The organism is Buttiauxella sp. BIGb0471 (assembly GCF_024807715.1).
In the GTDB taxonomy this organism is placed as follows: Bacteria; Pseudomonadota; Gammaproteobacteria; order Enterobacterales; family Enterobacteriaceae; genus Buttiauxella; species Buttiauxella agrestis.
On sequence record NZ_JANUEU010000001.1, the window covers coordinates 1,325,338 to 1,382,389 of the forward strand.

The window sequence follows — 57,052 nt, forward strand, 5'->3', positions numbered from 1 at the left end:
CGCCGCATCTTTGTTTTTGGTATTGGCATTGACGGACCACTGCCAACCACCCAGGGCGTTGGTAGACTTCCCGTCCGGCCCGGCAGGAAGCGGAGCCACGCCCACTTTGCCTTTCAGCGGGCTATCCGCACCCTGTGAGAGCAGATACGCATATGGCCAGTTGCGCATAAATAGTGCATCGCCGTTCTGGAATACCGCTCGCGACTCTTCCTCTTTGTAGCCTAACGCTCCTTTTGGCGTGATTTTGCCAATCCAGCCTGCGACCATATCCAGCGCTGCCGCCGCTTTCGGGTTGTTAATGGTCACGTTCCCTTTTTCGTCGATAAAGGTGCCACCGCCATAGGAATCAATCCACTCCAGCGCGTTACAAGTCAGCCCTTCATACGATTTGCCCTGGAAGATCATCCCCCAGAAGTTTTTGTGCCCTGCTTTACGCTCTTCTTCCTGAATTTTGGTGGCGATACGCGTCAGATCTTCCCAGGTTTTCGGCGGCTGCTCGTTGTATTTTTCCAGCAGGTCTTTGCGGTAATAGAGCACGCCGGTATCCAGATACGCAGGCACCGCTTTCACTTTGCCGTTCACCGTGTCATTCGCCCACGGGCCGGGGAAGAAATCACCTTTCATATCGCCGACTGCGTCGGTTAAATCGAGAGTCTGTTTATCAAGTAACCCTACCCAGATGGTGTCCGACTGGAACAAGTCCACCGCCTTTTCATCTTTGGCGGCAAACAACTGCTGGAGCAGCGCCAGCTTTTCGTCAGATGCCGCCGGGAACTCGATAAACTCCAGCTTGTTGCTGGTCTGTTTTTCAAAACGGTCTTTGACGTATTTGCAGTATTCCTTACCGCCAGGCGAGATCGGGCATTCCATGCGCAGGGTATCGGCAAACGCAGCGTTAGAAACGCCCGCAAGCGCTAAGGTAATAAGACTTAACGTCAGCTTTTTCATTGTTTCCTCTTTTGTTCAGACCAAACCGGAGGGAGTGCGTTTTAAACGCACCAATAAAAAAGCTAGTTAACAATCGAACCAGACGGCAACTTAGCTGGCTAATCTTTGTACGAATTCTCGACATGGTGCACGTAACGCTATTTTTTATTGAGCTTTTGTGTGGGACGGGCTACGGGGGGCATTGAGCGGGCGTTTGTACACGGAATGCTGTATTTCGAACGAGTTAATAAGTTTAGATTAAAAGTCGGTTTATCCAGGGTATATTCCAATCAATAACCTTTCTTTAATTAATGGATTAATTATGACTATTTATCATCTCAGCACGCGTATCAAATCGAATGCTCCACCCGATTCCCTGGCCTATGATTTATCTATTTATCGGATGGATTCGGATAGAAATAAATACTCTCTGATAGATGTGAAGCAACAACCTATTCAGGGAAATTATGAAACTCTAAAACACCCAACCGATAATATTAGCGAGTCACTTTCGACAATTTATATTATGGAAGTCACGCTTTATCGCAAAACGATGCTGCATACGCGATGCGTTACTGCTTCACCTTTTACCCGAATGTACACATTAGAAGAGTTTGCATCCGGTAAAGCCTGGTCGTCTGTTAAGCGAGAAAACCCTTGTTATTTTGTCACCTCAGGAACATCAAAGCTGGAAAGTGAAGGTGGAAATATTGTTTCGGTTAATATTTCGAAGCAAGACAGGCCATTTATTGCTGAACAATATCCTGTTGGAGACCCGCAAGATCCATTTGAGAAAAGTATAATTGATGAACAGATAAAGAATAGATTTAACCATATTACATACCCCAATCAGAATGCCGGGAGCTTGTGTGGGCCTGCTGCCTTTTTCTACTGTCTGCAAATGGACAGGCCAGATGTTTATGCGCAAGCTGCAAAAGAACTTTGGCAATTTGGGAAAACTAAAATTGGCGCACTTGAGATCGCACCGGGGGACGGTTGTCGGCATCCTGCTGGGGATTTTTACGATACTTTTGGGCCCAGGATATTGGGTCTGGACTGGATGACGCTGGCTGCATTGAGAGACTCGGAAGATAGGGTTTTAAGTTTTGACACTCTGGATTCCCCCCTTGCCGGGATCACTATGTGGCAAACGCTAACAGAATGGTTTGAGAAAGCGGGATATATAAAAGTGTTCAGTAATGTCGGAGTTACACAGGCTGGAATTCAAGGCATGCAAGATTTAAATAACTATGTGCAGAAGGGATATAAAGTTGTTTCACTCATCAATGACAGCTTATTAGAGGGGAGTTCTTCTGAACGGGCGACATATCCTACTCACTGGATTGTCTGGGATGGGCCTGTGACAGAGGATAGCGATGGCAATGTGCATCTGAAGTTATTCTCATGGGGAAAAGTATCAGACCGTATAAAGACAGAGAAAAAAATTTCATTTTTCATCAACCGACTTTTTGGAGGCGTGATTTTTAAACCACTCAAATAAAGATGCATATATTTAAAACATTAATTGTTTTTATCACTTTCGGTATTACTGCTTGTGGTCCAAAGGCAGAATATATCCCGGAAGGCGAGAACTTGAACTCAGCAACTGTTGGCGTACCTTATTTGTATAAGATTGATATTTTAGGGGGCGCTGTTACTGGCGGCACCGAAAGACGGATTGGATTTGTATTTCCGGAGAATACCGGGATTTCTTTACGTAATTGTCCAATGGAAAAATGGAGAATCACCGCAAAAACGAGGGATCCCTTTGATTATAATTGTGTTGAAGTCTATGGCATACCCACAAAACCCGGAATAATAAAAATTATAATTGGCGGCGGTATGTATGGAAACATGTTCGCCAGTGCAATTGAATTTAGCAAAGAATACAAACTCAATATTATTCAGCCATAAAATCTAACCCCTAAACAGAAAGGATCTCCGAGAGATCCTTCTGCTTTTCACTTGTTTACCACTCCACCCATTCCCCGCCACGGTGACTGCTATCGCGCACCGCTTCGATAAACCTCATGCCCGCAAGCCCTTCTGCTATTCCCGGCAAAAGCGGCGCATCTCCGCCGCGAATTTTAACCGCAGCTTCACGGTAGATTTGCGCGAAACCTTCCAGATACCCTTCCGGGTGCCCGGCGGGAGTGCGGCACTGGTGGCGTACGGAATCATGGTTATTGACGCAGTTTCGCGTGACAACGTAACTATTACCATGGTGAGGGTGAATTTCAAGAATTTCAGGCTGTTGCTGGCGAAAACTGATAGTCGCCCTGCTGCCCACGATGCGCAGACGCAGATCGTTTTCAAAACCGGGTGCCACCTGGCTTGCCCACAAACGCCCACGTGCACCGTTGGCGTAACGCATTTCGGCGTACACTTCGTCGTCCAGTACGCGGCCCGGAATGCGCGTCAGCAGTTCTCCACGCAAGGTTTCTGGCTCCATGCCGCTGACAAACGCTGCCAGTTGCCAGGCGTGAGTGCCGATATCCCCAATCGCACCGGCCCCCGCCATGGCCGGATTTCCGCGCCAGCTCGCCTGTTTGTTGTCGGTCAACTCCAGCCTGTCGTTCAGCCAGTCCTGCAAATACTCCACTTCGATGGCACGAATATCACCGATTTCACTGTTGGCGATGCGCGCTCGGGCTTCGCGCACCATCGGTAGCGCGCTGTAGTTATGCGTCAGAATAAATTGCAGGCCGGTTGCGGCGATAATCTGCGCCAGCTCCTGAGCCTCGGCAAGCGTCACCCCGAGCGGTTTGTCGCAGATAACATGAATGCCATGTTGCAGAAATACTTTGGCTACCGGAACGTGCAAATGGTTGGGGGTGACAATCGAGACAACTTCAATGCCGTCCGGCCGCGATGCCTCACGTTCAGCCATCTCCTGCCAACTGGCATAACAGCGGTCGGCTGCGATAAATAGCGCTTCACCACTGCGCTTTGCCACTTCCGGTGAGGACGAAAACGCCCCGGAGACCAGTTCGAACTGGTCATCAAGACGAGCTGCAATGCGGTGCACACCGCCGATAAATGAACCTTCACCGCCACCGACCATACCTAAACGAAGTCGTTTCATGGTTACTCCTCCAGCCCGAGCATGCGACGCACCGCTGATTTGTCGCTGTCACGCAGCGCAAAGTCGTCAAAGGCATATTCGGCAACCGGAATAATGTGTTCCGCGATAAATTTCGCCCCTTCGCGTGCGCCCGCATCGCCTGCTTTCAGACAACACTCCCATTCAAGCGTAGCCCATCCGCTGTAGTCATATTGCGCCAATTTGCTGAAGATCCCGTTGAAATTAACCTGCCCGTCACCGAGGGAGCGAAAACGCCCGGGGCGATCAATCCACGGCTGATAACCCGCATACACGCCGCTTTTTGCCGATGTTTGAAACTCGGCGTCTTTGACGTGAAAGGCTTTGATTCGTGTGTGGTAATGGTCGATAAAACCGAGGTAATCCATGTGTTGCAGCAGCATATGGCTTGGATCGTAGAGAATATTGCAACGCGGGTGGTTATCAACCAGCGCCAGAAAACGCTCAAACGTGATGCCATCATGCAAATCTTCACCGGGATGCAGCTCAAAACAGACATCAACGCCCGCGTCGTCAAAGCAGTCCAGAATCGGCTTCCAGCGGGCAGCCAGTTCTTGAAACGCTTCATCCAGGAGTTGCTCATTGCGCGGCGGCCACGGGTAAAAATAAGGCCAGGCCAGTGCGCCAGAAAACGTGGCGTGCGCCTGTAGCCCAAGATTTTGCGAAGCTCGAGCGGCTTGTTTCAGGCAATCAACCGCCCACTGCTGACGTGCAACAGCATCGTGCGCCAGTTCCGGCGGCGCAAACCCGGCAAATGCGGCGTCATACGCCGGATGCACGGCCACCAGTTGCCCCTGCAAATGCGTTGAAAGTTCGCTGATTTCCAGTCCAACATTTGCCAGCAGATTGCGAATTTCAGCGCAGTATTCCAGGCTTTCGGCGGCTTTAGCGAGGTCAAAAATATGTGGCAGGTGCGTGGGAATTTGCACCGCTTTATAGCCCAAACCCGCCGCCCAGGCGGCTAGCGTGTCGAGCGAGTTGAACGGGGGTTTATCGGATATAAACTGTGAGAGAAATATGGACGGCCCTTTGAGGGTTTTCATTACAACATCTCCTTAATTAAGACCGTGCGTTGCTGGCGAACGGCAAGATCTGCCGCCAGCACCACGGCCAGGCTTTCAACCGCCTGCTGTTGGTGTAACGTCAAATCGCTGTCGTCAAAGATGGCACGGGCAAAAAACTGTTGTTCGAGTTGGCATAAAGCAAAGTGATCGGGTTCATCGCTTGCCGTCACCCATTCATCCTGGTGAATAAATTCGCCCTGGGCGTTTAGTTGAGAGTGATGAACACGCAATGATTCAGTGCGGGTATGGGCTTCAACATTGGCTGACTGCCCTTCGCCCGCAGCTTCGCGGGCAACAATCGACACTGAACCTTGCGGGCCAATCACATCTTTAATAAAGAATGCTGTCTGGCTCATCATTGGCCCCCAACCTGCTTCGTACCAGCCCACGGACCCGTCTTCAAAACGCACCTGAAGCTGGCCGTAATTGAACTGTTCGGGGGCGATTTCGTCAGTTAGACGCACGCCAATGGCGCTCACCGAGTGCGGGGTGGATTGCGCCATCTGGCACATCACATCCAGATAATGCACGCCGCAATCGACAATCGGCGAAAGCGACTGCATCAGCATTTTATGGGTGTGCCAGGCGCTCCCGCTGCTTTGCTGGTTGAGGTTCATGCGCATCACCAACGGTTTGCCAAGCCCGTGCGACAGCTCAATAAACTGCTGCCACACCGGGTGATGGCGCAGGATGTACCCGACCACCAGTTTTTTACCCGCCAGCCGCGCGGTGGCGACCACGCGTTTTGCCCCGCTCACCGTGGTGGCGAGCGGCTTTTCTAAAAACACATGGCAGCCTGCGGCAAGCGCCGTAAGTGCCAGCGCTTCGTGGGTGTCAGGCCAGGTGGCGATGCACACGGCATCAGCCTGGGTCTCGGCAATTGCCAGTTTTAAATCATCGAATAGTGGGATATCCGCTGCGAGTTGAGCTTTCAACTGGGCTTTTGAATCCCCGCGAGCCACCAGCCCGCAGAGAGTAAATTCGTCCAGGTGCTGATACGCAAGGCTGTGGGCAGCCCCCATATTCCCGCAGCCCACAACCAGTACGCGCAGCGGCTTATTTGCCATGCTGCTCGCCCTCTTTATAGTTGAAACTAAAGAAGAAGATCGCCGCAATCACCACGGCTGCTATCGCTGGCATCCACCAGAATTGTTGCCATTGCAGCAAGCCTTCAGCCCCTTGTGCCGTGACCGAGCGGTTAAATACCGCGCCGCTGATTTGCGAACCGATTAACATCCCCAGCCCGTAAGTGAACAGTACCAGCAGGCTTTGTGCCTGGCCTTTCACTTTGTTGCCCGCCACCTTATCGGTATAGATAAAGCCGATAACAAAGAAGAAGTCGTAACACACCCCGTGCAGGATGATGCCGATGTAGATCATCCAGCGTGTCTCTTCGGTGATGCCCAGGGCAAACATCGCGTAACGTGCAAACCATGCCAGCATACCGATAAGCAGCATCATTTTGATGCCCAGGCGGCGGAAGAAGAACGGAATCAACAGCATAAACAGTAGTTCAGACATTTGCCCTAATGCCATCACGCCGCTGACGTTCTCGAACCCAACTGCGGAAATAAACGGTGCGGCGTAAGCGTAATAAGCCGCCAGAGGAATGGAGATAAGCGTGGCACAGATGATAAACACCATAAAGTGACGCTGTTTAAGCAACGCGAAAGCGTCTGCACAAACCAGGTCACGCATTGAAAGCGGTTTGCCGCGATCCGGCGCGGGGGTATTCGGCAGCGTGAAGCTGTAAATCCCCAATACGACAGAGGCAACCGCTGCCAGGGTGAAGATGCCGGTGCTGTCTGAAAGACCGCTGGTGCCAACAATCAACCCCGCCACAATCCAGCCGATAGTGCCGAACGCACGCACGATCGGGAACCCTTTTTCGCTGTTTGCCAGGCTGTGGAACGCCACGTTATTGCTCAGGGCGATAGTCGGCATGTAGCACAGCATGTAAGCGAAAACGACCCACAACAGGCCGCTCTGCCCGCTTTCAAACATGCCCGGCAGCCACCACAGCAGCGCCGCGCCAATCAGGTGCAACACGCCGAGCACTTTCTGCGAGGCAAAGAAACGGTCAACCAGCATACCGAGGACAAACGGCGACAATATGGAGGCAATTGGCCCGGTGGAATACGCATCGCCGATTAACGCGCTCAGACCAAACTTGCCCATCACGACGCCCAGCGTCACATACCAGGCCCCCCAGACGAAGAACTCGAGAAACATCATTAACGACAGGCGTGGAATCACCCATTTATGAGTGACCACTTGTGCCCCAACGGCCGACTGAGAAGACATAAATCCTCCGGTACAGAGTATTGATTTAAGGGTAAGAGTTCTTTTTATGAAATCGATTACATTCGCACTTCATTAAAAATGTAATCGATTTCATGAGGGTTTCCATCATGCAGATGAATTATTTGGTAGTATCAATTCAAATATGGAATGTGGTTCACATTTCAACCGATCGTGCAAAGGATCAACATGTCGATAGATAAAGTGGCGCGCATTGCCGGGGTTTCTACCGCGACCGTTTCCCGGGTTTTAAACGGCAACCCTGCCGTTAAACCCGACACGCGCGACAAAGTGCTGGCGGCGATTGAGGCGTGCGAATACCAACCTAACCTGCTGGCACGCCAGTTGCGCACCTCGCGCAGCCGCATGTTATTGGTGCTGGTGTCGAACATCACCAACCCATTCTGCGCCCGCGTGGTGCGCGGCATTGAAGAGGAAGCGGAGAAGCATGGCTATCACATTCTGCTGTGTAATTCTGAATCACGCCTGACGCGTGAATCAGCCTATTTGCGCCTGCTCAGTGGCAAAGTGGTTGATGGCGTGATCACCATGGATGCCATCAGTTGTTTGCCTGGGCTAACGACGTTGATTGGCGATTCGCCATGGGTGCAATGCGGAGAAGGCGATCCCGGTTATCGAGCTTCTTCAGTGACAATTGATAACTTTAAAGCGGCGGCGGCTGCCGTCGATCATCTGGCGACCTCGGGCTATAAACGCATTGCGCTGATCAACGGTGATTTACGCTATCTCTATTCGCAACAGCGCGAAGCGGGTTATCGCGCCGCCTGTGGCAAGAACTGGCAAGCGGTGGTTTACGCCGATAGCCTGGAATATCAGGCTGGCGTGCAGGCAATGGCCGAACTGTTCACCATGCCAGAACCACCGGACGCCGTATTTGCAATTTCCGATGCATTAGCGGGCGGCGCGCTGCATTTTGCCCACGAGCAAGGCCTGCGTGTCCCGGAAGATGTGGCGATTATGGGGTTTGATGGCGTCCCGTTTGGCTCGGTGACTTATCCCCCGCTCACCACCATCCAACAGCCGATGCATCAGCTTGGCGTGCGCAGCGTGCAGTTGTTGCTCGAGCGCATCGATAATCCGGAAGTCGAAACTGTGAATGAAATTCTGGACTGGAAGTTGGTGGTACGGGGATCGGTGTAGGGTTTTATCGTGGTCAATAAGTGCTGCTTTTTATATCCCCAAGCAGCGCCGTGTTTATATTACTGGTAATCAATAATTCCGACTTGTTTGGCCATGAATAATTCATTCCTTTCGACAATTTCTTCTACTACTTTACCTTCGGCGTTAAATCTAAAATAAGTCAGCGCCGTCCAGGTGACGTCTTTTCCGTGAACATCAAATCCGTGCCAGGTATTAGAACCTCGCGCGACATGTTTCAGATGAACCACAACCACATCGTCGGTCACGACTTCTTTGCTGAAGGTGGTTTCTATCGATTCATAGCGGTTAATAACATGTTCGAGCAGCGCTTTTTTGAAGTTCTCAACACCGTGAACAGGCGCATCACAATCAGGGCGATGAATAATTACGTCTTTATCAAAATATTCTTTAACGCGCTCCGCATCTTTTCCATCAACACAATATTTAAAGTATTTTTTTACTGTTTCAAGATTATTTATGCTCATTACTCAACCTCCGATTTAATTATTTAAAACAAGTATAGGGAGGTTTGTGATATTCGTAAATAACATATATATTGCATGTGGTATGCAAAAAACGGATATCTTATGAAACTCGACAGACTCGAACGCTGGGCAACCGTCAGGCACTTTCGCCTGGCTATCGCACTCTTTGAATACGGCAGTGTTCTGCACGCGTCACGTTCGTTAAATGTGTCACAACCTACAGCCAGCAAGCTTCTGCTCGATCTTGAGGATGCGGTAGGCGCAAAGTTGTTCTTGAGAAATCGCCGGGGAGTCACGCCCACCGAACTGGGGCGCGCATTTGTTGACCGTAGCAAAATGGTGCTGGCTCAACTTGATCATGTTTCGCAAGCTATCAGTGCGCTGGGAACGGGTCATGCTGGGCGAGTTGCCATCGGCAGTTTATTAACCGGTTCGAGTTATCTGGTTCCGGCGGCGATTGCAAAACTGAGTGTTTCCCGGCCCGATATTCGCATTAAGATTATAGAAGGAGTCAGCGGGGAATTATTGCCGCGACTGGTTTCAGGAGAACTCGATTTTTTAATTGGCAGATTATCAGATATTAGTTCCAACGCGGTGGTCACTCAGGAAGCTTTATTTAATGAGAATGCCATGATTGTCGTCCGTAAAGGTCATCCGCTGGAGCAAAATCCTCATGCAACACTCGAGAAATTAAAACAGGAAGCGTGGATATTACCGCCAATTGAAACGACTTTACGCAAGCAGTTTGATAATACATTTTATCATGACAATATTGATCCGCCGCATGCGACTATCGAGACGGTTTCCTTCTTCAATATATTATGGCTGTTAAAAAAGACCGATTTATTAGGGATTCTGCCACAATCCATTGTTACGGATATCACTTACAGCAACGATCTTGTGCGTTTACCGTCATTTGAACCGCTGGTTCTTGAGCAAATCGGTATTTCCCGTTTGACCGGAACGGAACTCTCGCCTGCCGCCGCTGCGTTGGTGGAATCCATTCGTGATGTGATGGGAAGTTCATCCGGAATGTAATGTAAAACAGGGCAACCTCGAGGTGGCCCTGTTTTTATCTGAATCTTACTTCAACGCTTCTGGCAGCTTAATCACCCAAAGCTCATTTTGCGACTCGGGCTTTTCCAGCGGTTTTAACGAGATTTTGGTGGCTACTTCTTTACCGTCGCGGGTTAAATGCCCTTTGCCGTCCACTTCATATTGGTCAGCTTTCTTAGCGTCCGCATCAGGATTTTCCAGCACCGGTTGCAGGCCGAAATCGTTGTCATTGATCACCGCGATGGTCTGGTTATCAATCAGCGTCATGCCTTCGGCTTTCTCCTGCTGCCAGCCCAGTTTACGCAGATCAACCACCTCTTTTTTCTGCGCCAGTTTGATACCGCGGGCTTTCAGTTGCGCGGCGTCGTCAAACTCTGGCGCTTTGTCTTTATCAAACGAACTCAGTTCGCTGGCCTGGCTGAGATCAACCACATACACCAGGTTGCGCATCACTTTGTTTTTGTCCCCGCCCTGTTCGATAAGCAGCAGGCGGTTGTCATCCAGCGCCACGATATCGCCGATTTTGGCATCTTTGGCTTTTTTATAGACATCCACGTCAATCGGATAGCCATACATTTCGGTTTTGCCCGTTGCAGGATTGAAGCTCACCAGGCGGGTAAATTGTGAGGTGTTTTTCGTATTCCCATCGATATCAAGCGTACTTTGCACGGCGGCAATAATGCGCCCGTCTGGCATACGCGTAATACCTTCAAAGCCACGGTTAGCCTGGCGCCATTTGATGATGTTTGGCAAACCACCCGCCACGCCCTGCTCGCCTTGCTCCGCCTGCGGGCCATATTTTTTGAGGATTTTACCGTTGGCATCAATGTTAATGATGAAAGGACCGTATTCATCACACAGCCAGTAACCGCCTTTACCGTCCGGCGTGATGCCTTCGGTGTCCAGGCCGCGCTTGTCGCTCGATAATTGCTGCAGGGTATCGCTTAGCGCGATTTCATTGGTCGCGCCAATCAAACCTTCAGGCAACGGCAAACCGCTAATTGGCCCGTTTTCATCATGCAAGGCATGTGCATCTGTCGCTTCGGCTTTGCCCCCCGCCACGCGCATGGTCATCAGCAATGGGGTGAACTTTGGATTAGCAAAAATCTTCGACTCTTTTTTACCTGATTTAGGCGAGTCGGCATTCGGGCCGCGATCCGTGACTGTGGCAAACACCAGCGCATCACCGTCTTTACGGATAAATTGCAGGCCGGAACCCACGCCAACCGGCAATCCGTTCGGGAAGTTAGCTGCGTACGCGCCTTTATACTCAACATGATCACCCCGCGGGAAGGTGACAACGTAACGTTCAACTTGCGGCTCCGCCGCCTGGCTTGCCAAAGGAAATAGTGAGGTCAATAACAGCGCAAAAGGTTTTAATTTCATGATGTTCGCATCCTTTATTTTGGTCATCGATTTATAAAGCAGCCTTATGACAGAAATATGACGAAAATAAGACCGCTAAATTTCCCGCCCCGAATGCCGATAACCCTCACAGCACTGGCTGAAACGAGTCAGGTTATTTTCTAAACATAAGGGTTTTGTATGTCAGTACGGCGTTTTTCGATTTTAGTTTTCAGTACGTTACTGCTTATTTTCTTAGCCAGCACCGCATCCAATATCTGGTCTTTAACTCGTAGCAATCAGTCTCTGGATAACGTTAACCGGGAAATCCGCGTGGTGTTATCGGTGATCGACCCGATTAACCACAGCCGCACCATGCGTGTTCGCGCCATGGAAGCGTTAGAAGAACGTGAGCAAGGTTCAGGCGGCCAAAGCCAGCTGGCGTTGGATGGCGCAAAGCTGGTGCTCGGCAAAGCGAATTCCGCCTTTCAGGCTTATCTGGAAGCGCCAAAACAGCCTGGCGAACAAGTGCTGGCCGATGCTTATCAAACCGCTTTTGTGAATTATCGCGAGCAAGGTTTGCAGCCGTTACTCGATGCGGTTGGCGCGAATGATTTGCAGCGCGCCCGCACGCTCGTGACCTCCACTCTGCCGCTTCTCGACAAACAATTTGAAGTCGCGCTGGATAAGCTGCTGTCGTTTCGCGAGCAGTACGCGCAACAGCTCAACAAAGATGCGCAATCGGGCTTCAACCAAAGTCTGGTGAGCATCGCGATTTTTGCACTGATCTTCGCCATTATTCTCGGAGCAGCGTTCCTGCTGCTGAAAAAACGAGTTCTCAACGAGCTGGATAAAGCGAAAGCACATTGCACAGAAATCGCCAGCGGCATCCTGCATACGCCGATTGTCGCCAACGCTCAGGATGAAATTGGTGCCATGATGCGCGAGCTGGAGCAAATGCGCGTTTCGCTGGCGAGTATCATCGGCCAGGTACGTGAATCCAGCCAGACGGTGGCCTACGCGTCTGAAGAAATCGCGGCCGGGAACACCGACCTTTCTGCCAGAACAGAAGAGCAAGCGTCGTCTTTAGGTGAAACAGCGGCCAGCATGGAACAGCTCACCGTGACGGTGAAATCTACTTCCGACAACTCTCACCAGGCAAATAAGCTGGCAAATGGCATGTTGATTGCCGCCAATGACGGCAACGAGATTGTTAGCGAGGTGATTGATTCAATGCGTAATATTGAGTCTAGCTCCAGCAAAATCGACAATATTATTAGCATTATCGAAGACATTGCTTTCCAGACCAATATTCTGGCGCTGAATGCCGCGGTTGAAGCGGCGCGTGCCGGTGAACAAGGGCGTGGTTTTGCCGTGGTCGCCAGCGAAGTCCGCAACCTGGCGCAACGTTCGTCGGTTGCCGCGAAGGAGATCAAAGAGCTGATTGAGCTGTCTGGTGAGCAGGTGAATATCGGCAGCAATCTGGTGAATCGTGCGGGCGAGAGTATGCAGCGGATTTCCAACGCCATTAAGCAAGTGACGGGATTGATGGAAGAAATTGCGGTGTCGACCGGCGAGCAAAGCCGTGGCATTGAACAAATCAACCTGGCCGTGGTGCAAATGGATGTGGTGACGCAGCAGAATGCCGCGCTGGTTGAACAAGCCTCAGCGGCGGCGATGTCATTGAAAGAGCAGTCGCAGGCGCTCAATGAAACGGTGGCGGTGTTTAAGCTGGCGTAAACCGGGTGAAAGTGGTGGATGACGCTTGCGCTTATCCACCCTACAAAACCACAAATCCGCCTTTGTAGGTCGGGCAAGCGAAGCGCCCCCGACAAAAACCACAAAACCTTCTTTCGTAGGTCGGGCAAGCGAAGCGCCCCCGACAAAACCCTCTACCAAACCTTTTCGGCAAGCTCCGTCACCAGACGCACTTTGTCCCACTGCTGCTCAGGCGTAAGGCTGTTACCCTCTTCTGTCGAAGCAAAACCGCATTGCGGGCTAAGGCAAATCTGGTTGATATCAACATATTGTGCCGCTTCGTTAATGCGTGCCTGAATCAACTCCGGGTTTTCCAGCTCGCCATTTTTCGTCGTCACCAAACCTAAAACCACTTGCTGATGGCCGGGACGCACAAAGCGCAACGGCGCAAAATCACCGGAACGATCGTTGTCATATTCAAGGAAGAACGCATCAACGTTCACGGTGCCAAACAGCACTTCAGCCACCGGCTCGTAACCGCCTTCAGAAATCCACGTCGAGCGGAAATTACCGCGACAAACATGCAGCCCAATAACCAAATCATCAGGCTTGCCTGCCAGGGCTTTATTCAGCACTTCGGCATAAATCTGCGCCAGTTGGTCCGGGTCATCACCACGCTGGCGAATTTCCTGACGCTGCGCGTCCGAACACAAATATGCCCAAACGGTGTCGTCAAGTTGCAGATAACGGCAGCCTGCTGCGTAAAATGCCTGAATCGCATCGCGCCAGGTGTTCGCCAGATCGTCGAAATATTCTTTCAAATCAGGGTATACGGTGCTGTCGATAGCGTTACGTCCGCCGCGGAAATGCAACACGCTCGGGCTTGGGATCGTCATTTTCGGTACGGCATCGCCACTGATGCTTTTCAGATAGCGGAAATCTTCCAGCATCGGGTGTTCACCAAAGCCCAGTTTGCCGACCACTCGCACGCTGTGCGCTTTGGTCTGCACGCCGTTAAACTGAATGCCCTGCTCTGACTCATAACGCTCAACACCTTGCAGGCCATCGAAAAAGTCAAAATGCCACCACGCACGACGAAACTCGCCGTCAGTCACCACATGCAGGCCGCACGCACATTGCTGCTCAACCGAGGTACGAATCGCCTCATCTTCCACTTTTCGCAACTCAGAAGCGTTGATATCTCCCGCCGCAAAAGCAAGACGTGCGTTTTTAATAGTCGCCGGGCGTAAGAAGCTACCGACGATGTCGGCACGGAACGGGGCGCGATGGGCTGTGGATTGTGGCATGTGTCTTCTCCTTCCCTGGCTAATTAATTTAGTCAGGTGATAATTCATTATTTGAATATTTAGCCATCTGGACGGCTATCGTTGAATGAGAATGGCAGATGCTCACCCTGAGAACAAACGAAGATCTTTCATGGTTATTGAAAATTATTCATGTTGTTAAGACGGTGTAAATTCAAAGTTGATCTGCGTCACACTTTGCCGTTAAATATGACGTCCTGTTTTTGAGCATCCTGATTATGATTGTTCGTCCGCATCAACACTGGTTTATCCGCTTATTTGTCTGGCATGGCTCGGTTCTACAAAAAATCTACTCCCGCCTGCTACTAAACCTTGCCCTTTCGATAGGCATTATTTTCTTTCTGCCCTGGTATGAAACACTCGGCATTAAACTGACCACCGCCCCGTTCAGTATTCTCGGCGTGGCAATTGCTATATTTTTAGGTTTCAGAAACAGCGCCTGCTACGCACGTTTTAACGAAGCGCGCACGCTGTGGGGAAATCTGGCCATTACGCAGCGCTCATTCTTGCGTGAGGCGAAAAGCGTGCTGGGTGAGAATCAAAGTCAAATCAGCGCTTTGGTGAATTTGCAGACTGCGTTTTGCCATGCTTTGCGGCTAACGTTGCGTAAACGCCCGGTGGAAGAGACGCTCAAAAAATATCTGAGCGCAGAAGAATTGCAGTGGGTGGTTAAAAGCCAGGCGCCGTGCCAACGTATCTTGTTGCTGATGGGGAGCTGGCTAGGCGATAAACGCAAACAAGGGCTGATTTCCGATGTGGTGTGGAGCAGTCTGAATCATCATCTCAACGATCTTTCGGCGGTTGCCGGTGGCTGCGAGCGCATTGCGAGCACTCCCGTTCCGTTCGCCTACACACTGATTCTGCACCGCACCGTTTACCTGTTTTGCATTATGCTACCGTTTGCGCTGGTGACAGACCTGCATTACATGACGCCATTTTTGTCGGTGTTTATCTCGTATACGTTTATCTCGCTCGACACGCTGGCCGAAGAGCTGGAAGAGCCGTTTGGCACCGAAGATAACGACTTGCCGCTGGATGCGATATGCAACAGCATTGAGCGTGATTTACACGATATGGATGAAAGCGAGAAATTACCGGAGAAGTTGCGCCCGAACCGCCATTATCGGCTGAGCTAGGCGCACTGTTTATTCATTCATGTATACCCTAAATAATTCGAGTTGCAGGTAGGCGGCAAGGGAACAAATCCCCAGGAGCTTACTTGAGTAAGTGACTGGGGTTTGCGAGTGCAGCCAACACCCCTGCAGCTTGAAGTATGACGGGTAAAGTTATTTAGAAGATTGGGCCGACAAAATCGCGCTTACCCAACGGCACACCCGCCTGACGCAGGATGTCGTAAGCGGTAGTGAAGTGGAAATAGAAGTTCGGCGTAGCGAATTTGTAGACGTAGCTGCGAGCGGTGAAACGCAGTTCGTGTTCGCGAGCCATCACCACGATTGGGCGCTCATCGTCGCCGTCAAGTTGAGCATCGGTAATGCCTTTCATGAATTCAACCGTCGCCGCAATGCGTTCCTGAAGCTGGGCAATGGTGGTTTCGTTATCTTCCATCACCGGAGCGTCAACACCCGCCAGGCGTGCAACCGCACGTTTGGCCATATCGGTAGAAATTTGCACCTGGCGCACCAGCGGATACATATCTTCCGCAAGTGTTGCTGTCAGCAGGCTCTCTTCAGTTTTGCCATTCTCTTTTGCCCAGTTGGCGGCTTTATCAAGAATCGCAGATAAATTGTTTAAACCGAGAATAAACTGAGCGTTAGTTTCGCTGTAAATCGACATGGTAACTTCCTTCAGGGATGACAAAAGTGAGCCAAGATTACACTCACTTCACGCCTCGCGGATAGCAAATTCACTACTCAGGCAAAGCTAAAACCCTCATCAGCCCAACCCGTTATTCCACCAATCATAATTTTCACCGGGCGACCCAGGCGCGCCAGTTTAAGCGCTGCGCGATCGGCACCGTTGCAATGCGGCCCGGCGCAATAAACCACGAATAAGGTATCGGCAGGCCACTCGGCCATCCGTTCAGCAGACATATCACGATGGCGTAAATGCAAAGCGCCTGGAATATGGCGACGAGCGAAGGCCTCCGGGGAGCCGACCACGTGCAGCAGAACAAAATCCATATCCTGGTCTTTCATCGCGCTATGCACATCGTCGCAGTCTGTCTCGAGACACAGACGCTGGAGAAAATGAGCAGCGGCGATTTCAGGCGCAGCGGCAGGATAATCAGTGACGTAACTCATACAACCTCCTCGTGTGGGTGAAAGACCACTATAGATTGCTGCTTGCCGCTTGACGTGTGGCAGAAATGACAGATAACGTGAAGATCATGACAAACTCTCTTGCTCCACATAATCCCCTGGTTGTCGTCCTGGCGTATGACGGTCTGTGCACGTTTGAATTTGGCGTGGCTGTTGAAGTGTTTGGTCTGCCGCGCCCGGAAATGGGCAACGACTGGTATCGTTTTGCAGTCGCGGGAATCGAAGCTGGCGAGTTCCGCGCGATGGGTGGCATACGTTTAACGGTCGATGGCGGGCTTGATTTGCTGGCACAGGCGGGGACGATAGTTGTGCCGGGCTGGCGCTGCGCTGATGAGCCAGTGCCCGAACCCTTATGTGAAGCGCTGCGTGCAGCACATGCTCGCGGGGCGCGAATTATGTCGATTTGCTCCGGCGTATTTGTGTTGGCTGCTGCCGGTTTGCTGAACGGATTACAGGCTTCCACACACTGGCGTTATACCGAAAAACTGCAACAACGTTACCCCGAAATTCAGGTCATGCCGGATGTGCTCTACATCGACAACGGCTCAGTTTTGACCTCCGCGGGCAGTGCGGCGGGTATCGATTTGAGTTTGCATCTTGTGCGCCGGGATTACGGCCAGGCGGCGGCAAACAGTGTCGCACGTAGATTAGTGGTCCCGCCCCATCGCGTCGGCGGCCAGGCGCAGTTTATCGAGCAGCCGGTGCCTACGCCTTATGAAAGCAAGCGCCTCAGCCCGCTGTTTGATTATCTCCACACTCACCTTGCCGATGAGCATTGCGTGGATTCACTTGCCGCTTTTACCGGTATGAGTCCGCGCACATTTTTACGCCGCTTTAGCGCCGCAACCGGCACCACGCCCGCGCGATGGTTGCTCAATGTGCGCCTGACATGCTGCCGCGATTTGCTGGAAAGCAGCACGCTTTCGATAGATGAAATTGCCGAGCGCGTTGGCTTTGGCAGCGCCGCCACTCTTCGTCATCATTTCAGGGCAAAGCTCGACACCACACCCGCCGCTTACCGTAAAACATTTACTTCAGGTAACGAAAAAATGATTACTTCACGCGAAACAACGTGATAGAGATAACGGCATTATTTTTATAGTCAGCAGATGAATGTATCTGGAGAAGATATGCGTAAATTGAATGTTTTTGTTTTTTCAGCGGTTTTGATGGCCGGTTCTTTGCCAGTGGCGTTTACGGCTGTTGCCGCAGACGCACCTGTGACCGCGCCGGGTGCCGTCGCGACGCCTGCACCGCAAAGTTCTTCTTTTGAAATCCAGGAATTCCACGCCGATTACAAGCCATTTAAAATTGGCGACATCGTGCCGGATTTATACCGCACCAAGCCTTACCAGATTGATGCCTGGCAGATTCGCCATCTCCCGGCACCAGAAGCCGGAAGCCATTGGACATATATGGGTGGGAACTACGTGTTGATTACTGACGCGGAAGGCAAAATTTTACGTGCCATGAAAGGCGAGATTTTTTACGGCCACTAACAGAACAAACCCCGGCATTGCGCCGGGGCTTTTTTTTACGCAGCACGCATCGCTTTAATTTTTGAATACCCGTACTCAAAAATCATATCCGTGGTGCACATAAAGACAATCACATCACCCGACTCGCACTCTTCGATCGCTTCGTTTAATTCCGCATCAAAATCTTTCGACAGCTGCGGCATTAGCATCTGCATATCGCCCGGATAATCTTCGTCTTCATCGGCTGGCATATCTTCAATTTTTGAACCGCGAACCACGTAAACCAACAGATTTTTATCGTTGATGACGATGGGTGCGCGCAGGTGTTTGCCCGTAGGATGCTTGGCCATGTTTATTACCCTTTTGCTGATAGCCGAAATTTGGCGCTATCCTCGCAAAAGATGACGTGAAAATACAGCCTTGCGGTGATGACAAGCCACTAATACCCACTAAGCTGAGGAAAGAAAAACTCAGACGGAGGTCATTATGAACAAAAAGTTGTCTGCTCAATGCCATTGTGGTGCTGTCGGTTTTACCGTTGAACTGACGGACGGGTTCAACACCGCCCGCCGCTGCAACTGCTCATTTTGCCGTATGCGCGGCGCGGTTGCTGTTTCAGCACAGCTATCCGGCATCGAAGTCATTAAGGGCAAAGACAAGCTAACCGAATACCGTTTTAACACCGGTGAAGCGGTGCATTTTTTCTGTTCGGTTTGCGGGATTTACACCTTCCACCAGCGCCGCTCCAACCCGGAACAATACGGCGTTAACGTCGCCTGCATTGAAGGCGTTTCGCCTTTTGATTTCCCCAAAATTCCGGTATCGGAAGGGGCACATCATCCCAAAGATGGCGGTGGTGGCGTGGCGGGATATTTGACGTATACGGCGATTAAGTGAATCCAACGTCTAAGCATTGAGGATACCGGTTGGTATCCTCAAAATCATTAACGCCCTTCGCCCACGCGCCAAATCTTCTCCGCGTAGCGCCCGACAAGGGCCAGAGAAATCGCCAGCAGCAGGAAGAAAATCACTTTGTTGGTATCGTCCCAGAACATTTCGAAATAGCGGGTGTAGAGGTTGATACCTAAAAACGTTAAACCAAAACCACGCAACATGCCGTCGTCGGTTTTCAGGCTTATCCAGATACATGCTCCTGCCGCCAGGGCAAAAAGCAACGACCAGTGCAGCAACTCCATCTGGCGCACGCTTTGCCAGATATCGTAATCGTAGTTACCGAAGATCGACAAAATCCACAGCGCGATAAACAGGTACAGCAATCCCATCGCCTTGCTGGTGTTAAACAAATTTCGCTGCTGCAAGATGGGTTTCAGTAAATAACAAGCTGCCAGCAGTACACCACCAAATAACACAAAGCGAATCGGGTAATTCATGCCAAGCCAGTACGCGCCCCATCCTGATGCGTATCCCGTTGAGGTGCCGAAAAAGCTGCCCAGCGCCAGCAGGCAAAATAGCCAGATTAGCCCGGACCGTCCCAGGTAGCCGATTGCGCCGTAGATGGCGCAGCCGAGTAAGAACAGTGGCGCGACGTTGCCGCTGCCGGTGTCCAGCGCCATGCCGACCTGGGACAGGCTTAACGCGGTGAATAGCACGCCCATAAACAGAATCGCTTCGTTGCTGTAGCGTTTTTCAGGCGTGATTTTTTGGCGACGAAAACCCCAGAAATATAACGCGGCGGAAATGAACGCCAGAATAATGGCGCGAGTGAGGTAGCCAAAATTGAACAACAACGCCATCAAATATTCGTCGGCGACCAGGCTTCCAATAGCGATAATGGCGCAGGCCAGTGCAATCCAGAAGGCGTAACGGCTCAGGCGCTGCCAGTCAAAAAGCTGTACCGAGAGATTTTGTTGCAAGCGCTGTTGCTCGGTTTCGTCTATCACCCCTTCTTTGCGCCAGCCTTCAAGCGTATGCCGGATGACTTTTTCCTGTTTGCGTGTCACTTTCATTACGGTTTTCCTTACCTGATTTGATCGACTACGTTACAACAGTTTGGTGTAATCCAGGATATATACAATTTCCGAATTCATCACATCGCTCAATGCAATTTTAGCCTCAGGAGAAGCCCATGCGAGACTGGAACCCCGCCCTTTATTTGCAGTTTGAAGCAGAGCGCACCCGCCCGGCAGCCGAGTTAGCCGCCCGCATCCAACACCCTGCCGCGCAACACATTTCTGATTTAGGCTGCGGCCCAGGAAACAGCACAGCGTTACTGCGCAAAGCCTTCCCACATTCAAGCGTGACGGGGATCGATAACTCTCCAGCGATGCTGGACAAAGCCCACGCGGCACTACCCGATTGCCAGTTTGAAAGTGCCGACATCGCCCACTGGCAACCCGCAGTGAAACAGGATGTGATTTACGCGAATGCGTCTTTGCAATGGCTGGGGGATCATCCGTCGCTCTTTCCACATCTCGCGGCGCAATTGGCTGAAGGCGGTGTGTTAGCGGTACAAATGCCGGACAACTGGCAGGAACCGACGCACACATTAATGCGCCAGGTCGCTTTTGAATTGGGTCAGCCCGACTCGGGGCGTGAGGAATTACTCCCCGCGCAGCAGTATTACGATTTGTTGGCACAGGCGGGTTGTACGGTAGATATCTGGCGCACCACCTATTTCCACGTGATGCCGTCTGCCCAGGCCATTATTGAATGGCTCAGTTCTACCGGCCTGCGCCCTTATCTCGCGAAACTCGATGACATCCAGCAGCAGGCTTTTCTGTCCCGTTATCACTCGCTTTTGCAGCAGGCCTATCCGCCGCAACACGACGGAAATGTGCTGATGCTGTTCCCGCGCCTGTTTATTGTGGCGCGTAAAACTAAAGCGTAACGCCCATCTGGCGCAGCGTTTCCACATCCTGCAAAGGGGCTGCGCCGAAGGAACGGCGATATTCGCGATTAAACTGTGACGGCGATTCGTACCCCACAAGCCAGGCGACGTTCGCCACATCCAGGCTACCGCTCAGTAGCAATCGCCGCGCTTCGAGTAGACGGATCTGCTTTTGATACTGCAACGGACTCATCACCGTCAGTGCCTTAAAGCGGTGATGCAGGCTCGATGAACTCATCCCCACGCGTTTTGCCAGCTCATCAATTTTCAGCGGTTCGGCAAAATGGCGCTTAATCCACGCCAGCGCTTCACCGACACCTTTACCTTGCGTCCACACCAGCGTCTGTTTCCAGAATGCTGACCCGGCGGGGGCAGTCACCAGGCGCAAAAAGGACTCCTGTAACGCTTCGTCGGATTGCGTCACCCAGGCACCCGCATTGGAGGCTTCGTGCTGTTTTTCAGGCAGGGTAATTTGCAACGAGACAATAAGGTCGGCAATTTCTTTGCTGTCCAGATCGATGCGCACGCCATAGTAAGGCGCGGATTCACTGGCTTGTGTGACCTGCCCGGAAACCGGCATATCCACGGCGGCCAGCGAATAACTCCCTGGCCCATATTCCGTGACGTTGTCACCAATCAACATCTTTTTGCGCCCTTGCAACACGATGCACATCGAGGGTTGCAACATACCGCGATTTAGCACCGTCGGCTCGTCATAAACGCCATTTACGAAGACGCGCCCGGCAATCAATTGGTTCTCCACCCCGCCGTTCGCGCCGCATCTTTCCCGCTCACTAAGCCTGCAAACCGTAAATCGTATCGTTGGCCATAGCCACGGCGTCGGCATCATCTTTGTAAGTTATCACTGATAATACCGGGCCAAAAATCTCTTGTTGGACGATAGTCATTTCGTTGCGAACATTAACAAAAACAGTCGGTTTCACATAGTAACCGCGATCGAAACCCTGCGGGCGACCCACTCCACCACACAGTAATTCCGCCCCTTCTTCGATGCCTTTGCGGATGTAATCCTGCACGCGTTGATACTGCTGGGCGGTGACGGATGTCCCGATGTTTTCGCCAGGTGTCAGGTGTGAAATGTGTTTGCGCAGCTGTTCTTTTACCGCTTCGAGTCGACTTTCAGGCACCAGAGCAGCACATTGGCTGACTTCCCGCCCAACTCCAGCGTAACGCGCTTTAAGGTATCCACAGCGCCGCGAGCAATGGTTTTGCCGACCTGAGTCGAACCGGTAAACGAAATTTTAGCGATGTCCGGGTGGCGGGTAATTTCTGCCCCAACGACGTCACCGCGCCCGGTCACAATGTTAATAGTGTCACCTGGAGGCGAATTTCTCTGTAGCGCAATGCTGTCGGATGATTGCACAATCCTGCAAATATCTAATCTACTTAAGCCGAAGCGGACACCCAACGCGCACGCAAGGTGTCGTACGCCCAGTTGTAAATCACGCTATAAGGCAGGAAGAACAGGAAGAAACCAATCTCGACCATAAACGCCTGCAGCAATGAAATGTTGAGCATCCAGGCGGCCAGCGGCAAGCCAATCAAAATAAAGCCCCCTTCAAAGCCCAGCGAGTGCGCGATGCGCAGCGGCAGGCGACGCTTTTGGCCGACCGGGAAAAACTTATCAAACCCGGCGTTATAAATCATGTTCCATACCATGGCGACGGTAGACAGCATGATCGCCAGCGCGCCCATCTGGAATAAGGGTTTGTTCAGGATCCACGCCGCCAGCGGCGCACAAATCGCAATGGCGATAACTTCGAAACCCACCGCATGTACGATGCGTTCGGAAAAGGTTCTTTTTTGAGACTGCATAAAACTCACTCCAGATAAATCAAGCAATATGGCTATGCGGCGTATTATTATCGCAATTACTGATAGAATTAAGTGATTAGCCATCTAAAAAATCGATACATCATGAATTACTCCCCCGAATCCCTGGAAGCCTTTGTGCAGGCGGTAGAAACCGGTTCGTTTTCTGCGGCGGCGCGCAAACTGAAGAAAAGCCAGTCAACGATAAGCAGCGCCATTGCCAATCTGGAAGCCGATTTGGGGGTAACGCTGTTTGACCGCCAGAGCCGCCAGCCAGTTTTGACCGACCAGGGGAAACACATTTTGCCGTACATCCAGTCGATTATGGCGGCAAGCGAAAGGCTGAATGAAGTCTCAGTGCGCCTGGCGGGAAATGTCGAGCCGCGTCTGAGTTTTGTGTTGTCGGATGTGTGGCAAACTTCGCATCACGAGTCGATTCTCCAGCGGTTTTCGCAACGTTTTCCGGATATCGAATTTGAGTGTTTGATTGCTGAAGATGAAGACGTTATCGACCTGATTCAGATTGGTCGCGCCCATGTTGGCGTGCTGCGCGTGCAGCCTCGTTACCCGATTGATGTGACGGTGGCGCGTTTGCAGGTCGGGGCGGAAATGGCGATTTATATTCACCGCCAACATGAGCTAGCCCGCCTGGCTGCCGTCGAGATGGACACCTTGCAAACCGTGCGTCAGCTCAGTTTGAGCACCTTTACCGATCCGACGCGCAATAAAAGCGGCGGCCCGACGTGGTCGTCACCGTCATTGCTGATGCTGCTGGAGATGGCGGAGCAAGGTTTTGGCTGGGGAATTTTACCGCGTTGGCTGGTGGAGCAATTTGGTCACGATGTTTTGCAGGAGTTGCCCGTCGCGGGCTGGCCGCAGCGTATTGACGTAGATGTGTTGTGGTCGAACAAAACACCGCCTGGCCCCGCCGGACGGTGGATGATTGACCAGTTGCGGGCGCAGAATCCTTGAACAGGTGTCGGATGACGCTGCGCCATCCGACAATCAAAAATTACTTGCGCTTCGGCACCGTCTTCAATAATTCGTCTGGGCTAATGGACGCCACAATATCGCTGCCAGGCAACGGCATTTTCAGGATGTGATTCTTCATCTTGCCAATCACGTGCATTTCACACGGACGGCAGTCGAATTTCAGCGTTAACACTTCATCCTGATGCACCAGTTGCATCGGCGTCGCTTTCCAGCTTTTCACCGAACCTTTCGCCTGTTTCGGGCACAAGTTAAACGCAAAACGCAGGCAGTGTTTGGTGATCATCACCGGCACTTCGCCCTTCTCTTCATGCGCTTCATAAGCGGCATCAATCAGTTTCACGCCATAACGCTGATAAAATTCACGCGCTTTGTGGTTGTAGACGTTTGCCAGGAACGTGAGGTGTTCTTCCGGATAAACCGGTGCCGGCACGCTCACTGGTTTGCGGCTACCACGCTGATATTGCTCAAGACGCGCATCCGTCAGCGCATCAATCACTTCACGGCGCAGTTGGTTGAGTTGGCTGTTCGGCACAAACAATGGCGCAGGCAAATTCAGGTCAACTTTACGGGCCTGATACATCGTCTGCCCCAGTTTCGCCAGGCTATCGCGCAGGCTCGAGTAAGCTTTTTCCGGGTTGTTCGCCACTTCAAACTGCCCTTCAAGCGTTTTCGTCACGCTAACGCCGTCTTCGCACGTTGCGGTCAACACCAGTTGCTCTTCCCAGCCACCCAGTTCCAGATCGACGCGAATCCGGCGCTCACTGGAGGTTTTGGTTAACGCCTGTTGCCAGTTGTGGTCGAGGTTACGGTTCAGCGGATGGTTCGGACGCACGTTTTTCAGCGTGTCCGGCATTTCATTAGGCCAGACGCGATACTGATTTTTACCGGTTTTTTCTACGGTATTGGCGCGGAAACCGACGATATCACGCTTGATGAGGACATTCAGCCCATCGCCGTTGGTCAGCGTATCGGTGACATTCACATCCAGAAAATCTTTGCCGACTTTCAGCACTTCGCCCACTGGCAGGCCGATAAATTTCGGGGAATCAAACGCGCCGATATCAATTTTGCGCTCATTAACGAAGTAGTCGGTGCTGCCACGGTGGAAGGTTTTATCCGGCGAAGGGATAAAGAAGTGTGAGGTCACGCCGGAAGAAGCACGAACCAAATCGGTGCGCTGCTCCATCAACTCATCCAGTAGCTGGCGATAATAAGAGGTGATGTTTTTCACATAGCTCATATCTTTGTAGCGCCCTTCAATCTTGAAGGAGCGCACACCCGCATCAACCAGTGCCGCCAGGTTGGCGCTCTGGTCGTTATCTTTCATCGACAGCAGGTGTTTTTCATAAGCCACGACGCGGCCTTGATCGTCTTTAAGCGTGTACGGCAAGCGGCAAGCCTGGGAGCAATCACCACGGTTTGCGCTGCGTCCGGTCTGGGCGTGAGAAATATTACATTGCCCGGAATACGCCACGCAGAGCGCACCATGAATGAAGAACTCAATCGTCGCATCAATATTTTCATGGATTGCGCGGATTTGGTTGAGGTTCAACTCACGTGCCAAAACGATTTGCGAGAAACCCGCATCGGACAGAAATTTTGCTTTTTCTGCACTGCGAATGTCGCACTGGGTGCTGGCGTGCAGTTCAATCGGCGGCAGATCCATTTCCAGCACGCCCATATCCTGCACAATCAGCGCATCGATACCAATCTGATACAGGTCGTGAATCATGCGACGCGCGGGTTCGAGTTCGTTGTCATGCAAAATGGTGTTCAGCGTAACGAAAATCTTCGCCCCATAACGGTGAGCAAACGGCACCAGTTCTGCGAGATCCTGTAGACTGTTACCGGCATTATGGCGAGCGCCAAAACCAGGGCCACCGATGTAGACCGCATCCGCGCCATGCAAAATGGCTTCGCGGGCGATGGCGGTATCACGGGCGGGGCTGAGTAATTCAAGATGATTGGCGTGCAGGCGCATAGTCGGTCTGTTTTCTGTGTTATGGGTGAAAGGCGGCTATTGTAGTCAGATTGGACGCGTAAGCATATACCCAAACGTCGCCAAAACTGCCCTGCCGCTACGCTTGCACGGGGTTCGCTGATAATCCATCTTCTCTGTAGCGCGGTTTTTAATTATAATTACATCCTAAATAATTACATGATGTAATCACATAAGCGTTCTTGATGTTGAGCACCTTTTGAATGACTCAGTTAAGATGATCGGAAATGACAAAAAATCTAGAACACTCAAAGCTTTACCAATCCGAAGGCGTAAGATTGTTATACAGCAACTCATTACCGGGCATTCTGATTACTTTTGTTGCTTCCAGTGCTCTTGCCTTTACATTTATTGATGAGAAGAATTTTAACTGCAAATTAGCCTGGTGGGTGGTGATGACTTTAATCCTCGCCATCCGGGTTTTTGATACGCGTATGTGGTTAAAAAGTAGAGTAGAAACTAAAACGAGCAAGAGTTGGTTACTGCGTTTTTCCTGCGGTTGTTTATTGAGTGCGGCAATGTGGAGTTTGTATGCCGTTATCTTCTACCCGCATTTTTCTATTGAAGAATTAAGCACCACTAATGTGATTCTTGCCGCCATGGCTGGCGGAGCAACCAGTATACTTTCCGGAAATCTGCTGCTCGCCTCGTTCTACAACATTATTATCCTGATGCCCATGTCGATATTGCTGCTGATGCAACCGGAGCAATATAAAATTAATCTCGGCGGCCTCGGCGTGTGTTTTACCCTCATCATGATTGTCTCTTCCGCCCGCTCGTCTAAATATATTAAAGAAGCCATTTTATTGCGCTACCGAAACAAAAACCTGGTGGCCCGGATGGAAGAAACCATTAGGGTTCGAACGCGGGAAGTCTACGAAATATCCAATAAAGACTCACTCACCGGGTTGTACAACCGCAGCGCATTTTTATTAGCCGCACAGGTGGTTGAACAAGAGTTTAAAAACCAGAAAAACGCCGGCTTCGCCATTTTCTTTATCGACCTCGATGGTTTTAAAAATATTAACGATACGCTGGGCCACAATGTGGGCGACCGGGTATTAGTCGCCTTAAGCGACAGGTTGAAAACATTTATTGATAGCGAAAATTTAATCTGTCGCTGGGGAGGCGACGAATTTATCCTGCTGGTTAAAGATAAATCCCCAGATGCCATCAGCGATCTGGCTGAAAAAATCGTCACCAGCCTTTCACGCCCTATCCGCGTCGATGAACAAAACGTCACGCTGAATGCCACTATCGGTATTTCTGTGTGCCCGGAACATGAAAGCTCCATCACGCGGCTTATTCAGCTGGCAGATATCGCCATGTATTCGCAAAAAGGCAAATATCCCGAACGCGTGGCTTTCTATAATCTCGGCCTCGAGCGCGATTTACACCGTAAAATTATGCTAAATGAGGCGCTCAAAGGCGCCCTCGACCGCCATGAATTTCGCCTGGTGTATCAGCCGATTGTCGATACCAGAGGCCAGGTGGTCAGTTTTGAAGCCCTGATGCGCTGGCGTTATCAGGAGCAGGAAATCTCTCCCGTCGAGTTCATTCCTTTAATGGAACAAAGCGGGCGCATTGTTCAGACCGGGCACTGGGTATTAGAAGAAGCCTGTAAAACGCTGGCACAAATGAATAAACGCAATGCAGGAATTTGCATGTGCGTGAATATTTCGCTGATTCAATTCTACGACAAAGGATTTGTGAATAACGTCAACCGACTGATTGAACGCTACGCGATACCCGGCCATCTGCTGCATCTGGAAGTGACGGAATCTATATTTCAGTCCGATCAAATGATGATCAACCAGAAAGTAAACCAGTTGCAGCAGCGCGGCGTGAAATTCTCGGTGGATGATTTCGGCACCGGTTATTCCAGCCTGTCGGTTATCCAGAATATGAATATTGATTACATCAAAATCGACCGTTCATTTGTTCAGAATATCGAGCTGAAGGGCCTTTCGATTGTCCAGGCCATGATGAATATTTCCCGCAGCCTCAACTTTAGCGTGATTGCTGAAGGTGTTGAGACCGGGAAACAGCGCCAACTGCTCGAAGAGTGCGGTATTCCCTTTATGCAGGGCTATTATTTTTCACGACCGCTCGAACGCCAGAATGCGCTGGTTTATCTCGAGAATGCTCTGCATCCTGTTGTTAACGGTTTGTAAATCTATAGCCGGGTAATGCTATAGTTTCGCCGTCAACAATAAGGAACACATGATGCGCTTAATTTCGATTCCGTTACCGACGGTATTGGCAGGATTTGTCGCGGTATTAGTGGGTTACGCCAGTTCAGCGGCGATTATCTGGCAGGCAGCCGAAGCAGCGGGTGCCAACACTATGCAGATCGCAGGCTGGCTGACGATGCTGGGTATCGCCATGGGAATCAGCACCTTAGCGCTAACACTCTGGTATCGCACCCCGATTCTTACCGCCTGGTCAACGCCCGGTGCGGCACTGCTGGCCACCAGCCTGCCGGGGCATTCGCTGAATGAAGCCATTGGCGTGTTTATTTTCGCCTCATTTCTGATTCTGATTTGTGGTGCAACGGGTTTGTTCGCCCGCCTGATGCGCCTGATCCCCGCCACGCTTTCTGCCGCCATGCTGGCCGGTATTTTACTGCGCTTCGGTCTGGATGCTTTTACCTCGTTACAGGGGAATTTTTTGTTGTGCGCCAGCATGTTGCTTGGCTGGCTGCTGGCGAAAACCTGGGCGCCGCGATATGCGGTGGTAGTGGCGATGGTCGTCGGCCTGGCGGTTTGCCTGCTGAGTGGGAATCTGCAAAGCACCAATATGCCTGTTGCTATTGTGATGCCTGAATTTACCGCTCCGCACTTCTCGCTTTCCAGCCTGCTGGGTATTGGCATCCCCTTTTTCCTGGTGACGATGGCCTCACAAAATGCGCCCGGTGTCGCCACGTTAAAAGCGTCGGGTTATAACGTTCCGGTTTCACCCTTAATGGTTGTCACTGCCGCGATTGCCTTGCTGCTGGCGCCGTTTGGGGTATTTTCAATTTGTATCGCTGCGATCACCGCCGCAATTTGCCAGGGTTCGGAAGCCCATCCTGATCCTTCAAAGCGCTGGCTGGCTGCCGCAGCTGCCGGAGTATTTTATTTGCTGGCGGGGGTTTTTGGCGGCTCGATCACCACTCTTCTGACGGCATTGCCCGTCGCCTATATTCATACGCTGGCAGGCCTGGCATTATTGAGCACTATCGCCGGAAGTTTGTATCAGGCGCTAAATCATGAACGAGAGCGCGACGCGGCGATAGTCACGTTTCTGGTCACCGCTTCGGGTGTGAGTTTGCTGGGGATTGGCTCTGCATTTTGGGGACTGGTCGCGGGTGGAGTTTGCTACGCGTTATTCTCATTTATTCGTCGACCGTAACTGCGAGGGCGTAACGCCGACTGTCGTTTTAAAACGGTTACTAAAATGGCTTGCGGAGCTAAACCCGCAGGCCATCGCGATATCCGTCAGTGACAGCGAACTGTTCTTTACCAGCGTTTGTGCCCGTGACATTCGGCGATGCATCACATATTGATGGGGCGCGAGTTGGGTAGATTGTTTAAACATGCGCGCAAAATGAAACTCGCTTAACCCCGCTTCCTTCGCCAGTTCGCTCAACGTTAATGGCTCGCTAAGATGCTGCTCGATGTACGCCTGAATATTACGCAACACCGCAGGCGCAAGCCCGCCGCGCACATCCGGCAAACGCCACTGCACATTGCTGTAATTCTGCACCATATGAGTCAGCAATAAGGTTGATGCGGTGCTTAACATCAAGTGATTCGCCTGCTGTTGCCAGTCACTGCTTAACAGAAAATGGCGATAAAGCTGGGTAATACGCGGATCTTCGCTGAAGATTTTCTCATCAAGGGATATCGCCGCCGGGCTGCGATCCCAAATCTGCTCGGCAATATTGCGCAAGTGATCATCTGTGCAATACAGGTGCACAAACGAAAAATGGTTGCGGATATCCCAGGTGGTTTCGCTGTCTTCTGGCATCAGGCAAAAACGATCTGGGCCACCGCCATTCTTCCAGCCTGAAGAGGTTTTCTGATAGGTTTCATAGCCTTCATTCACATACATACTTAATGTGTGATGGTTGCTGCATTGCGTTACGCGATCGAGGCTATTTGACCAGGCCGACAGTTGAATGCCAGAACCTAGCTGCACGTTATCTTCCAGCACGGCGTTGTGCTGGCGAAGATTTTCAAATGCGTGATACGGCTGGGTCATGGTTGGCTACCGTCAGAATTCAGGAATAATAGTTTAAGTAGTGTGGGTGCCTGTTACCAGCCTTTAACAAATTACCGGGTAAATAAAACCGCAAGAATATGCAAGTCGCGCAAACCGATGAAAGCGCACGCCGTCCCACTCATAGATACTCCCGCTATCCGTTCTGGGAGACAACAAGATGAATGCTTTACTTTATATTTCGGTGGTGGTGATTTGGGGCACGACCTGGCTTGCGATTTACATGCAGCAGGGTGTGGTGTCGGTGCCGGTTTCAATTTTCTGGCGTTTTGCGGTAGCCGCTGTCGTCATGCTGGTGGTGCTTTTGGCGTTAGGGCGTTTGCGCCGTATCAGCCTGCGTGACCATCTGTTTTGTATGCTGCAAGGCGGCTGCGTTTTCGGCTTTAACTTCTTCTGTTTTTATCACGCGGCGGCGTACATCAGCTCAGGTCTTGAGTCGGTCATCTTTTCTATGTCCGTATTATTTAACGCTGTAAACAGCATGATTTTCTTCCGCCAGCGCCCGAGCAAAAATTTGCTGCCCGCTGCGGTACTCGGTATTGCGGGTGTGATCGCCCTCTTCTGGCATGATTTGGTCGCCACTCAGATGGCACCGACTTTATTAATGGGCATTGGCTTAAGCGCGCTGGGCACCTTTGGCTTTTCCATCGGTAATATGATCAGCACTCGCCACCAAAGACGCGGGCTTGAAACGCTTTCCACCAATACCTACGCCATGTTTTACGGCACCATTATTATGGGCGTGCTGGCTTTGGTTCGTGGGGATTCGTTTATGCCGGAGTTCACGCTGCGTTATCTCGGCTCGCTGTTCTACCTGGCTATTTTCGGCTCGGTCATTGCCTTTGGGGCGTACTTCACGCTGGTCGGGCGCATCGGGGCAAGTCAAGCCGCTTACAGCACATTGCTGTTCCCACTAGTGGCACTGAGCCTGTCGACGATTTATGAAGGTTATGTCTGGCACAGCAATGCGGTTATTGGTCTGTGTATGATTTTGCTCGGTAATCTGGTGATGTTCTCAAAACCGGGGATGTTTACCACCCTGCCGTGGCGTAAACGCGCTGCATAAATTGACAAAAAAGGGAGCCAGGCTCCCTTTGTGATTTCACGATATCTTCACTATTTCTGTTCGGTATCAAACACCGTCGCATCGGTCGCGAGATCGTCAACCACTTGCTTGAGCGTATCAATCGTCATTGGCGTGTTTTCATTGCTCAGGTCTTTACCCTCGCCTTTACGCACAACGCGCATCACCGTTTTATTGGTCGCCGCATCAATCAACTCCGCCTCAAAATAGAGGTGGGTATCCATGGTACGGTGCCCGGTGGCGACTTGCGTTCCCGCTACGACCAGTGCGATAGGCACCACTTCGTAGAATTGCAGACCTTCTTTAGTACAATCTACTGCGGTAATTGCACCACGGAAAATCAGGCTATGTGGGCCTGCTTTTGTCACCAGTGGCTTGCGTGCTGCTGCTGCGGCTTTAAGCTGGGTGTTGGTGTAGTTTAATAAACCATCCAGAACTTTTTGCCCCACCTGAGTATTTGGTTTTGGCTCCGGATAATAAGTCACTGAATTAAAAACAAGGCTGTCATAATTACTGCCTTTGAAAGCAGGATCAATCCAACGCAAGATATCTTTACCCGAGTTAGATTTAGTTTCCTGCAAGCCGGAATAATCCTTTAAAAAGCCCGAATACTTTTCAGGCGCCGGTAAAGAAGAAGCACAACCTGCTAGCGCTAAAACTCCCGCCAGACAAGCTGCTTTAAAACAAAATGAAGTGCGCATTATTACTATGACTCCCTGTAGATTGCATGTAAGCGTGCGCGTTATAACAATAAACCCTGTGGAAAAATGAGGTTAAAATGCTACTTATCCAAAATTCGGATATTAGATGTGTATTTTGTTTCAATGAATAATCAACAAGTCATTAACCATTTACTGAGAGATGAATTAATATTAAGTATGGCTACACATCGGAGACAAACATGACACCTCATCTGCGGATTGCTCGACCCGTAACGAATCTTGCTCAAAGCAAAGAGATGTACTGCCTGGGTTTGGGTTTAAAAGAACTCGGGGAATTTAGTGAACATGACGGCTTTAGCGGCGTGATGCTTGGCCTGGAGGATGCAAGCTGGCACCTGGAGTTCACGGTTTGCCATCGCCACCCTGTGGAACCAGCCGCCACGGCGGATGACTTATTGGTGCTTTATTATCCAGAGAAAAACCAATGGCAAAAGACCTGCCAGAAAATGCTTGACGCAGGTTTTTTGACCATAAATAGTTTTAATCCGTACTGGGATGTCGCCGGACGCACATTTATAGATAACGACGGTTATCGCATTGTGTTACAAAATCGCGCCTGGCCACCCGCTTAAATTTTACGCGCCAGCATTGTGGCGAAGCGTAATTTAATCCGGTTCCCTTGCTCATCGGTTTTATGCAATTGGCCGATATCTTCGTTGTATTTAATTAATTCCCATCCAGCATAATAGTTGCGCAATTCGCCTTCAGTAAAAGCAAATGGAAATCCGACATTACAAGGGAAATCTTCGGTGTCCATGGCGGCGACAATCAGATTGTATCCGCCCAATTTGGTGCAGCGCTGCATATTTTCAATCAGCCCTGGAATGGATTTGCGCTCCAGAAACATCATTACAACTGTTGAAAGAATAAAATCATATTCACCATCGAAATGTATTGAATTCAGATCGACAATATCAGTGATGATATTTTTCAGCCCTTCAGCTTCGATTATTTTATTCAGATTGCTGATGCTCATCGGGTTTTTATCCCACGCCGTCACATCAAACCCTTTCTGATTCAAGTACAGGCTGTTGCGCCCACTCCCGCAGCCAAGATCTAACGTTTTACCCGGCGGGACAATCGTTGCGGCATTGACCACATCAGAATGGGTCGCCGTTAAGCCATATTTCTCGGTGTAATAATTTTCAGAAAGCATCTTAATTTGTCCTTTTTGCAGGCCGTTCGACTCGCAACAGCAACTTCCTCTGATAGAGCAGGATCACCGTGCGCACAAGCAGCAGGCCAATAATGAAATTAGTGAAGATAAACAGCGGCACCGCGAGTGCGGTAAAAAGCCCGTCATTGCTGGCATGGCTGAGATGCAGCGCAGTGCCAGCAAGGGCTGAAATACCAAATGAGAAGCTCCAGAACGACGCATTAAACGGCTGCTTCAAATACCAGGGCATCAGGCGAAACATAAACAACAGCTGCAACAAGCCATAGCCGAACAGCATTTTGGCAAAGAAATCAGGCTGCCCGCCGTTGACACTAAGATACGCATTACACGCGACCAGTGCGGGCGCAAGCTGAATGCCCAGCGCGGTACGCGCGGGCGGCGGTAATTCTCCGGCGCTGCGCAAACGATGCAATATTGCCGGTTCGAGACTCAACCACGAGAACACGCCCGCGCCGAAAAACAGAATCCCGAGGTCGTGATATCCCAACGCCCCGCACGCCATCGCACTGATAAAGTTATTGGCCACCGTCGGCAAATATAAACCGGGAGTGGTGTCGGCGTGCGGATGGCTGCCGCGCCATAAACCGGCACTCTGCCAGGCGGCGTAAATCAATTGAACCACCGCACCAAAGGCAAACATCCCCACGGCTAACGGGCGAAAATAAGGTGCAATGGCAATCGAAACCAGCAGGGTCGTGGCCGGAAACAGGCTGATAAAACTGCCCTTTTGCGGATGGCGAATTTCATCAATAACCGTTTGCGGGTATTTCAGCGCACGCACAACAAAAGCCAGCGCCAGAGCAACCCAGATGGCAATCGCCAGACTCTCAAATGCCTCACCGATGCGCGGAGATACCGACCAAATCGTGGCCGCATAACGCCACGCAAAACCCATCCCAATGGTCCCAAGCACCATCCCAAAATACCCTGCAGGGAGATTGAGCATGGTGCGCGTTACTGATTTATTCATTTCGTTTAAATTATAAAATGTATTTTAGATGCATTTTATTCGAATGCGCCACAGAACGCTACCTGGGGATTAATCTGCTACGGTTTAAGAGGGAAAACTCTGGGATACAGCGATGAAAAAGTATCAATTAACGGGCGATTCGCGACTTCACGACTACCTGGTCGACGGCAAAAAACAACAGGTCAAACTCTGGCAAGTGGTGGCGCTCTGCGATTTCAGCGACGTTAAAGCCGGGCAATCTGGCGGCTGGATTGAATGCGAAGACAATCTCAGCCAGCATGGAAACTGTTGGATTTATGGCAGTGACAGCGTGGTGTATGGCGGCTCCAGCGTGAGTGATGATGCGCAAATTCACGGGGAATCGACGCTTTGCCACCAGGCACATATCAGTGGGAAAAGCGTGGTGAAAGAATCGCTGGTTAGCGGTGAATGCCGTATTTTTGATGCCGCGCGTATTCTGAATGGCAGCCAGATCATTGCCGTGCGTGGCCTAACTGCCGACAACGACCAGGTGCTGCAAATTTATGGCAACGCCACGGTAAATGCATCCCGCGTCGTTCACCAGGCCCAGATATTTGGCAACGCCAGGGTGAATAACGCTTTTATTGAGCACCGCGCCGAAGTTTTCGGACAGGCCATTCTTGAAGGCAACGACGAAAACAATATTTGGGTTTGCGACTGCGCTCGCGTTTTTGATAACGCGCGGATTATTGCCGGACGCGGTGACGATCAAATTCCCACCATTCGCTACTCTTCCCAGGTGTACGGCAACGCACTCATCGAAGGCGACTGCGTGCTTAAACACCAGGTGCATATTTTCGATGACGCCACGCTTATCGGCGGCCCTATCCAGCTCGATAACCAGGTGCAAATTTACGGCCAGGCACGGATCACCGGCAACGTGCTGATAGAGAATAATGTGCAGATCTACGATAAGGCGGCAGTTGATGGACTCGATGGCGAGCTGATTCACATTCGCGGTATTAAGGATATTAGTGGCGAACAACGGGTAACGCGCTCGCCGTTTTACGGGGTGTTTTGATTGCGGCTACTCGATTATCCGCCCATATATATTTTGATCGTGAAATTCGCCATTAAGAAACTCGGCTTGCTTCAGTCGCCCCTCAAGCGTAAAGCCATTACGCTGCGCGACCCGATTGCTGGCCGTGTTGCTTACAATACATTTGATAACAAAACGGCGTACCAGACCTTCACGAGCATATTTCTGCATCACCGCTTCTAACGCCCGGGATACTATTCCCTGCCCAAGAACATTCTCATCCAACCAGTAACCGATATACGCCGTCTTATTGGTTGGCTCAATTTGGTTAAATGAAATCACTCCCATGATTTTCTCATCGCGCATTATCAGAAACATTTTTGCGTAACCGCGATGATGCAAAATGTAATTGCCCTGCGCGTTCTTACGTGAATCCTCAACGGATACGACAAACTGCGGCCAGTCCATCGCCGTCTGTAACCAGGCTTTATTCTTTTGCACCACGGCAAAAAGTTCATCCGCGTAACGTTCGTGGATGGAATGCAGCGCCAGACTGTCATCCACTTTAATCACTTCATCCTGCCAGTTATCTGAATCCCGCACCCATTTGCTCCTCTGTTCTCCCGCCTGACAACATTTTCACCATGGAAAATAATGGTGCAGAAAATCACATTGCACCACTGATGCCCCCCACCATCGCGCAACCTTTGCCGCGCGCGTTCAGCCATGCGGCTTCGCGGTCTGGTACGGATATTGCTTAACATCTTTGTAACCCAAAGGAGACTCAGATGAAAGCGATCATAATTGGCGGCGGCATTGGTGGACTCTCGGCGGCAATTGCCCTGAAAAGATGTGGCATTGAGACCGAAGTCTATGAGGCGGTAAAAGAAATTAAGCCTGTTGGCGCGGCGATTTCAATTTGGCCCAATGGCGTAAAATGCCTGAACTGGCTTGGCATGAAAGAGCCACTCCAGCAATTGGGCGGGCCGATGGAATATATGGCCTACAAAGAATTTGTCCACGGCCAAACGTTGACGCGTTTCAGTCTCGATCCGTTAATCAAAAGTGTTGGCGAACGCCCTTATCCGGTGGCCCGCGCAGAATTACAGGACATGCTGATTGATACTTACGGGCGTGCCGATATCCGCTTTGGTCAGCGTGTGGCGCGTATTGAAGAGTTCGACGGCGGCGTACGGGCCTGGTTTGAAGGAGGGCATGTGGCCGAGGGCGATGTGTTAATTGCCGCCGATGGCACTCATTCGGTGATTCGCCCCTACGTCCTCGGCCATCAGACCGAACGCCGTTATGCCGGGTATGTTAACTGGAATGGTCTGGTCGAAATCGACGAATCTATTGCTCCGGCGAATCAATGGACGACGTTTGTCGGTGAAGGAAAACGCGTTTCGCTCATGCCGGTAGCCGGGAATCGCTTTTACTTCTTCTTTGACGTGCCGTTAGAAAAAGGACTGCCCGAAGACCGCACCACGGTGAAGGCCGATTTGACACGCTATTTTGCTGGCTGGGCGCAACCGGTTCAAAAACTCATTTCCGCCATTAACCCCGACACTACAAATCGCATAGAAATTCATGATATTGAACCCTTTATGCAACTGGTGCGCGGGCGTGTTGCACTACTTGGTGACTCAGGCCACAGTACCACGCCGGATATCGGCCAGGGTGGATGCGCTGCCATGGAAGATGCCGTGGTGCTGGCGATGGCGCTGCAAACCAACTCACTAGGCGTGGAAGATGCCCTGCTGCGTTACCAGGAAAAGCGGGCGTATCGTGTCAAAGATCTGGTGCTTAAAGCCCGTAAACGCTGCGATGTGACTCACGGAAAAGATATGAACGTCACCCACAGTTGGTATGAAGAGCTGAAAAGCGAAACCGGTGAGCGAGTGCTTTCTGGCATGCGTGAAACCATTCTCGGCGGACCGCTGGAGTAGCGTTGCATTAAATTTCATTGAAATCCTGAAGGGTGTTCCAGAAATGACGTCATAAATTGACGTCATTTTTATATATGCCAGCATGACTTCATAAATTGACTTCATGGAAGGGTTCATGGGTACGTTTTCTGCTCAAAGGCAGTGTCGCCCGCTTTCATCGGCCTCACCCAATGCCGGAGACTGACAAAGGTGCCATCGTCAATTTACGAGAATGGTTTGAAGGTATTGGAGTAACACCATGACGGATTCACACGCAATTCCCAACACAATGGTGATTTGTGGCCAGCCCGCGTTGATCACCTGGGTTCCTGAAATCAGCCTGTTTCGTGGCAAATTTCTTGGGCTTTCCGGTTACTGCGATTTTGTCGCCGATAGCGCCAAAGGCCTTATGGAAGAAGGAGAAATTTCTCTTGGGGAGTATCTCGCTGATTGTAAAGCCAGCGGAATTGAAGCGTACGAACGTGAAGAGAAAATCAAAACGTTTACCCTGCGCTACCCGGAATCTTTTGGCGAGCGCCTCGCGATTGCCGCAGCCGAGCAGCGTATGTCGGTGAATAGTTTTATTGTCGAAATGCTCAGTAAGCAGATGAAATTAAAGTAGTTAGTGGAGGTGTTTGTCGAGTGACGCTGCGCTTACCCAACCTACAGATAAGCACAGCGTCATCCACTGTTTTACTTCATGATGCGATCGTCAACGTACTTACGTTTATCCGGCGCTGGCGGGAAGTAGTGATACAACCAGGTTTCACTGATGGCATCACCCTGGCAGCGCAGGAACATGCGCATATCTACCGGGTCGGTGGAGTCGTCCGTTGGATACCAGTCGAACAGAATGCGATACCCGTCGAATGGCTCGACATACAGAATTTCAATTTGACGCGCTTCGCCGTTAGACAGGGTAATCACCGGCTCGATACCTTTCGGTGCCGCAGCTTTCAAATCCCCGCCAATGAAATCAATCGCGAAACGGCGTGACCATTTATCCGGGAAATGCTCGCCTGGCGCCCAACCTTCCGGGAAGCTGCCCATGCCGGTACGCGTGGCGTAAACACGCGCCAGCGGCGACTGGATTGGCGGCAAACCGCTCCAGTACAGACGGTATTTAAATTCCAGTTCGTCACCGGCTTTGACTGATTTTTCCGGCTGCCAGAAGCAGACGATATTATCGAGCGTTTCGCCGGTAGTCGGGATTTCCATCAGGCCGACGGTACCCTTGCCCCACTTGTTCAGCGGCTCCACCCACAGGCTTGGACGTTTGTTATACCAGCCCATAATGTCCTGATAATTAGCAAACTCGTGGTCGAGTTGCAGCAGACCAAAACCTTTCGGGTTATTGTCGGTATAAGCATTGAACTGCAACTTCTGTGGGTTATTGAGTGGCCGCGTCACCCACTCGCCGTTACCACGCCACATCGCCAGGCGATCGGAGTCATGAATTTGCGGGTGAATGGTGTCACACATGCGACGTTCATTGGTGCCGCAGGCGAACATACTGGTCATCGGGGCGATACCCAATTGCTTAATATCTTCACGCGCATACAGGTGATTATCGACATCCATCACCACGCGCTGCGCCTCACAATTGATAGTAAATTTGTATGCCCCGGTGACACTGGCGCTGTCGAGCAGTGCGTAGACCACAAATTTGGTGTCGCCCGCTTTCGCGGTTTCAAACCAGAACGAAGTAAAATCCGGGAACTCTTCAAGCTGGTCGGTATAAGTGTTTACCGCAAGGCCACGCGCTGAAAGCCCATATTGGTATGTGTTATCAACCGCACGGAAATAACTCGCACCGAGGAAAGAAACCACGTCACGGCGCGCCAGTTCCGGCGCTTTAAACGCTTTAAAACCCGCAAAGCCAAGATCGATCTGGCCTTCGAGCTGTTTGGTATCAACACCTGCGTCGTTGTAGTTAAACAGCTCAGGGCGGAAGTGAATTTCACGCGCCTGATGGCTTGCTGCATCTACGGAGAACATGCGTACACGGCGGCGGAACCCCATGCCAACGTGGAAGAACTGCACGTCAAGTTGGCGGTTTTCGATGTTGTTCCACAGCGAGTGTTCAGCATCATACTGAATCGCGTTGTAGGCCTGTGGAGTCAAGTTTGCCAGCGTATCCGGCAGCGGACGCGGTTTGCCAACCCACGGTTTCTTCGACAGGTCATGAGCCATGGACTGAAGCACAGAGAAATCGAATTCAGTGGTGCGACCATCGGCAATTTCAGACTCGCTCGCATAGGCTGCGCGCGAGAAGAGCGTGGCAATTGAAGTAGTGCCGCTGACTGCGGCGAGAGCCATTGAGGCTTTGATAAAACGTCTGCGGTTCATGCCTGAAAAATTGTCCTTCATTGTCGATGTGTTTCACCCCACGAGAGGCAGAACAGCGGCAAAATCTAGACCGCACACTCTAGACAAAAATCACTGAAAAACCAATCAGAGACACAGACCTTTACGCAATATTTGTAGGGGGGAGTTTGTAGGGTGGATAAGCGTATGCGTCATCCACCCCATTGTCGGGTGGCGCTACGCTTACCCGACCTAAGAACGGCCTGGTGTCTGCCTATTTGACGGCGACATCAATACCCGGGAAATATTTCTTCGCAAGCGCAGTAATCGTGCCGTCAGCGCGCACTTTGTCGATAGCCGCATCAAGCTGTTTCTTAGTGGCTTCATCGCCTTTACGCAGACCGTAGCCGATACCGCTGCCCAAAATTGTATCGTCGCTCACCGGCTTGCCGATAAAACCAAAACCTTTGCCTTGTGGCTTGCTCAGGAAGCCCGCCTGACCCGCTGCTGACATCACCAGCGAGGCATCAATACGGCCATTGAGCAAATCACCCCACGCCATATTTTGGTCTTTATAGGACACAACCGTGACACCGTGTTTTTCCCAGTGCTCTTTCGCATAAGTTTCCTGAATGGAACCTTGCAGAACGCCGATGGTTTTGCCTTTCAGCCCGGCCGGAGTGGCTTCCATACCGCTGTCCGCTTTCCCGACCAGTTGTGACGGAATACGGTAAATTGGCTGGGTAAAATCGATGCTCTTACGGCGCTGCTCGGTGATGTTCATGGCGGAGTTAATCGCATCGAATTTCTTCGCCATCAGCCCTGGGATCAGCGCATCAAAAGATGTCTCGACCCATGAGCATTTCAGGCTCGCCGCTTTACAAATCGCGTTGCCTAAATCGATATCAAACCCTTCAAGCTCGCCCGCCGAATTACGGCTTTCAAATGGCGGATACTCGGCTTCCACGCCGTAGCGCAACTCGCTTGCCGCAGATACCGCGAAAGAAGCGCACATCCCAACCAACAAACTTAACGCATAAACTTTTTTCATTATGACCTCGTATCAGCGTGGCTTAACCTGGCAAAGTGCCTGAGCACCCGCACGTAACGTAGCTTCATCTTTCGCAAATGACAAACGAATCAATTTGTTGTCTGTCCCATCGGTATAAAACGCGGAGAGCGGAATCGTCGCCACGCCGTATTGGGTAATTAAACGCTTCACCATTTCACTGTCAGATTCATCACTGAAATGCTCGAACTTCGCCAGCAGGAAGAATGAGCCAGCGCTTGGCAACAGTTTAAACGGTGAGTCCACCAGCAATGATTGCATTAAATCGCGTTTGCGCTGGTAAAACGCCGCCAGCGATAAATAGGTTTCCGGGTTCGCCATATATTCAGCAAACGCATACTGCATCGGTGTATCCGCTGAGAACATCAGGAACTGATGCACTTTGCAGATTTCATTCATCAGTTCAGCCGGAGCCAGGCAGTAACCTACGCGCCAGCCGGTCACGTGGAACGTTTTGCCGAATGACGAAACAATCACGCTGCGCTCGGCCAACGCCGGATGCGTCGCCATGCCGTGATGGCGCTCGCCATCAAACACGATGTGTTCGTACACTTCATCGGAAAGAATAATGATGTCAGTGTTGCGCGTCAGTTCCGCCAGCATATCCAGATCGTGGGCGCTGAACACCTGCCCGCTTGGGTTGTGTGGCGTGTTGATGATAATCATGCGGGTGCGCGGAGTCATGGCAGCACGCACTTCATCCCAGTCGACGGTGAAATCTGGCAGCGCCAGTTTCAATGCCACGGGTGTCGCGCCTTGCAGGCGAACAATTGGCGCATAGCTATCAAACGATGGCTCGAAATAAATCACTTCATCGCCCGGATGCACTAACCCGCTAATCGCCGAATAAAGACCTTCGCTGGCGCTGGCGGTAATTAAAATTTCATCGTCAACGTCATAATGAGAGCCGTAAAGCGTGGCGACCTTTTCTGCGATCAGCGTTTTTAACGGCCTGAAACCGGTCATCGATGCGTATTGGTTATGATTATCCTGCATCGCTTTGTTCACACCGGCGATAAGTTTGGGATCCGGTGAAAAGTTTGGTGCGCCCTGAGAAAGGTTGATGGCGTTATGTTGCGCCGAGAGTTGGCCGATAACGGTAAAGATGGTGGTTCCAACATCCGGTAATTTTGAACGAAATTGCACCGGGGTTTGCATAGTCATGGCCGCTCCTGTGAATGCGCGATTTGCATAACTATTCAATCTGTAACAGGTTGCGACCACAACCGAATTGTTGTCATAATAGCCATGCAAAAAATTCATGGCTCAGTGGAGAGTAACCAGACATGCGGCGCAATTTTCCCCTTAATACGGTTGATGCTTTCCTGGTGACGGCCAAACATCTCAATCTCACTCGCGCGGCGAAAGAACTCTGCCTGACGCAAGGTGCCGTGAGTCGTAAAATTTCCACCCTTGAAGAGTGGCTGGGTTTTTCCCTGTTTGACCGCCATGCCAGAGGGTTGCATCTTACGCCGCAAGGCAGCGCCCTGCTCCCTGAGTTACAGCAAGCGTTCGAGCATCTGCTGAATGTGGCGAGCGATGCCGCTCACAAACCAAGCATTATCCGCCTGAAAGCGCCAACCTGCGCCATGCGCTGGCTGGTGCCTAAACTGGTGCAACTTGAAAGCGTGTCACCGGATATCCAGGTGGCATTGACCACGACGGTGGAACATGGCGTGAACTTTAATAACGAACCCTTTGATGCGGCGATTACTTTTGGTAAGCCTTCCGCCAGCGGCACGTTGCTGTTTGAGGAGCGCCTTACGCCGGTGATAAGCCAGCATTTAATGCCTGAAAACGCGTTAACGCCTGAGGATCTGAGCCGTTATACCTTCCTGCATCCGACGCGCGATCGCATTGACTGGTCGTTATGGTTTGCCCAGAACGTGGCTCATCCGCCTGTTATGACTAAAAATCAACACTTCGACACCATGGACTTAGCCATCAGCGCCGCAATTCAGGGTTTTGGCATTGCGATTGCCGATGCCACGCTGGTGGCGGAGGATTTGCATCGTGGGAGGTTGGTGCAGCCGTTCGCGGGCAGCGTGAAGACGGGGGCGTGTTATTGCCTGGCTCTGCGGCCAGGGGATGAGGGTCATGCGGGGCTGGAGGAGTTTAAGCGGGCGCTATTGGCGGTAAGCTAGTGGGCCAGCCTATGTCAACTCGGTGATTTTCCGTTCACCAGAACGTTATTCGATCCCATAAATTCCAGTGCACGGTGAACGTGTCAAGGAGAGAACGCCCTCTCCTTGACAATCCTGGCGCCCGGCAAATCAATCGCCGCTGCGCGGTAAACACCGTTTTTCACCCAACATTCGCGGCCGTTCGCGACTCGTTCCCGACGATCGCTCTCTCACGTGGCTCCCGGCCACGTGACCCCGACTGAAGGGTGAAAAACGGCGCGATTGAAGCCGGGGACAAGGTCAAAACCGGTTCGGCTTTTGACGTTGACCTTTGAGTCCGGCATAAATCGCCTCCGTTTTGACTGGAAGGCCGGGTCGAGCCGTCGGGAACGGCGAGAGGTTGTGATCGCCGGGAGCGAATCACAACCGACCCTGGGACTGAAAAGAAAAACGGAGGTTTACCGCGCAGCGGCGATTTAAACGCCGGGAGCCGGGATTGCCAAGGGTGCTGCGGTAGCACCCTTGGCACGTTCACCGTTTCGGTAACTACAGGGATCACTGAACGGTTAGTGAACGGAAAAAACACGGACATAAATATTCCCCCCCGGGTGAACGGAAAATCTCGATCCTCCAAAAGCCATAAGCTTACTTGCCCCCCATTTCTGTTACCCCCGTAACATATTCCCTACATCTCCATTGCAAGGAATAGATTCACACGCATGATGTCGCCAGACTCCCCTTATTGAGCAGAACGATGATTGCCGTTGCTTTAGTTGATGACCATGTGGTGGTGCGCTCCGGATTTGCGCAGTTACTCAGCCTTGAAACCGATATCAAAATTGTTGGCCAATACAGCTGCGCCGCCGAAGCATTTCCTGCGTTGATAAAAAACCAGCCCGATGTCGCGGTGCTTGATGTCGCGATGCCGGACGAAAATGGGCTGAGTTTGCTTAAACGCCTGCGCCAACAGCGCCCGGGGTTTCGCGCCATTATTCTGAGCATTTATGACACCACCGCCTTTGTGCAAAGCGCGCTCGATGCCGGGGCCAGCGGTTATCTTACCAAACGCTGCGGCCCGGAAGAGTTAGTGCAGGCGGTGCGTACCGTCGGGATGGGCGGGCACTATTTGTGTGCTGATGCCCTGCGAGCGTTGCGCCATGCGGGCCAGCCCGCCAAAGTGCTGGAGGTTCTCACGCCACGCGAGCATGAAGTCTTCGATCTCCTGGTCAAAGGCGAAAGCGTGAAACACATCGCGGAGCAGCTCAACCTGAGTCATAAAACGGTGCATGTTCATCGCGCTAATATCCTCGGCAAATTGCAATGCGAAAGCACTATCGACCTGGTGCATTTTGCCCTCGAACACCAACTGTTAGCCGGGCACTAAATGTCTCGTTCGTGGCGTCATCTGCTGTTATCGCTGTTTATTGTTTTCGCCTGGGGTTTGACCTGGCTTGCACTCTGGATGATCAGTTTTTATCTCACCGATAACGGCCAGCAAGCCACGCTGTTGCTACCGCAAGGCGTGCATCTGGCACTGCTGATTCTGCTGCATCGCCGCTATTGGCCGGCGCTGTTTATTCCGGTGCTGGGCCTGCTCGGCGGGTTGTGGCAGCAGCAGTTGATGACCGAGCCGGTAATATTACTCTCGCCTTTTCTCAGCGCCATTCCCGCTCTCGTTGTTCAACACTATTGGCACCGTTACACGCTTTACTGGCAGCGACTTTCACTGTTAATGGCGGCGATTACCAGCGACGCGCTACTGCACACATTAGTGCTGACACCTTTTCTTTCGAGCACTCCATCGCAAACGCTCCTGGCGGCGTTTACCGGCGGCGTGGTACTGACGCCCTTCGTCTATTTGATTTATGAATATCTGCGCCAGCAACACCTGGAAAGCCTGCTGGCTCAGGAAACGCCGAATCCTCCGCTGCGCACCTCGTTGCTAATCTGGTGCAGCCTGTTTTTTATCATTGGCGTGGGTGCGCAAATGGTGGTGTCGCCTGAAATCGAACGCTTGTTGTTGATTGTGGTGTTTTTGCCAAACGTGGTGATGGCCTACAAATTTGGCTGGCAAGGCGGCGTGCTGGCAGCCCTGCTCGGCAGCATGATGATTACCATCGCCCGGCAAATTGGCAGCGGCTTTAACGGCCTGATGGAGATGGAGCTGTTTCTTTCCACTCAGGCGTTGCTGGGCATTGGGCTGGGGATTGCGATAAGCCGCCAGCAGCATCTGGCCAATAATTTGCACCGTTATCGTCAACGCCTTGAGATTGAGTTGCAGGCCAGGCGCGAGCTAATGGAACAACTGGTTCACACCGAAGAGGACACGCGCAAAGATCTGGCGCGTGAGCTGCACGACGAAATTGGCCAGAATATTACCGCTATACAAATTCAGTCGATGCTGGTGAAACGCACCGCCAGCGGCGATGCCACGGTGCTCGCCGCCGAGCAAATCAACCAGCTTGCCCAACGAATCCACCACTCGACTCGCCACCTGCTGCGCCAACTTCGCCCGCCAGTTTTAGACGAAATTTCTCTCGATAAAGCGCTGCATCACTTGATGCAGGAGTTCGCCTTTGCCGAGCGCGGAATTACCTGCCGTTTTCACTACGATTTACCCGGCCAGCCGACCAGCGACCCGGTGGTGTTTACCCTCTACCGTCTGGTGCAGGAACTGTTGAACAACATCTTCAAGCACGCCGATGCCAGCCTGATTGAAATCTCTTTAACTCAACAACCACAAGGCGTGCGTCTGGAAGTCAAAGACGATGGTATTGGTTTTAGCGGCACTACCCATAACGGCCACGGTTTGCAGGGAATTGCCGAGAGGATCCACGCCTTAGGCGGAGATTTGCAGCTCGAAAGCCAGTCCGGTACGCGTGTAATTGTTAACCTGCCCACACTTTTTGAACAAAAACAGGGATAACCAGGAATAATTCCTGGTTGGCTAAAACCTTGTCTCATCCCCTTTCTTTCAGCGTTTTCTATAGTCATTTCAACCCGGAGGGCGAGCATGATTTCCGAGCAAACTATCGGTCGTGATTACCGTTACTGGCGCCCACGTTTGCTGCTGTCGATGGTCGTGGGATACGCCGCATTTTACCTGACGCGCAAAAGCGTCAGCTTCGTGCTCCCGGCAATGCAAGTCGATCTGGCGTTAAGCAAAGGCGATATCGGCTTATTAGGCACGCTGTTTTATCTCTCCTACGGCCTGTCGAAATTTGCCGCAGGATTGTGGCATGACCGCCGGGGCGCTCGCTGGTTTATGGGTGCGGGATTACTGGCAACCGGAGTACTGAACATTCTTTTTGCCTTCGGCACAAACCTGCCGATGTTGCTGATTATCTGGACATTGAACGGCTTCTTCCAGGGTTGGGGATGGCCGCCGTGCGCGAGATTATTAACGCACTGGTATTCGCGTAACGAACGCGGTTTCTGGTGGGGATGCTGGAATACCTCCATTAACCTCGGTGGCGCTGCCGTTCCGCTGATTTCCGCGCTGATGGCGCTGTGGTTCGGCTGGCAGGCGTCGTTGTTTGTTTCTGGTGCCATCGGCATCGTGATTGGCATTTGGCTGTGTCGCAGCTTAACCGGCACGCCGCAAGAGTTGGATTTACCCCCGGTCGGCGTCTGGCGACATGACCCGCTGGAAATGCGCCAGCAGCAGCTCAGTCCGCCAATGCCGCAGTGGCAAATGTTTCGCAGCACGGTGTTGCAAAACCCGATGATCTGGCTGCTCGGCGTGAGTTACGTGTTGGTTTATCTGATTCGTATCGCGCTCAACGACTGGGGCAACATCTGGCTTTATGAAAGCCACGGCGTGAATTTACTCAGCGCCAACGCCACGGTGATGCTGTTCGAAATGGGTGGATTGTTGGGCGCACTGTTTGCTGGATGGGGTTCAGATTTGCTGTTTCGCGGCCAGCGCGGGCCGATGATTTTACTGTTCGCACTCGGGCTGTTTGTCTCGGTTGCCGCACTGTGGTTATCGCCGGTTCACCACTACGCGCTGTTGGCGGTGTGCTTTTTTTCCATCGGCTTTTTTGTCTTTGGCCCGCAGATGTTGATTGGCCTTGCCGCCGTGGAATGTAGCCATAAACAGGCGGCGGGTAGCGTCACGGGATTCTTAGGTTTATTTGCCTATCTGGGTGCGGCACTGGCGGGATGGCCGTTGTCGCAAGTGATTGAGCGTTACGGCTGGTCCGGGATGTTCGCGTTATTAACCGTGGCCGCCGCACTGATTGGATTTTTGCTGATGCCCCTGCTCATGGCGGGCATCAGCGCGCAGGACAGGAGTGTTGGTGCCATGGACCCGGCAGTGACCTTACCTCAGGACCCTTTATCTCAGGACAAATAGGATAATAATATGAAACTGACCGTGCTCTCTTCTCTGGTTGCTGCGGGTGTGGCGTTGGCTACCCTGTCCGGTGCCGCGCAGGCCAAAGGCCGTCTGGTGGTGTATTGCAGCGCCACCAACGAAATGTGTGAAACCGAAACCAAAGCCTTCGGCGAAAAATACGATGTGAAAACCTCGTTTATCCGCAACGGTTCAGGCAGCACGCTGGCGAAAGTCGATGCCGAGAAGAAAAACCCGCAGGCCGATGTGTGGTACGGCGGCACGCTGGACCCACAATCTCAGGCGGGGGAAATGGATCTTCTGGAGCCGTACAAGTCAGCCAATCTTGCGCAAATTATGCCGAAGTTCCAGGACCCGGCTAAACGCAAAGGCAACTATTCCTCGGCGGTGTACATCGGCATTCTCGGTTTTGGCGTCAACACTCAGCGCCTGAAAGAGAAAAACCTGCCGGTGCCGAAGTGCTGGAAAGATCTGACCAACCCAATCTATAAAGGCGAAATCCAGGTTGCTGACCCGCAAAGCTCAGGCACCGCCTATACCGCGCTGGCGACATTCGCCCAACTGTGGGGCGAAGATCAGGCGTTCGATTACCTGAAAAAACTCAACGGCAATATTTCCCAGTACACCAAATCGGGTATCGCCCCGGCGCGTAACGCCGCCCGCGGTGAAACCGCCATCGGCATTGGCTTCCTGCACGATTACTCGCTGGAAAAAGAGAACGGCGCGCCGCTGGAGTTGATTTCCCCTTGCGAAGGCACCGGCTATGAAATCGGCGGTGTCAGCATTCTGAAAGGCGCACGCAACATGGACAACGCCAAACTGTTCGTTGACTGGGTACTGTCCAAAGAAGCGCAGGAACTCTCCTGGAAAAAAGGCAAGTCTTACCAAATTCTGACCAACACCACGGCTGAAAGCTCCCCGCTGTCGCTCAAGCTCGATGACCTGAAACTGATCAACTACGACATGGATAAATACGGTGCGACCGACATGCGTAAAGCGCTGATCAATAAATGGGTTAGCGAAGTGAAAATGGGTAACTAACCCATCAACAGGTGACATTGTCACGTCACCTGTTCCTCTTTTTTCTTTCGGCCGATGAGGCACTTATGTCTGAAACTTTACTTTTGCGTACGCAGCGAAAGCGGGACGCTATTCTCTGGTGGGTGGCGCTTTGCTGGCTGGCTTTCGCCCTGCTGCCAAGCTGGAGCCTGGATTACGGCCTGTTTGAATCGACCCGCGAAGAACTGATCGCGGCTTATAGCTGGTCGGGCATCAATATTAGCCTGCTGTGGTACGTTTTGCCTTCGCTGTTGCTGCTGCGCCCGTTCAATGAACTGGGGCCAGAAAAGCGCCAGCGCCACTACTTTGACGCCGGTTGGGCGTTGTTCTGCATGGCGTTTGTGGTCATCAGCGCAACCATAACCGAGCGCGGTATGGGCTACGCCACTATCGTGTTGTTTATCGCACTCGGCATGGTTATCACACTCGCCCTGACTCGCCTCGAATGGCTGGGTGGCGACAGTTTTGTGATTGGTTCCCTGGTGACGATTGTGGCACTGATCGGCGTGTTTATCGTCTGGCCAAGTGTCGCCATTTTCATTCCAATGTTCACCAACGATACCGGGGAATTTGCCCCGCTGGCGTTTATGGCGGTACTCAGCCAGGCGCATATCATCCAGGTGATTATCAACTCCATCGCGCTGTCGATTGCGGTGGGGATCGGCTGTACGTTCTTCGGTCTGGTGCTGGCGATCTACACCACCCGCATCGCCAAACGCAGCGCGATTATTGGCCGTATCTTCTCGATTCTGCCGATCGTCACGCCGCCATTTGTGGTCGGGCTGGGCGTCACGTTGATGATGGGGCGCTCGGGTTATGTGACTGAGCTGATGGTGGACTGGTTCGGGCTGACCAACACCAACTGGCTGTACGGTTTTACCGGCATCTGGCTGGCGCAGGTTCTGGCCTTCACGCCGATGGCGTTTATGATCCTCGACGGCGCGATTAAAACCATTCACCCGTCGCTGGAGGAAGCCTCTTATACCCTGCGAGCTACGCGCTGGAAAACGTTCAAAGGGGTGTTTTTACCGCTGCTGAAACCCGCGCTGGCAAACGCCTTTTTAATTGTGATTGTGCAATCGCTGGCGGACTTCAGTAACCCGCTGGTATTGGGCGGCAACTTCGACGTGCTCGCCACGCAAATCTACTTTTACATCACCGGTTCGCAGCTTGATTACCAGGCCGCCAGCACGCTCGGCGCATTCCTGCTGGTGTTCTCACTGCTGGTGTTCTGCATCCAGTACATGTGGATTGGGAAACGCTCCTACGTCACCGTTTCCGGTAAATCCAACCGTGGCGATGTGCAGCCGCTGCCCGTGACGCTGGTGTGGGCGGTGGTCGCATTATTAGCGGTGTGGATTGCTTTTAACGCCCTGCTCTACGGCAGCATTTTCTACGGCAGTTTCACCGTCAACTGGGGCGTGGATTACACGCTGACGTTTGATAACTTCATCAAGCTGTTCGGCCAGGGCATGAGCGATGGCGCGTGGCCTTCACTGCTCGACACGCTGCTGTATGCGGGCATTGCGGCACCGATCACCGCTTTCTTCGGCCTGTTGATTGCCTGGATTGTGGTACGCCAGCAGTTCCGTGGCAAAAAGACTATCGAGTTCACCACCATGCTGTGCTTCGCCGTTCCAGGCACCGTGGCGGGCGTTTCGTATATCCTGGCGTTTAACAGCGCCCCGGTTTACCTGACCGGAACGGCGGCGATTGTGATTATGTCGATGGTGATGCGTAACGTACCGGTAGGTATCCGTGCGGGCATTGCCGGGCTGGGGCAAATCGACAAGTCACTCGACGAAGCTTCTTTGAGCCTGCGCGCCGGGTCGATGCGCACCATTATCAACATTCTGCTGCCGCTGCTGCGCCCGGCGATTCTATCCGCGCTGATCTACAGCTTTGTGCGCGCCATTACGACCGTTAGTGCAATCGTCTTCCTCGTCACGCCGGATACGCGAGTGGCTACCGCCTACATTCTGAACCGCGTGGAAGATGGCGAATACGGCGTGGCGATTGCCTATGGCTCGATTCTTATCGTCGTGATGCTGACCATTATTTTCATTTTTGACTGGCTGATTGGTGAAGCGAGAATCTCACGCTCAAAAGCCAAAACCAACGCGTGATTACGGAGTAAAACATGACACAACCTCATTTTGTAGAACTGCGCAATGTCACGAAACGGTTTGGCAATAACACCGTCATTGAAGGCATTAATCTGGCGATCCCAAAGGGTGAAATGGTGACGCTACTCGGCCCTTCCGGCTGCGGGAAAACCACGGTTTTACGCCTGGTTGCCGGGCTTGAAAAACCCACCGAGGGGCAGATTTTTATTGATGGCGAAGATGTGACGCACCGTTCCATTCAGCAGCGTGACATCTGCATGGTGTTCCAGTCCTACGCCCTGTTCCCGCATATGTCGCTGGGCGATAACGTCGGCTACGGGCTGAAGATGCTCGGCACACCGCGAGCGGAAATCAAAACACGCGTCAAAGAAGCGCTGGCAATGGTTGATTTAGACGGATTCGAAGACCGTTTCGTTGACCAGATTTCCGGCGGCCAGCAGCAGCGTGTGGCACTGGCGCGCGCGCTGATCCTCAAACCCAAAGTGCTGCTGTTTGATGAGCCGTTAAGTAATCTTGACGCCAACCTGCGCCGCAGCATGCGCGACAAAATTCGCGAGCTACAAAAGCAATTCAACATCACATCGCTGTACGTTACCCACGACCAGAGCGAGGCGTTTGCCGTTTCCGATACCGTGCTGGTGATGAACAAAGGCGAAATCATGCAGATTGGCAGCCCGCAAACTCTGTATCGCCAGCCAGCATCGCGCTTTATGGCAAGTTTTATGGGCGATGCCAACGTCTTCCCGGCGCGTTTCGGCAGCGATTTTGTCGAGATCCACGGCTACCGTTTACCGCGCCCGCCTCAGTTGACCATCACTCAGGCGCAAGGCACGGTTGGCGTGCGCCCGGAAGCCATCACGCTGAGCGAACATGGCGAAGAAAGCCAACGCTGCGTGGTGCGCCATGTGGCGTATATGGGGCCGCAATATGAAGTGACGGTGGAATGGCATGGTCAGGCGCTGTTGTTGCAGGTGAATGCCACGCGCCTACAGCCTGATGTGGGGGATAATTACTATCTCGAGATTCACCCGTATGGCATGTTTATATTGGCGGATGCTGCGTAAATGGTGGATGACGCCTGCGGCTTATCCACCCTACAAAATCATGCATTTGTAGGTCGGATAAGCGCCAGCGTCATCCGACAAAAACCGTTATCTGTGGGCCGCAATAATGTGGCCCTTTATTACAGCAACCCGCAGCGTTTTTTACTGCGATCTGATGCCTGTTGATACAACTCAAACTCATCGGCAACGGGCGCACCGAGCGCTTCTTCAAACGCGGTACGGCTGGAATGGCCATGGCTGCGTGCCCCGCCTTCGCTGCCCAAATTTGACTGGAAAATCCCAGCCGCACTCACCGGCAGGAAATCTTCGTAGATGATCGGTTGTGCCACCAGCCAGCCGCGCTCAATCAACGGTTGCGGGTCATCGCCGGGTTTAATCGCCTGGCGGTGCATTTCACCCACCGGCGTTAAACGGTAACGGAAATACGCCAGATCCTGGCAGCGCATCAGCGTTTCGCTGTCTGGCAGGCGGCTGAATATTTCCTGCAAATGCTGCTGATGGCTGAAGTTATCCTGGCCGCTGCCCGCCTCGTTAAGCAATTCATCATATAAGGCGCGCCCTTTCGGGGTGAGCGCAACACCGCGCTGCTCGATTTCACCGAAGCGTGCGGTATGCGTGCCGTGATGAACACCCGCAAAAATGATGGGTTCTTCGAGCGCCTTGAAGCTGGTCTGGCGCAGTAAAATCGGGAAGTTGCGTCGTGGTGGACCTTCGATAATCGCTTTCGGCGCAATACCATATTCCGGCATCAGTGCTTGTACGCGGTCGATATCCAGCGTGCGTGGCGTGAGGTGGTTAATGTGGCAGCCACGGAAACAGACCACGTCGGCAATTAAACGATGCTGATTATGAAACGCCTGATAGGTCTGCGCATCCACCGTGGCGTGGCTGTGCCAGCGGAACGTTTCCAGAGCCTGAGTCACAAACTCGTCGGCCTGTGCTTCAGTAAATGCACCCTGCTGGTCGTAAATATCGAGCAACGCCCGGCAACGCGGGGTGAAAATGTCACGTTCTGCGAGAATGGCCGCAGCGGTTTTACGCAACGCTTCGTCGTCAATCAGTTCTAAACGCAGTAGTGAGGTGAAAATGCGGAACGGGTTACGCGCCAGCGCCGCATCCTCAATCGGGCGAAACGCCGTCGAATGCACCGGAACGCCAGCCTGGGAGAGGTCATAATAGCCGACCGGAACCATGCCCATAACGGCAAAAACGCGGCGTAAGGTCGCCAGCTCTTCCGCTTTCCCCACTCTGATTGCCCCGTGGCGTTCGACATTCAAACGCGCCAGTTCGTCAGCGTTTTCTAGCTGTTGCTGCAAATCGGGACTGTTTTCTAACACCGCCAGATTCACGTCGGCCACTAACTCTAACAAGGTGCCGTACTGAGGCACCTCTTGCTGGTACATCGCCGACATTGCTTGCGAAAATTTTTCCCGAATATCATCAGCCGTGATGTTGTTCGCCATGATGTCGTATCTCCAGTGAATATTGCTGAAAGCGTAGAATGTCGTGCGGGGGTTTTGGGGGAAGAATTTTCGTTTTGTGACCGACTATACAGCCGTACATCAGAAGTAATGCTAACCGCTACTTACATAACAAAAAGCTATGTAAAACCACGCCTAAATTCACTTTAATTTAACAAATTATTAACTGAGACTGGCTGTGGCGATTTTTAAAACCACAACACATCGCCCCTGCATACCCTACAACTGGAGCTGGCTATGTCTCAGATTTGGCAACCTCGTGAATTGGTTCATCGTGATTACGATTCGCACCCACCGGCATTCGCGCCGGGCTATAAAACCAGTGTGTTACGCTCGCCGCGCAACGCGCTTATCTCATTGCAGAATTCCCTTTCTGAGATAACCGGGCCGATTTTTGGCGCAAAAGATCTCGACCCGCTCGATAACGATTTGATCATGAATTACGCCAAAGATGGCCTGCCGATTGGCGAGCGTATTATTGTGCATGGCTATGTGCGCGACGGCTTTGGTCGCCCGATGAAAAACACGCTGGTTGAAGTGTGGCAGGCCAATGCGGGCGGGCGTTATCGCCACAAGAAAGACAAATATCTTGCCCCCATCGATCCTAATTTTGGCGGCTGCGGGCGCGTGCTGACCGACGAAAATGGCTATTACTTTTTCCGCACCATCAAGCCCGGCCCGTATCCGTGGCGTAATCAGGCCAGCGACTGGCGGCCTTCGCACATTCACTTTTCACTCTCCGGCGAATCCTTTGCCCAACGTCTGATTACCCAGATGTATTTTGAAGGCGATCCGCTGATCAGGCAGTGTCCGATTGTGAAAACGATCAATAACGATGACGCCATCCGCACGCTGATTGCCGAACTGGATACCCACGCTGCGGTGCCGCTCGATTGTCTGGCGTATCGCTTTGATTTAGTGCTGCGCGGTCAACGTGCCACGCTGTTTGAAAATCGCACTCAAGGAGCCGTGTGATGAAAGATTATTTAGCCGAAACCGCCTCGCAAACCGCAGGCCCGTATGTGCACATTGGTCTCGCTCCACAGGCTGCCGGATTTAACATTTTCGAGAAAAACTTCAGCCATGTGCTGACCAACTCCCACACCCAGGGCGAACGCATTGTCGTTGAAGGCCGGGTGTTCGACGGCTCCGGCACGCCGGTGCGTGATGTGCTGTTAGAAGTTTGGCAAGCCAACGCTGCCGGGCGCTACAACCACCCTGCGGATCGTCAAAACGATAAAAAACTGGATGAAGATTTCCGTGGCTGGGGGCGCACATGTTCAGATTTCGACAGCGGCGTGTGGCGTTTTGACACCATCAAGCCTGGTGCGGTTGTCGGGCGCGATGGGCGATTAATGGCTCCGCATCTGAACCTGTGGATTGTGGCTCGCGGGATTAACATCGGCCTGAATACGCGGATGTATTTTTCTGACGAGCAAGAGGCAAATGAAACCGACCCGGTGCTGAATCTTATCGAGTGGGAAGTGCGCCGTAATACCTTGATTGGCAAGCGCGAGCAGCGTGGAACTGAGATTGTTTATACTTTTGATATTTACCTTCAGGGGGAGAAGGAGACGGTGTTTTTTGACGTGTAGACGCCGGGCGTCGCCTCAGGTTTTACTCATTTCTCTTTGAGGGAGGTGATTGTTCCGTTCACTAATCGTTCAGTGATCTCTGTAGTTACCGAAACGGTGAACGTGCGAAGGGGGCTGGCGTGAGCCACCTGGCACGTTCACCGTTAGCAAGTGCATATGGGAAAACTGAACGCACTGGTGAACGGAAACTATGCGGACATACATAATTTGTAAAATTATTGGAAACCTATAAGGTTCCAATATGCCCTCACCATTTGTTATCAATAAAACTCAGTTGTTAATGAAATTTTGCTAGCAAGTTATCAAAATTAAACAACTTATCTTGTCAGTGCGACGCGTCTGTTTTTAACATCAGGTTATGGAAAAAAACGGTTTGTTCAGTCAGCGCATTCGCTTGCGCCATCTTCATACTTTCGTGGCTGTCGCTCAACAGGGAACACTGGGGCGCGCAGCTGAAACTCTTAATCTTAGCCAGCCTGCACTTTCAAAGACGCTTAATGAGCTTGAGCAACTCACCGGCACGCGTTTGTTTGAGCGTGGGCGGCTTGGCGCGCAGATGACGCTGATGGGCGAGCAGTTCCTGACGCATGCGGTGAAGGTGCTCGATGCGCTCAATCACGCCGGGCAATCGTTAAATCAGAAAGATGGGCAAAGTACCTCGGTGGTTCGCGTCGGCGCACTGCCCACGGCGGCGCTGGGGATATTACCCAAAGTTATCGGCCAGTTTCATAAGCAGCAAAGCGATGTCACGTTACAAGTGGCGACCATGAATAACACCATGCTGCTGTCCGGTTTGAAATCGGGTGAGCTGGACCTGGGTATTGGCCGTATGTCAGACCCGGAATTGATGACCGGGCTGAATTATGAGCTGTTATTCCTCGAGTCATTAAAACTGGTGGTACGCCCTGGGCATCCGCTGCTGCATGAAAACATCACGCTGAGTCGCGTGATGGAATGGCCTGTGGTGGTGTCGCCGAAGGGGACAATCCCACGTCAGAACGCGGAAACGCTGCTCGTCAGCCAGGGGTGTAAAATGTCTGCCACCTGTGTTGAAACGCTGTCTGCTTCGCTTTCGCGCCAGTTGACCGTCGATTACAACTACGTCTGGTTTGTGCCTTCAGGTGCCGTGAAAGAGGATTTGCGTCAGGGAACGCTGACTTCGCTACCGGTCACTACGCAAGGTGCTGGCGAGCCGATTGGGGTTTTAACGCGGGTGGATACGCCACTGTCTCCAGCGGCGCAGATTTTACTGTCGTCGATTCGGAAGTCGATTCCGGGGTAAAAAATGGTGGATGACGCCTATGGCTTATCCACCCTACAACACTGTTTTCGTAGGTCGGATAAGCGTTAGCGTCATCCGACATGAATTAACCGGCGGTGTCCAACTCATCAAACACCTGTTGTGCCAGATGCATGGTGGCGTTGGCTGCGGGTAAACCGCAGTACAGCGCCGAATGCATGATCAATTCTTTAAGCTCATCCCGCGTCACGCCGTTATTAAATGCGGCGCGAAGGTGCATTTTCAGCTCAGCTTCACGGTTTAGCGCAATCAACATCGCGATGGTGATCATGCTGCGGGTATGGCGCTCAAGCCCCGGCCGTGTCCAGATATCGCCCCAGGCATAGCGCGTGATGAAGTTCTGAAACTCGTCATTAAGCGGCGTGAGCTGTGACAGCGTGCGGTCTACGTGGCTGTCACCCAGCACCGCACGACGCACTTCCATGCCCTGCTGATAGTGTTCTTCGTCCTTCATGATGTCAGTCGTCCTGTTGAATAAAGTTAAGCAGCGCCACATTGAAACCGTGAGCGTCGCCGACATTGGAAAGATGCGAGGATTCAAGCGTGACGAGATGCGAGCCGTGGACTTGCTGATGCATAAATTCGCTGTCGGCGACGCTGCAAACCGGGTCACTGGCTCCGGCGATAAACTGCATCGGTAATATGATATTGCCAATTTCGCCCCGCAAATCGGCGGCGGCAAGCGCTTCGCAACAAGAGGCATAACCTTCAGCATCAATGCCCGCAAGGGTTGCGCACAGGGCATCAACTTGCGAGTGGTGATGTTTCACAAAATCTTCGGTAAACCAGCGCTGTGGCGCACTGTTAGCGATGGCCGCCATGCCGTCATGACGCACGGTTCGTGCGCGCTCAAGCCAGCCGTTTTGTTCGCCCACTTTCGCCGCACTGTTGGCAACGGTGACGGAAAGAAAACGCTCCGGGGCAAAACGTGCCAGCCATAAACCCGTCAGCCCGCCCATGGAAATCCCGCAGAAATGCGCCTGTTTAACGCCTGCATCATCCATCACGCTGATAACGTCTTCCGCTAGTTGTGGCAGCGTTGTTTTGCCATTTTTGGTGGTGCGTCCGTGGCCGTGTGTGTCGTAACGCAGCACGCGAAAATTCTCAAGCAATGCCGCCATTTGTGGCTGCCACATCTCAAGCGTGGTACCCAGCGAGTTCGACAACACCACGACCGGTGCGCCACTGCGCCCTTCCAGTTGATAATAAAGGCTCATGTTACCCTCCTGGTTTGTTGTGCCGCCCGCGCCAGAACCTGGCGGATAAACGCGTCGTTGCTGCCGAGGGCGTGTTGCGGGTCGAGCAAATGTTCGATTTGGGTCAAAGAAAGATATGGCGTGACTTGTGGGTTTTCTGCGAGCAATGCCGCAAGCGGCTGGTTTTCATCCAGCGCACGGTGGCAGAGCTGTTCCACTAAGTGATGCGCAGGCTGTTTGCCCATAAACTCCGCCAGGGCCAGCGTCACGGATTCCGCCATAATCAGGCCGTGAGTGATATCCAGATTGGCGCGCATTTTGACGGTATTCACCTGCATGC

General features: G+C 52.0%; 55 protein-coding genes and 1 pseudogene (2 of these 56 running past the window's edge). 28 read left to right on the forward strand and 28 right to left on the reverse strand.

Translation table 11 applies throughout. The features are described from left to right. On the reverse strand, positions 1–948 hold the 5' portion of the coding sequence (locus M2371_RS06165) for an ABC transporter substrate-binding protein (protein WP_259267197.1). The gene continues 318 nt to the left of window position 1, outside the view; only the first 948 of its 1,266 coding nucleotides appear in the window; its start codon is at positions 946–948; the stop codon falls past the left edge of the window. A gap of 301 nt (positions 949–1,249) precedes the next feature. Here M2371_RS06165 and M2371_RS06170 point away from each other — a divergent pair, with 301 nt between their 5' ends. Together M2371_RS06170 and M2371_RS06175 are read left to right on the forward strand one after the other, a co-directional pair. After that, entirely contained in the window at positions 1,250–2,428 is a 1,179-nt protein-coding gene (locus M2371_RS06170) for a hypothetical protein (RefSeq protein ID WP_259267198.1), read from the forward strand. Positions 2,429–2,430: 2 nt separating this feature from the next. Beyond that, positions 2,431–2,841, forward strand: coding sequence for a hypothetical protein (locus M2371_RS06175; RefSeq protein ID WP_259267199.1), 411 nt, complete (start codon positions 2,431–2,433; stop codon positions 2,839–2,841). 55 nt (positions 2,842–2,896) lie between these two features. Here the strand turns inward: M2371_RS06175 and M2371_RS06180 are convergent, their stop codons facing one another. Genes M2371_RS06180 through M2371_RS06195 form a run of 4 tightly spaced genes read right to left on the reverse strand, consistent with a single transcriptional unit; the run spans position 2,897 to position 7,398 of the window. Next, complete coding sequence (locus tag M2371_RS06180) at positions 2,897–4,012, reverse strand: Gfo/Idh/MocA family protein (RefSeq protein ID WP_259267200.1); 1,116 nt, start codon at positions 4,010–4,012, stop codon at positions 2,897–2,899. 2 nt (positions 4,013–4,014) lie between these two features. Further along, positions 4,015–5,073, reverse strand: a complete 1,059-nt coding sequence (locus M2371_RS06185; RefSeq protein ID WP_259267201.1) for a sugar phosphate isomerase/epimerase — start codon at positions 5,071–5,073, stop codon at positions 4,015–4,017. Beyond that, positions 5,073–6,161 (reverse strand): Gfo/Idh/MocA family protein, encoded by a 1,089-nt coding sequence (locus tag M2371_RS06190; protein WP_259267202.1) that lies wholly within the window; start codon positions 6,159–6,161, stop codon positions 5,073–5,075. The genes M2371_RS06185 and M2371_RS06190 overlap by 1 nt, the downstream gene beginning before the upstream one ends. Next, positions 6,151–7,398 (reverse strand): MFS transporter, encoded by a 1,248-nt coding sequence (locus tag M2371_RS06195; protein WP_034495186.1) that lies wholly within the window; start codon positions 7,396–7,398, stop codon positions 6,151–6,153. Before M2371_RS06195 ends, M2371_RS06190 begins: the two co-directional genes overlap by 11 nt. A gap of 186 nt (positions 7,399–7,584) precedes the next feature. On the opposite strand from M2371_RS06195, the gene M2371_RS06200 reads away from it, so the two are divergent. After that, on the forward strand, positions 7,585–8,556 hold the full coding sequence (locus M2371_RS06200; protein WP_259267203.1) for a LacI family DNA-binding transcriptional regulator: 972 nt from the start codon (positions 7,585–7,587) through the stop codon (positions 8,554–8,556). Positions 8,557–8,615: 59 nt separating this feature from the next. On the opposite strand, the gene M2371_RS06205 is transcribed toward M2371_RS06200, so the two are convergent. Next, on the reverse strand, positions 8,616–9,041 hold the full coding sequence (locus tag M2371_RS06205; RefSeq protein WP_172894340.1) for an ester cyclase: 426 nt from the start codon (positions 9,039–9,041) through the stop codon (positions 8,616–8,618). 102 nt (positions 9,042–9,143) lie between these two features. Here M2371_RS06205 and M2371_RS06210 point away from each other — a divergent pair, with 102 nt between their 5' ends. After that, the gene (locus M2371_RS06210; protein ID WP_259267204.1) at positions 9,144–10,079 is read left to right on the forward strand and encodes a LysR family transcriptional regulator; all 936 of its coding nucleotides are present in this window, start codon (positions 9,144–9,146) and stop codon (positions 10,077–10,079) included. A 45-nt stretch (positions 10,080–10,124) separates the two neighbouring features. Here the strand turns inward: M2371_RS06210 and M2371_RS06215 are convergent, their stop codons facing one another. Continuing rightward, entirely contained in the window at positions 10,125–11,483 is a 1,359-nt protein-coding gene (locus tag M2371_RS06215; protein ID WP_259267205.1) for an esterase-like activity of phytase family protein, read from the reverse strand. Between the two features lie 159 nt (positions 11,484–11,642). Here M2371_RS06215 and M2371_RS06220 point away from each other — a divergent pair, with 159 nt between their 5' ends. Beyond that, positions 11,643–13,181: a methyl-accepting chemotaxis protein gene (locus M2371_RS06220; protein WP_259267206.1), complete on the forward strand. Its 1,539-nt coding sequence runs from the start codon at positions 11,643–11,645 to the stop codon at positions 13,179–13,181. A gap of 152 nt (positions 13,182–13,333) precedes the next feature. On the opposite strand, the gene M2371_RS06225 is transcribed toward M2371_RS06220, so the two are convergent. Next, positions 13,334–14,446 (reverse strand): cobalamin-independent methionine synthase II family protein, encoded by a 1,113-nt coding sequence (locus M2371_RS06225; protein ID WP_259267207.1) that lies wholly within the window; start codon positions 14,444–14,446, stop codon positions 13,334–13,336. 236 nt (positions 14,447–14,682) lie between these two features. Between M2371_RS06225 and M2371_RS06230 the strand changes: the two genes are divergently transcribed. Beyond that, positions 14,683–15,600: a bestrophin family protein gene (locus M2371_RS06230; RefSeq protein ID WP_259267208.1), complete on the forward strand. Its 918-nt coding sequence runs from the start codon at positions 14,683–14,685 to the stop codon at positions 15,598–15,600. A 154-nt stretch (positions 15,601–15,754) separates the two neighbouring features. On the opposite strand, the gene M2371_RS06235 is transcribed toward M2371_RS06230, so the two are convergent. Beyond that, positions 15,755–16,258 carry a DUF1993 family protein gene (locus M2371_RS06235; RefSeq protein WP_172894350.1) on the reverse strand — a complete coding sequence of 168 codons (504 nt, stop codon included), beginning with the start codon at positions 16,256–16,258 and terminating at the stop codon, positions 15,755–15,757. Positions 16,259–16,335: 77 nt separating this feature from the next. After that, positions 16,336–16,725 carry a rhodanese-like domain-containing protein gene (locus M2371_RS06240; RefSeq protein ID WP_172894351.1) on the reverse strand — a complete coding sequence of 130 codons (390 nt, stop codon included), beginning with the start codon at positions 16,723–16,725 and terminating at the stop codon, positions 16,336–16,338. Between the two features lie 65 nt (positions 16,726–16,790). Between M2371_RS06240 and ftrA the strand changes: the two genes are divergently transcribed. Further along, entirely contained in the window at positions 16,791–17,819 is a 1,029-nt protein-coding gene (gene ftrA, locus M2371_RS06245) for a transcriptional regulator FtrA (protein WP_259267209.1), read from the forward strand. 54 nt (positions 17,820–17,873) lie between these two features. After that, positions 17,874–18,242 carry an RcnB family protein gene (locus M2371_RS06250; protein ID WP_172894355.1) on the forward strand — a complete coding sequence of 123 codons (369 nt, stop codon included), beginning with the start codon at positions 17,874–17,876 and terminating at the stop codon, positions 18,240–18,242. 35 nt (positions 18,243–18,277) lie between these two features. On the opposite strand, the gene M2371_RS06255 is transcribed toward M2371_RS06250, so the two are convergent. After that, entirely contained in the window at positions 18,278–18,571 is a 294-nt protein-coding gene (locus tag M2371_RS06255) for a hypothetical protein (protein ID WP_172894357.1), read from the reverse strand. A gap of 136 nt (positions 18,572–18,707) precedes the next feature. Between M2371_RS06255 and M2371_RS06260 the strand changes: the two genes are divergently transcribed. Beyond that, positions 18,708–19,118, forward strand: a complete 411-nt coding sequence (locus M2371_RS06260; protein WP_172894359.1) for a GFA family protein — start codon at positions 18,708–18,710, stop codon at positions 19,116–19,118. A 47-nt stretch (positions 19,119–19,165) separates the two neighbouring features. Here the strand turns inward: M2371_RS06260 and M2371_RS06265 are convergent, their stop codons facing one another. Then, positions 19,166–20,188, reverse strand: a complete 1,023-nt coding sequence (locus tag M2371_RS06265) for a DUF2157 domain-containing protein (protein ID WP_259267210.1) — start codon at positions 20,186–20,188, stop codon at positions 19,166–19,168. A 119-nt stretch (positions 20,189–20,307) separates the two neighbouring features. Between M2371_RS06265 and tam the strand changes: the two genes are divergently transcribed. Then, positions 20,308–21,069 (forward strand): trans-aconitate 2-methyltransferase, encoded by a 762-nt coding sequence (gene tam / locus M2371_RS06270; protein WP_259267211.1) that lies wholly within the window; start codon positions 20,308–20,310, stop codon positions 21,067–21,069. On the opposite strand, the gene M2371_RS06275 is transcribed toward tam, so the two are convergent. The 3 genes and pseudogenes from M2371_RS06275 to M2371_RS06285 form a co-directional block, all read right to left on the reverse strand. Continuing rightward, entirely contained in the window at positions 21,059–21,832 is a 774-nt protein-coding gene (locus M2371_RS06275) for an AraC family transcriptional regulator (RefSeq protein ID WP_259267212.1), read from the reverse strand. The genes tam and M2371_RS06275 overlap by 11 nt on opposite strands. A gap of 31 nt (positions 21,833–21,863) precedes the next feature. Further along, positions 21,864–22,453 (reverse strand): annotated as a pseudogene (locus tag M2371_RS06280) (aldehyde dehydrogenase family protein). A gap of 23 nt (positions 22,454–22,476) precedes the next feature. Beyond that, complete coding sequence (locus M2371_RS06285) at positions 22,477–22,905, reverse strand: multidrug/biocide efflux PACE transporter (protein WP_034495154.1); 429 nt, start codon at positions 22,903–22,905, stop codon at positions 22,477–22,479. Positions 22,906–23,007: 102 nt separating this feature from the next. On the opposite strand from M2371_RS06285, the gene M2371_RS06290 reads away from it, so the two are divergent. Then, on the forward strand, positions 23,008–23,874 hold the full coding sequence (locus tag M2371_RS06290) for a LysR family transcriptional regulator (RefSeq protein ID WP_259267213.1): 867 nt from the start codon (positions 23,008–23,010) through the stop codon (positions 23,872–23,874). Between the two features lie 40 nt (positions 23,875–23,914). Here the strand turns inward: M2371_RS06290 and M2371_RS06295 are convergent, their stop codons facing one another. Beyond that, the gene (locus M2371_RS06295) at positions 23,915–25,876 is read right to left on the reverse strand and encodes a U32 family peptidase (RefSeq protein WP_259267214.1); all 1,962 of its coding nucleotides are present in this window, start codon (positions 25,874–25,876) and stop codon (positions 23,915–23,917) included. A gap of 245 nt (positions 25,877–26,121) precedes the next feature. Between M2371_RS06295 and M2371_RS06300 the strand changes: the two genes are divergently transcribed. Both M2371_RS06300 and M2371_RS06305 read left to right on the forward strand, forming a co-directional pair. Beyond that, on the forward strand, positions 26,122–28,068 hold the full coding sequence (locus M2371_RS06300) for a bifunctional diguanylate cyclase/phosphodiesterase (RefSeq protein WP_259267215.1): 1,947 nt from the start codon (positions 26,122–26,124) through the stop codon (positions 28,066–28,068). Positions 28,069–28,117: 49 nt separating this feature from the next. Then, positions 28,118–29,287, forward strand: a complete 1,170-nt coding sequence (locus tag M2371_RS06305; protein WP_310473313.1) for a benzoate/H(+) symporter BenE family transporter — start codon at positions 28,118–28,120, stop codon at positions 29,285–29,287. Here M2371_RS06305 and M2371_RS06310 read toward each other — a convergent pair. Next, positions 29,267–30,139 carry an AraC family transcriptional regulator gene (locus tag M2371_RS06310; protein WP_259267216.1) on the reverse strand — a complete coding sequence of 291 codons (873 nt, stop codon included), beginning with the start codon at positions 30,137–30,139 and terminating at the stop codon, positions 29,267–29,269. The two genes, M2371_RS06305 and M2371_RS06310, sit on opposite strands and share 21 nt — an antisense overlap. A 178-nt stretch (positions 30,140–30,317) precedes the next feature. Here M2371_RS06310 and M2371_RS06315 point away from each other — a divergent pair, with 178 nt between their 5' ends. After that, positions 30,318–31,223 (forward strand): DMT family transporter, encoded by a 906-nt coding sequence (locus tag M2371_RS06315; protein WP_259267217.1) that lies wholly within the window; start codon positions 30,318–30,320, stop codon positions 31,221–31,223. Positions 31,224–31,273: 50 nt separating this feature from the next. Here M2371_RS06315 and M2371_RS06320 read toward each other — a convergent pair whose 3' ends face one another. Then, complete coding sequence (locus M2371_RS06320; RefSeq protein ID WP_259267218.1) at positions 31,274–31,942, reverse strand: DUF3313 domain-containing protein; 669 nt, start codon at positions 31,940–31,942, stop codon at positions 31,274–31,276. Positions 31,943–32,142: 200 nt separating this feature from the next. Between M2371_RS06320 and M2371_RS06325 the strand changes: the two genes are divergently transcribed. Next, a complete protein-coding gene (locus M2371_RS06325) occupies positions 32,143–32,535 on the forward strand; it encodes a VOC family protein (RefSeq protein WP_259267219.1) in 393 nt (130 codons plus the stop codon). On the opposite strand, the gene tehB is transcribed toward M2371_RS06325, so the two are convergent. Both tehB and tehA read right to left on the reverse strand, forming a co-directional pair. Continuing rightward, complete coding sequence (gene tehB / locus M2371_RS06330; protein WP_404979375.1) at positions 32,532–33,119, reverse strand: tellurite resistance methyltransferase TehB; 588 nt, start codon at positions 33,117–33,119, stop codon at positions 32,532–32,534. The genes M2371_RS06325 and tehB overlap by 4 nt on opposite strands. Position 33,120: 1 nt before the next feature. Beyond that, positions 33,121–34,110 carry a dicarboxylate transporter/tellurite-resistance protein TehA gene (gene tehA, locus M2371_RS06335; RefSeq protein ID WP_259267220.1) on the reverse strand — a complete coding sequence of 330 codons (990 nt, stop codon included), beginning with the start codon at positions 34,108–34,110 and terminating at the stop codon, positions 33,121–33,123. A gap of 112 nt (positions 34,111–34,222) precedes the next feature. Here tehA and ydcK point away from each other — a divergent pair, with 112 nt between their 5' ends. Then, positions 34,223–35,152, forward strand: coding sequence for a YdcK family protein (ydcK, locus tag M2371_RS06340; RefSeq protein ID WP_259267221.1), 930 nt, complete (start codon positions 34,223–34,225; stop codon positions 35,150–35,152). A gap of 6 nt (positions 35,153–35,158) precedes the next feature. Here the strand turns inward: ydcK and rimL are convergent, their stop codons facing one another. Beyond that, the gene (gene rimL / locus M2371_RS06345) at positions 35,159–35,713 is read right to left on the reverse strand and encodes a 50S ribosomal protein L7/L12-serine acetyltransferase (RefSeq protein WP_259267222.1); all 555 of its coding nucleotides are present in this window, start codon (positions 35,711–35,713) and stop codon (positions 35,159–35,161) included. Positions 35,714–35,898: 185 nt separating this feature from the next. Here rimL and hpxO point away from each other — a divergent pair, with 185 nt between their 5' ends. Together hpxO and M2371_RS06360 are read left to right on the forward strand one after the other, a co-directional pair. Continuing rightward, entirely contained in the window at positions 35,899–37,056 is a 1,158-nt protein-coding gene (gene hpxO, locus M2371_RS06350) for an FAD-dependent urate hydroxylase HpxO (protein ID WP_259267223.1), read from the forward strand. 238 nt (positions 37,057–37,294) lie between these two features. After that, positions 37,295–37,657, forward strand: a complete 363-nt coding sequence (locus M2371_RS06360; protein ID WP_259267224.1) for a type II toxin-antitoxin system HicB family antitoxin — start codon at positions 37,295–37,297, stop codon at positions 37,655–37,657. Positions 37,658–37,728: 71 nt separating this feature from the next. On the opposite strand, the gene M2371_RS06365 is transcribed toward M2371_RS06360, so the two are convergent. The 3 genes from M2371_RS06365 to M2371_RS06375 all read right to left on the reverse strand — a co-directional run bounded on the left by M2371_RS06365 (position 37,729) and on the right by M2371_RS06375 (position 41,575). Then, on the reverse strand, positions 37,729–39,384 hold the full coding sequence (locus M2371_RS06365) for a glucan biosynthesis protein D (RefSeq protein WP_172894387.1): 1,656 nt from the start codon (positions 39,382–39,384) through the stop codon (positions 37,729–37,731). A 232-nt stretch (positions 39,385–39,616) separates the two neighbouring features. Continuing rightward, positions 39,617–40,393, reverse strand: a complete 777-nt coding sequence (locus M2371_RS06370) for an ABC transporter substrate-binding protein (protein ID WP_172894389.1) — start codon at positions 40,391–40,393, stop codon at positions 39,617–39,619. A 12-nt stretch (positions 40,394–40,405) separates the two neighbouring features. Continuing rightward, positions 40,406–41,575 (reverse strand): pyridoxal phosphate-dependent aminotransferase, encoded by a 1,170-nt coding sequence (locus M2371_RS06375; protein ID WP_259267225.1) that lies wholly within the window; start codon positions 41,573–41,575, stop codon positions 40,406–40,408. A 122-nt stretch (positions 41,576–41,697) separates the two neighbouring features. Between M2371_RS06375 and M2371_RS06380 the strand changes: the two genes are divergently transcribed. The 7 genes from M2371_RS06380 to fbpC all read left to right on the forward strand — a co-directional run bounded on the left by M2371_RS06380 (position 41,698) and on the right by fbpC (position 51,140). Then, on the forward strand, positions 41,698–42,555 hold the full coding sequence (locus tag M2371_RS06380) for a LysR substrate-binding domain-containing protein (protein WP_259267226.1): 858 nt from the start codon (positions 41,698–41,700) through the stop codon (positions 42,553–42,555). Positions 42,556–43,288: 733 nt separating this feature from the next. After that, positions 43,289–43,918: a response regulator transcription factor gene (locus tag M2371_RS06385; protein ID WP_172894395.1), complete on the forward strand. Its 630-nt coding sequence runs from the start codon at positions 43,289–43,291 to the stop codon at positions 43,916–43,918. Continuing rightward, a complete protein-coding gene (locus M2371_RS06390; protein ID WP_259267227.1) occupies positions 43,919–45,460 on the forward strand; it encodes an MASE1 domain-containing protein in 1,542 nt (513 codons plus the stop codon). An 87-nt stretch (positions 45,461–45,547) separates the two neighbouring features. Then, positions 45,548–46,891, forward strand: a complete 1,344-nt coding sequence (gene uhpC, locus M2371_RS06395) for an MFS transporter family glucose-6-phosphate receptor UhpC (protein ID WP_259267228.1) — start codon at positions 45,548–45,550, stop codon at positions 46,889–46,891. A 9-nt stretch (positions 46,892–46,900) separates the two neighbouring features. Further along, positions 46,901–47,932, forward strand: a complete 1,032-nt coding sequence (locus tag M2371_RS06400) for an ABC transporter substrate-binding protein (RefSeq protein ID WP_034495116.1) — start codon at positions 46,901–46,903, stop codon at positions 47,930–47,932. A 65-nt stretch (positions 47,933–47,997) separates the two neighbouring features. Further along, positions 47,998–50,076, forward strand: coding sequence for an iron ABC transporter permease (locus M2371_RS06405; RefSeq protein WP_259267229.1), 2,079 nt, complete (start codon positions 47,998–48,000; stop codon positions 50,074–50,076). Positions 50,077–50,090: 14 nt separating this feature from the next. Further along, positions 50,091–51,140, forward strand: coding sequence for a ferric ABC transporter ATP-binding protein (gene fbpC, locus M2371_RS06410; protein ID WP_172894403.1), 1,050 nt, complete (start codon positions 50,091–50,093; stop codon positions 51,138–51,140). Positions 51,141–51,259: 119 nt separating this feature from the next. On the opposite strand, the gene M2371_RS06415 is transcribed toward fbpC, so the two are convergent. Next, the gene (locus tag M2371_RS06415; RefSeq protein ID WP_034495087.1) at positions 51,260–52,603 is read right to left on the reverse strand and encodes a VOC family protein; all 1,344 of its coding nucleotides are present in this window, start codon (positions 52,601–52,603) and stop codon (positions 51,260–51,262) included. A 255-nt stretch (positions 52,604–52,858) separates the two neighbouring features. Between M2371_RS06415 and pcaH the strand changes: the two genes are divergently transcribed. From pcaH to pcaQ, 3 genes are all read left to right on the forward strand, one after another. After that, on the forward strand, positions 52,859–53,596 hold the full coding sequence (gene pcaH, locus M2371_RS06420) for a protocatechuate 3,4-dioxygenase subunit beta (protein ID WP_259267230.1): 738 nt from the start codon (positions 52,859–52,861) through the stop codon (positions 53,594–53,596). Further along, on the forward strand, positions 53,596–54,216 hold the full coding sequence (gene pcaG / locus M2371_RS06425) for a protocatechuate 3,4-dioxygenase subunit alpha (protein WP_259267231.1): 621 nt from the start codon (positions 53,596–53,598) through the stop codon (positions 54,214–54,216). The genes pcaH and pcaG overlap by 1 nt, the downstream gene beginning before the upstream one ends. A gap of 358 nt (positions 54,217–54,574) precedes the next feature. After that, on the forward strand, positions 54,575–55,498 hold the full coding sequence (pcaQ, locus tag M2371_RS06430) for a pca operon transcription factor PcaQ (RefSeq protein WP_259267232.1): 924 nt from the start codon (positions 54,575–54,577) through the stop codon (positions 55,496–55,498). A gap of 85 nt (positions 55,499–55,583) precedes the next feature. On the opposite strand, the gene pcaC is transcribed toward pcaQ, so the two are convergent. The 3 genes in view from pcaC to M2371_RS06445 are tightly spaced (at most 4 nt apart) and all read right to left on the reverse strand, a layout consistent with a single transcriptional unit that may run on beyond the window. Further along, a complete protein-coding gene (gene pcaC, locus M2371_RS06435; RefSeq protein ID WP_259267233.1) occupies positions 55,584–55,970 on the reverse strand; it encodes a 4-carboxymuconolactone decarboxylase in 387 nt (128 codons plus the stop codon). Between the two features lie 4 nt (positions 55,971–55,974). Next, the gene (pcaD, locus tag M2371_RS06440) at positions 55,975–56,733 is read right to left on the reverse strand and encodes a 3-oxoadipate enol-lactonase (RefSeq protein ID WP_259267234.1); all 759 of its coding nucleotides are present in this window, start codon (positions 56,731–56,733) and stop codon (positions 55,975–55,977) included. Further along, positions 56,730–57,052, reverse strand: partial view of a 3-carboxy-cis,cis-muconate cycloisomerase gene (locus M2371_RS06445; protein ID WP_259267235.1) — the final stretch only. It continues 1,033 nt past the right edge of the window; 323 of the gene's 1,356 nt are visible here — the last part of the coding sequence; its start codon lies off the right edge, out of view; it ends in the stop codon at positions 56,730–56,732. The genes pcaD and M2371_RS06445 overlap by 4 nt, the downstream gene beginning before the upstream one ends.

Bases quoted from the DNA above. Each gene is read 5' to 3' on its own strand.
- M2371_RS06170 (WP_259267198.1), top strand. From the start codon at position 1,250: ATGACTATTTATCATCTCAGCACGCGTATCAAATCGAATGCTCCACCC.
- M2371_RS06175 (WP_259267199.1), top strand. From the start codon at position 2,431: ATGCATATATTTAAAACATTAATTGTTTTTATCACTTTCGGTATTACT.
- M2371_RS06180 (WP_259267200.1), bottom strand. From the start codon at position 4,012: ATGAAACGACTTCGTTTAGGTATGGTCGGTGGCGGTGAAGGTTCATTT.
- M2371_RS06185 (WP_259267201.1), bottom strand. From the start codon at position 5,073: ATGAAAACCCTCAAAGGGCCGTCCATATTTCTCTCACAGTTTATATCC.
- M2371_RS06190 (WP_259267202.1), bottom strand. From the start codon at position 6,161: ATGGCAAATAAGCCGCTGCGCGTACTGGTTGTGGGCTGCGGGAATATG.
- M2371_RS06195 (WP_034495186.1), bottom strand. From the start codon at position 7,398: ATGTCTTCTCAGTCGGCCGTTGGGGCACAAGTGGTCACTCATAAATGG.
- M2371_RS06200 (WP_259267203.1), top strand. From the start codon at position 7,585: ATGTCGATAGATAAAGTGGCGCGCATTGCCGGGGTTTCTACCGCGACC.
- M2371_RS06205 (WP_172894340.1), bottom strand. From the start codon at position 9,041: ATGAGCATAAATAATCTTGAAACAGTAAAAAAATACTTTAAATATTGT.
- M2371_RS06210 (WP_259267204.1), top strand. From the start codon at position 9,144: ATGAAACTCGACAGACTCGAACGCTGGGCAACCGTCAGGCACTTTCGC.
- M2371_RS06215 (WP_259267205.1), bottom strand. From the start codon at position 11,483: ATGAAATTAAAACCTTTTGCGCTGTTATTGACCTCACTATTTCCTTTG.
- M2371_RS06220 (WP_259267206.1), top strand. From the start codon at position 11,643: ATGTCAGTACGGCGTTTTTCGATTTTAGTTTTCAGTACGTTACTGCTT.
- M2371_RS06225 (WP_259267207.1), bottom strand. From the start codon at position 14,446: ATGCCACAATCCACAGCCCATCGCGCCCCGTTCCGTGCCGACATCGTC.
- M2371_RS06230 (WP_259267208.1), top strand. From the start codon at position 14,683: ATGATTGTTCGTCCGCATCAACACTGGTTTATCCGCTTATTTGTCTGG.
- M2371_RS06235 (WP_172894350.1), bottom strand. From the start codon at position 16,258: ATGTCGATTTACAGCGAAACTAACGCTCAGTTTATTCTCGGTTTAAAC.
- M2371_RS06240 (WP_172894351.1), bottom strand. From the start codon at position 16,725: ATGAGTTACGTCACTGATTATCCTGCCGCTGCGCCTGAAATCGCCGCT.
- ftrA (WP_259267209.1), top strand. From the start codon at position 16,791: ATGACAGATAACGTGAAGATCATGACAAACTCTCTTGCTCCACATAAT.
- M2371_RS06250 (WP_172894355.1), top strand. From the start codon at position 17,874: ATGCGTAAATTGAATGTTTTTGTTTTTTCAGCGGTTTTGATGGCCGGT.
- M2371_RS06255 (WP_172894357.1), bottom strand. From the start codon at position 18,571: ATGGCCAAGCATCCTACGGGCAAACACCTGCGCGCACCCATCGTCATC.
- M2371_RS06260 (WP_172894359.1), top strand. From the start codon at position 18,708: ATGAACAAAAAGTTGTCTGCTCAATGCCATTGTGGTGCTGTCGGTTTT.
- M2371_RS06265 (WP_259267210.1), bottom strand. From the start codon at position 20,188: ATGAAAGTGACACGCAAACAGGAAAAAGTCATCCGGCATACGCTTGAA.
- tam (WP_259267211.1), top strand. From the start codon at position 20,308: ATGCGAGACTGGAACCCCGCCCTTTATTTGCAGTTTGAAGCAGAGCGC.
- M2371_RS06285 (WP_034495154.1), bottom strand. From the start codon at position 22,905: ATGCAGTCTCAAAAAAGAACCTTTTCCGAACGCATCGTACATGCGGTG.
- M2371_RS06290 (WP_259267213.1), top strand. From the start codon at position 23,008: ATGAATTACTCCCCCGAATCCCTGGAAGCCTTTGTGCAGGCGGTAGAA.
- M2371_RS06295 (WP_259267214.1), bottom strand. From the start codon at position 25,876: ATGCGCCTGCACGCCAATCATCTTGAATTACTCAGCCCCGCCCGTGAT.
- M2371_RS06300 (WP_259267215.1), top strand. From the start codon at position 26,122: ATGACAAAAAATCTAGAACACTCAAAGCTTTACCAATCCGAAGGCGTA.
- M2371_RS06305 (WP_310473313.1), top strand. From the start codon at position 28,118: ATGATGCGCTTAATTTCGATTCCGTTACCGACGGTATTGGCAGGATTT.
- M2371_RS06310 (WP_259267216.1), bottom strand. From the start codon at position 30,139: ATGACCCAGCCGTATCACGCATTTGAAAATCTTCGCCAGCACAACGCC.
- M2371_RS06315 (WP_259267217.1), top strand. From the start codon at position 30,318: ATGAATGCTTTACTTTATATTTCGGTGGTGGTGATTTGGGGCACGACC.
- M2371_RS06320 (WP_259267218.1), bottom strand. From the start codon at position 31,942: ATGCGCACTTCATTTTGTTTTAAAGCAGCTTGTCTGGCGGGAGTTTTA.
- M2371_RS06325 (WP_259267219.1), top strand. From the start codon at position 32,143: ATGACACCTCATCTGCGGATTGCTCGACCCGTAACGAATCTTGCTCAA.
- tehB (WP_404979375.1), bottom strand. From the start codon at position 33,119: ATGCTTTCTGAAAATTATTACACCGAGAAATATGGCTTAACGGCGACC.
- tehA (WP_259267220.1), bottom strand. From the start codon at position 34,110: ATGAATAAATCAGTAACGCGCACCATGCTCAATCTCCCTGCAGGGTAT.
- ydcK (WP_259267221.1), top strand. From the start codon at position 34,223: ATGAAAAAGTATCAATTAACGGGCGATTCGCGACTTCACGACTACCTG.
- hpxO (WP_259267223.1), top strand. From the start codon at position 35,899: ATGAAAGCGATCATAATTGGCGGCGGCATTGGTGGACTCTCGGCGGCA.
- M2371_RS06360 (WP_259267224.1), top strand. From the start codon at position 37,295: ATGACGGATTCACACGCAATTCCCAACACAATGGTGATTTGTGGCCAG.
- M2371_RS06365 (WP_172894387.1), bottom strand. From the start codon at position 39,384: ATGAACCGCAGACGTTTTATCAAAGCCTCAATGGCTCTCGCCGCAGTC.
- M2371_RS06370 (WP_172894389.1), bottom strand. From the start codon at position 40,393: ATGAAAAAAGTTTATGCGTTAAGTTTGTTGGTTGGGATGTGCGCTTCT.
- M2371_RS06375 (WP_259267225.1), bottom strand. From the start codon at position 41,575: ATGACTATGCAAACCCCGGTGCAATTTCGTTCAAAATTACCGGATGTT.
- M2371_RS06380 (WP_259267226.1), top strand. From the start codon at position 41,698: ATGCGGCGCAATTTTCCCCTTAATACGGTTGATGCTTTCCTGGTGACG.
- M2371_RS06385 (WP_172894395.1), top strand. From the start codon at position 43,289: ATGATTGCCGTTGCTTTAGTTGATGACCATGTGGTGGTGCGCTCCGGA.
- M2371_RS06390 (WP_259267227.1), top strand. From the start codon at position 43,919: ATGTCTCGTTCGTGGCGTCATCTGCTGTTATCGCTGTTTATTGTTTTC.
- uhpC (WP_259267228.1), top strand. From the start codon at position 45,548: ATGATTTCCGAGCAAACTATCGGTCGTGATTACCGTTACTGGCGCCCA.
- M2371_RS06400 (WP_034495116.1), top strand. From the start codon at position 46,901: ATGAAACTGACCGTGCTCTCTTCTCTGGTTGCTGCGGGTGTGGCGTTG.
- M2371_RS06405 (WP_259267229.1), top strand. From the start codon at position 47,998: ATGTCTGAAACTTTACTTTTGCGTACGCAGCGAAAGCGGGACGCTATT.
- fbpC (WP_172894403.1), top strand. From the start codon at position 50,091: ATGACACAACCTCATTTTGTAGAACTGCGCAATGTCACGAAACGGTTT.
- M2371_RS06415 (WP_034495087.1), bottom strand. From the start codon at position 52,603: ATGGCGAACAACATCACGGCTGATGATATTCGGGAAAAATTTTCGCAA.
- pcaH (WP_259267230.1), top strand. From the start codon at position 52,859: ATGTCTCAGATTTGGCAACCTCGTGAATTGGTTCATCGTGATTACGAT.
- pcaG (WP_259267231.1), top strand. From the start codon at position 53,596: ATGAAAGATTATTTAGCCGAAACCGCCTCGCAAACCGCAGGCCCGTAT.
- pcaQ (WP_259267232.1), top strand. From the start codon at position 54,575: ATGGAAAAAAACGGTTTGTTCAGTCAGCGCATTCGCTTGCGCCATCTT.
- pcaC (WP_259267233.1), bottom strand. From the start codon at position 55,970: ATGAAGGACGAAGAACACTATCAGCAGGGCATGGAAGTGCGTCGTGCG.
- pcaD (WP_259267234.1), bottom strand. From the start codon at position 56,733: ATGAGCCTTTATTATCAACTGGAAGGGCGCAGTGGCGCACCGGTCGTG.